The following is a 57671-nucleotide window of genomic DNA, read 5'->3' as shown; positions in this document are numbered from 1 at the left end:
TCGTGATACGGTGAGGGGAGACATTGATATCCCGGGCGAGCCGGTTTTGACTGATCCGAAGCGGGACCAGGAACTCCTCCAGCGGGATTTCGCCGGAAATCGCCGCGAGGGCGCGCCTCCTACCTAAATATCGCGATGGTGGCCGCTCACACGTCAGGCGCGGATTTCGAACTCCGTAACTGTTGCGATCGGCCGGACGCAGCGGCGGTCGCGCTTTAGCTCCACCAGCCCGTAATTGGAGAGTGTTCGAAGCGTTCGGGAGAGATTGCTGGCTTTTCGGCCGGTGCTTTGGGCGAGTTCCTCCAGCGATGCAGGATGCGTTTCGGCAATATGCCGTAAGAGCGCTCGGTTCTTATCGCTGAGCACCTCGGCAAGCGAGCGCATGGAAGGGAACCAGACCTTGGGATCGGTCGGCTTCGGGCAGTACTCGCCGCGAGCAATGGCGAGGGCGCGGGCTCGGATTTGTTCCTGCGGCATGACGCCGATGCGGATTTTGCGTTTGTTCATCGCTTTAGAACACCTTGATCTTTCAAGTAGCGGTCCACCGCCTGGAAGAAGTCCGCCAACAGTTGCTCGGGCGTTTCAAATTCATAAGGAGTTCCTTCGTCCTCTTCCGTGCGGTGCCGGTGATCATATTCAAGACACCGTCCTGAAAAACGATTGCCACGCACCCGAACGGCATGAGCGTTATCGAATCCCAGAACCCGACGGCCATCGATGGCATGCAAGGTCAGGCTATAGCTGACTCCGTGTGGTCGGTTGGGCGTAGCGGCTACCCGTTTAGCTTCGACCTTGATCCAGTATCCACCTTCCTGGCCGAAGATTTGACCATCCAGATCCAGCAAAGTCTCAAGTCCTTTAGCATCCATTCCAGTTATCAGCAGATCATAGTCGTTTGTTTAGGATACGCCCAATGTTCGGCTGCAAGCAATCGGACTTTGTCGCCGCGAATTGAAGAATAAATGCGCTCAGAGTCGGGGGGGATAAAGATAAACAGCGGATAAACAGGGTCAGAGTCGATTAAACCGTTCGCCATTGGAGCCGCCTTCACCCCTTCCCTGGGATCGGGATTGCGGGGTCAGCCCTTGCAATCATGCATTAGGGTGAGAGCATAGCGATTGTCGGGGCCTCGAACCCCGGGACCTGCTGACCCCGAGACACCCAAGACCTGCCCCGCTATCTCTGCGTATCGTGGAAGCTTCAGCGGACCTTCGGCCATTCGATTCGGAAAACGGCACCGCGAGGCGTATTGCCGTCCACCTCAATGCGGCCTCCGTTGGCCAGAATGATCTTCCGGACCACCGCCAGTCCGATCCCGGTGTGGCCCGGTGCCCCACCGGTGCGGAACATGCTGAAGATCTCGCCGCGCATGTGTTCGGGGATGCCCGGCCCGTCGTCGGCCACCTCAAGCAACCAGTGGTCCCCGCAGTCGGTAACTCCGACCCATGCGTGCCCCTGCTCAGGCCGATCGTGATGGTGAGCCGCATTGGCGATGAGATTTTGCAGCACCTGCCGCAGTTCGAGCGGGTCGGTCACCATCGGAGGCATCGTGGGTTCCCACTCTACCCGGAACCCTTCCGGCAGTTCGAGGTTCGCCACTAGTTCGCCCAACAACCGGGACCACTCGGTCGGGCAAGGATGGCGTGCCTCGCGGCCGATCCGGGCATAGCGCAGCAGCCCGTCAATCAGCGCATCCATGGCGGTGACCCGGTCACGCATCAGCCACAACAGACGGCGGTTCTCGTCGTCCAACCGATCACCGGCGTCCTCGGCCACCACCAGGGAAAGGTTCGCCACCGCGCGCAGGGGGGCCTTGAGGTCGTGTGAGGCGATGTAGGCGAACTCCTCCAGTTCCGTGTTCATTCGCTCCAGTTCCGCGGTTCGGCGCATCAACGCTTTTTCGGCCTCGATCCGTTCGGAGATGTCGCGGCTGGAAATAATAGGGTCAGAGCCATAGGGTCAGAGTCAAATAAACCGGAGGCGCTAGCCTGAACAGGCCTGCTCAAGACCCGGTTTCCTAACTGGCGGCTTGGGAACGGCAGTTGTCACTTCCGTGCATTCCTTCGGGTCCCTGCCGCACCCGACGGAAGCTAAGTGGGTACGAGGCCGTCGCAGTCCCCTTCGGAACAACTACTCAGGCTCGCAACCGCTTCACCTCTGTACCCAAGCGGTTGCCGAGTGCGGCGTGTGCCTCTTCGAGTTCGTAGTCGTCCTGAAGTCCCATCCAGAATTGCTCGGGGATAAATAGGGTCAGAGTCGATTAAACCCGCACTAGTTAGTTGCTGTGGGCGCTTGGCGCCTTAGCGACTGATTTGCTGGCCATCATGATATGCGCGGGTTTTTACAGCCATCTGCACGGCCGTATCCGCAGTGACGGCCCGCTTGCCGAGTACGATTTTGCTGCGGTGCTCATTTCGTGCTCGCTTGGGGAGTCTCGTCACCGGGGGTCATTTCGGTGCCTTCCGCGAGGATGTCGATATATTGCTTGTAGGAGAATTTTCGGTTGCGCCGGCCTTGGCTGATTTGGTGAAGAATACCGCAGCGCTCAAAGGTGGAGATAAGGGCATTCGCCTTTCCGTAGGTAATTCCCAGCGCCTGCTGCACGTCCTTCACCATTACTACCGGCTGCTGCATCAGGTGACGCAGCAGGCGAACGGCATCGGGGCCGGCATTGATGTCAATAAGACGATCGGTATCGTTGCGCTCCTGCTGCTGTAGCCGCTTGGTCGTGCTAACGACCTGATCGGAGACACTCACCACTCCTTCGAGGAAGAAGCGGATCCAGGCCTCGAAGTTGCCGCTGTTGCGAACCTGCATCAGGCGGTCGTAATACTCCTGCTGGTAGGTCTTAAGGTAGGCACTTAGATAGAGCATCGGCTCTTCGATGACACCGCGCCAAACCAGAAAGAAGGTAATCAGTAAGCGCCCAAGTCGGCCATTGCCGTCGTTGAAGGGATGGATGGTCTCGAACTGATAGTGAATCAGGGCGCACTGAACCAGTACCGGGAGATCGTCGCTGACGTAGAGGTACTTCTCCAGGTGATCCAAAGCGGATTGCATCGCCTCCGGTGGCGGAGGGATGAAACGTGCTGTTTTCAGGTTGGCCCCGCCGATCCAGTTCTGGCCGGTGCGAAACTCGCCGGGAGTGAGCGCGGGCTTTCCGCCGCGCACCTGTTGCATCAGCACGCCATGGATCTCACGCAGGAGCCGGAGCGACATCGGGAAGTCGTCATCGAGAAGGCGGCGCAGCCCGTAGCGCATGGCCTTGACGTAGTTGACCACTTCGCCGACGTCGGCAGTGGGGATGTGCTCCTCATCCGCCCCGAGAACGTCGGTCAGTGAAGACTGGGTCCCCTCGATCTGAGAGGAGAGCAAGGCCTCCTTCTGAATGAACATGGCGACGAACAGGTCCGTGCTCGGGAGGACGCTGGCGATGGTATTGATGGCGCCCAGCGCCCGGTCGGCCTCTGATAGCAGCAGCACCAGGTCGCCATCCAGGCTGACCGGGGGCTCCGGCGGCAAGTCGGCCGGGAAAAAGGCCTTATATCCAGAAAGGGTTTGGCGGTAGGTTCCGCTACGTTCCATTTTTCGGCCCCAAAATATGTGGCTTGCGAAGGCCTTTATATCTCGCTTTAGCGAAATATAAAAGCATCTCGCTTCCCTTATATCGATTCACAGAACTATGGGATGCCGTTACCGCACCATATTTCCGGGATAAACAGGGTGGGATAAACAGGGTCAGAGTCGATTAAATCGTGCGCCGTACTAACTACCTTCTCACCAGAACGGGGTTTTCAACTCCGACTGGTCGCTTTGATTCGGTCGCCCAAATCAGCGGGGGCATGGAAGACGAAGGCGCGGCCCCGCTTTCTCTGCTCCAGGAGTCCCGATTCGGCAAGCTTGAGCAAGTCGGTGCGGGCGGTCTGGGTGGTGACCTGGTGGGAGCGTTTATGGCTCGCCACGGTGTAGCCATGGCCGGGGTGGCGTAGGGCGTGACTAAGCAGGGCGGTTTGACGGTGGTTGAGGCTGTCGGCCAGGACCGGGGCGTGGCGCAGGAGGCTTTCGGCGCTGCGTTGTTCGTCGGGAACTGCTAAATCTTGGGAAATCATAATGATGGGGTCAGAGTCGATTAAACCGAATCCGCGAACCTGGAGGCCCATTCAGGGGATAAATGAAGTGAGGGTCTGAGTCGAATGCGGACGGAAGAGGGACGGAGGAACTGCTCCTCGACAACATGCTCCATGCGTTGTGTCCCACCGCCTTCCATGGCGACGTGCGTTGCTCTACCTCCTGCGTCCTGCAGTCGTCTCCCGGAGGGAGGAGGACCTTTCGCTTGGTCTTGGCAGATTAAGACCGCGTAGGAAATCGCCGCGAGGCGCGCCTCCTACCGACGATCTCCCTGTAGTCAGAGCCTAATCAGGCTTCGTAGCCGAGATTCGGGGCCAACCACCTTTCGGCCTCGGCGAGCGACAGCCGTTTGCGTTCGGCGTACTGGGCGACTTGCTCGCGGTCGAGCTTGCCGACGGCGAAGTAGCTGCTGTCCGGTGCGCTGAAGTAGAGCCCGGAGACGGCCGCGGTGGGCACCATGGCCTTGGACTCGGTGAGGGTGAGGCCGATGGCCTGGTCCGGTTGTAGCAGGGACCAGAGGGTGTCCTTTTCGGTGTGGTCCGGGCAGGCCGGGTAACCGAGGGCGGGGCGGATGCCCTGGTACTGCTCTTTGATGAGACTCTCGTTGTCGAGGTTTTCGTCTTCGGCATAGCCCCAGATGGTTTTACGCACTTGCTGGTGCAGCCATTCGGCGCAGGCTTCGGCGAGGCGATCGGCAAGGGCCTTGAGCATAATCGCGTTGTAATCGTCGTGGGCCGCCTCGAATTCGGCGACCTTTTCGTCGATGCCGAGGCCGGTGGTGCAGGCAAAGCCGCCAAGGTAGTCCTTCTTGCCGCTCTCTTTGGGTGCGACGAAGTCGGCCATGGACTTGTTGGGCTGGCCGGGACGCTTTTCGCTCTGCTGGCGCAGGAAGTGAAAGGTGGTGAGCACTTCCGTACGCTCCTCGTCCTGGTAGAGCTCGACGTCATCGTGGTCGACGCTGTTGGCGGGATAGATGCCGACCTGCGCAGCGGCGTGGAGCCACTTCTCGGCGATAAGCTGCTCGAGCATCCCGCGGGCGTCGGTGTAAAGCTTTTTGGCCTCTTCGCCCTTTTCCTTGTCCTCCAGGATGCGTGGGAAGACGCCTTTGAGTTCCCAGGCGTGAAAGAAGAAGGTCCAGTCGATATAAGGGACCAAGGTCTGCAGGGGGATGTCGGCGAATTGGACGAGGACGCCGGCGCCTTTGGGTTCGATGGTGACGGGGCCGGTTTCGGCTTCGTTTAGGCCAATCGCGGCAGGGGCGCCCCTCCTACCGGCATCGGTTAGGGCGTCGAGGACTTTGGGCCTTGGGGGCTCGTAATCCTCCCAATCGATCTTCAGGCGATTTTCGCGGGCCTGGGCGAGCGGGGTGAGCTTGGTCTCGCTGCGCTTTTTGTTGTGGCGTTCGCGCACGGCTTCGTGTTCGGCGTTGATCGCGGCGACATAGTTGTCTTTGGTGCCTTCACTTTCCGAGATGAGGTTTTGAGCGACGCCGACGGCACGGCTGGCGTCTTTGACCCAGACCACGGGATGGTCGTAGTTGGGATCGATCTTGACGGCAGTGTGCGCCTTGCTGGTGGTGGCGCCGCCGATGAGTAGCGGGAGAGTGAAGCCCTGGCGCTGCATCTCGGAGGCGAGGTGTGCCATTTCTTCGAGCGAGGGAGTGATGAGGCCGGATAGTCCGATGATATCGACGTCGTGCTCTCTGGCGGCATCGAGGATCTTCTGGGCGGGGACCATAACGCCAAGGTCGATTACCTGGAAATTATTGCACTGCAGCACGACGCCGACGATGTTCTTGCCGATGTCGTGGACGTCACCCTTCACGGTGGCCATGAGGATCTTGCCGTTGGGGCGTGCACCCTCGCTCTTGGCCGCCTCGATGTAGGGGATGAGATGGGCCACCGCCTTTTTCATCACACGGGCGGATTTGACCACCTGGGGCAGAAACATCTTGCCGTCGCCGAACAGGTCGCCGACAGTGTTCATTCCGTCCATCAGCGGGCCCTCGATGACATCGATGGGGGCCTTGGCGTTCTGGCGGGCCGCTTCGGTGTCTTCGACCACGAAGGCGTCGATGCCCTTGATGAGGGCGTGTTCGAGGCGTTTTTCCACCGGCCAGGAGCGCCAGGCCTCGTCTTCTTTCTTGGCGACTTCGCCGGTGCCGGCGTATTTCGGTGCGATCTCCAGCAGGCGGTCAGTGGCATCCTCGCGGCGGTTGAGGATGACGTCCTCCACCCGCTCACGCAACTCCTCGGGGAGTTCATCGTAGACGGCAAGCTGGGCGGCGTTGACGATGCCCATGTCCATGCCGGCGTGGATGGCGTGGTAGAGGAATACGGCGTGGATCGCCTCGCGCACGGGGTTGTTGCCGCGGAAGGAGAAGGAGACATTGGAGAGCCCGCCGGAGATCAGGGCGTGGGGCAGGTTCTGCTTGATCCAGCGGGTCGCCTCGATGAAGTCGACGGCGTAGTTGTTGTGCTCCTCGATGCCGGTGGCAACGGCGAAGATGTTAGGGTCGAAGATGATGTCCTCGGCCGGGAAGCCGACCTTGTTCACCAGCACATCGTAGGATTGCCTGCAGATCTCGGTCTTGCGCTCGTAGCTGTCGGCCTGGCCCTTTTCGTCGAAGGCCATGACCACCGCGGCGGCGCCATATTTGCGCAGCAGGCGGGCGTGGCGAATGAAGGCCTCCTCGCCCTCCTTCATGGAGATGGAGTTGACCACGCCCTTCCCCTGGATGCATTTCAGGCCGGTTTCGATGATCGCCCACTTGGAGGAGTCGATCATCACCGGCACCTTGGAGATGTCGGGCTCGGAGGCGACCAGGTTGAGGAAGGTGCGCATGGCAGCGACACCATCGAGCATCGCCTCGTCCATGTTGACGTCGATCATCTGGGCGCCGTTCTCCACCTGTTCACGGCAGACGTCCAGGGCCTCGTCGAACTTCTCCTCCAGAATGAGCCGTTTGAACTTGGCCGAACCGGTAACGTTGGCACGCTCGCCGACATTCACGAACAGCGACTCCGGGCCCACATTGAGCGGCTCCAAGCCGGCGAGGCGGCACTCCACCGGGCGCTCGGGGAGTTTGCGTGGCGAACACTCACTGACCGCCTCGGCGATGGCCTGGATGTGGTCCGGCCCGGTGCCGCAGCAGCCGCCGACGATATTGAGGAAGCCCGCCTCGGCCCACTCGCGAATGTGGCCTGCCATCTCGTTCGGCCCCAGGTCATAGCCGCCGAAGGCGTTGGGCAGACCGGCGTTGGGGTGGGCGGAGACGCCGCATTCGGCCAGGCCCGAGAGCTCGTCGATATGCTGGCGCAATTCCGCCGGGCCCAGGGCACAATTGAGGCCGAAGCTGATGGGCCGGGCGTGGCGCAGGGAGTTATAGAAGGCCTCGGCGGTCTGGCCCGAAAGAGTGCGGCCGGAGGCGTCGGTGATGGTGCCGGAGATCATCACCGGCAGGCGGGTGCCGGTCTCCTCGAAATAGGTTTCCAGGGCGAACACCGCAGCCTTGGCGTTTAGGGTGTCGAAGATGGTCTCGATCAGGAATAGGTCGGAGCCGCCGTCGACCAGGCCACGGATGGCCTCTTTATAGGCCTCCACCAGGGTGTCAAAATCGATGTTGCGCTTGCCCGGGTCGTTGACGTCCGGGGAGATGGAGGCGGTGCGGTTGGTCGGGCCGAGTACGCCGGTGACGAAACGGGGTTTGGCCGCTCCCGGCATCCTGCCTCCCGCGGCACTAGTACGTCCCTGTACGTCGTCCGGTGTTTTTGCCGTCCACTCGTCCGCCTTCTCGCGGGCGAGGCGCGCCCCCTCGAGGTTCATTTCATAGACCAGTTCCTCCATGCCATAGTCGGCCTGGGCGACGCGGGTGGCGCCGAAGGTGTTGGTCTCGATGATGTCGGCCCCGGCCTCCAGGTAGGCGTCGTGGATTTCGTAAACGATATCGGGCCGGGAGAGCACCAGCAGGTCAGAGTTGCCGCGTACGTCGCTGGGCCAGTCCGCAAAGCGTTCACCGCGGAAGCCCGCCTCGTCCAGCTTGTGGCGCTGGATCATGGTGCCGGTGGCGCCATCCAGAATAAGGATGCGTTCGGCCAGGAGTTGTTCGAGAAGACGGGCGCGTTCGGTGGTGTATTTGGACATGCTGGTGCTTGGACATCATTTGAGGAAATTGGGCGGGAATTCTAGCACGGAGGTGGCGTTTCCTCCCGCAAAGTGGGCGGAAGTGGCCACAAACGTGAGGAAAATTCCAGCTCATTGGGTTAAGTATCTGCACCTGTGAAGCTTTTACCGGTTGTCCACAGAACTTGTGGATAACTTTGTGGACAGTTTGCAAATAGCCGCTTCCAACCCGTACTGCTGTGCGCCTAACCTCAAATTGAATATTTTCTGACCAGCAATTTAATTTTCATGATTTCATTGACTTATGACGATTTTATGCTTGTTTCCGCGCTGCGCTGCCACTTCCGTAAGACGCCTTCGCGTTTTCCACAGGAATGTGCATAAGGGAGAGCAGCACGTACGGGGTTTTACCCGTTTTCGTGATCAAGCAGGTGTTTATCCCGCGGGCAGAGCGTATGGGTGATCGGTGGCGGTTTTTCCCGAAGAAACAGATCGAGCAGAGAGATGGCGTCTTCCACTTCCACCCACGTGTTGCGGCCTATGTCGACTCGCCGACACCAACTGCACATGCGGAGCCGCTTCCCCTCTCTTCTTTCTTTGGGGTCGAGCAAACGGATGGGCTCCCGCTCTTGGCGGTACTGAACACGGCAGCGGTATTCAACCCCTCTGTCGGGCAGGGGCCATAAATCCATGAGCATGAAGCGGCGAACGGAAGGCGCATCGCACCGAAACGGCAGGTCGAACAGGTGGTGCCCGCTCCGAACCCGCTCCAGCAGCGCCTGATTTAACCGAATCACCTCCTCACCAACGATAAAATCCCAGACCACCCGCCCCAGGATGCGGGGCGCACGCAACTCGGAACCACCGTTCGCGCCAGCAAAGCGATTCCAGCTTTCATTGACCCGAAAAATACGGTCATGTTTGTCGAGGCGGTAAACGATCTCGCCATAGTTCGGTTCTTGCATCCGACCTCCAGGCTGCTCATCAAGAGTCGTAGCAACGGACCTCGCGACGCACAACAGGCACTCTGTGGGCGGCTTGCGAAAATGCCCGACGGTTCTGCGTATTCGCCACGATATGAACCCGGCAGTCACTGGCTAATCTATGCGCACGACAGGAAGACTTTCTAAACAGGGAGGTGACCATGAAAAAGGCAAACTGGATTTGCGGCGGACTTTTCGCCGCACTGGGGGCCGCTGCTTCACCGGCAGTGGCTCAGGGTACTCCGGGACTGTTGGAGGCGGATAGAGATGCACCGCAGTGGTATGTCGGCCTGAACGGTACCTGGGCAGACTACGACGTAGGCAATTTCGACGAAGAGTGGGGCGGCAAACTCTTTGGCGGCTATCAGCACAACCGCTGGCTGGGTTTTCAGCTGGGTTATGCCTATCTCGGTGAGTACGAAGCCAACGGCGGCGATGTCGAGGTGGACGGGTTCGAGCTTGCGGCTTTGGGACATTATCCGATCACGCCCACCACTTCGGTATTCGGCAAGGTAGGTGCCTTTGCCTGGGATACCTCGGTCGATGGAACCGGCGTGCCGGTGAGTGATGATTCCGGTACGGATGCCACTCTCGGACTCGGGGCGGAGTACTCGGTGACTGAACAGGTCGGTGTGCGCCTGGAGATCGAGCGTTTCATGGATGTGGGCGATGAAGACATCGACGCCATATCCCTGGGCGTAGTTACCCGGTTCTGAGGCTTTTCCGACCCGGCCCCGCCCAGCCGGGTCAATCCCTACCGCGTGCCATCACCTGTTCGGAGCGGTGTAATCCCAGCCAGAAGCAGCGCCTTGCGACATTAGCTGGTAGCCTTGTGCGTGGGATTTAACCGGGAAGCCACCCCTCGATGACCGATTACGATGTTTTCAATGGCGATGCCGACGGCATCTGTGCACTCCACCAGCTTCGCCTGCACGAACCCGCCGATGATGCTGTCCTGGTGACCGGAGTCAAGCGGGATATTGCCCTGCTGGGCCGGGTCGATGCCGGTGAGGGCGATCGGGTGACGGTGCTCGACGTTTCGTTCGACAAGAATCGCGACGGGGTGAACCGTCTCCTGAAAGCGGGGGCCGCCGTTCGCTATATAGACCACCACTACGCAGGGGAAATCCCCGAGCACCCCAACCTTGAAGTGCTCATCGATACCGCCTCGGACGTATGTACCGCGCTGTTGGTCAATGCCCGGCTGGAAGGACGCTACCGCCCCTGGGCCGTAGCCGCTGCATTCGGCGACAATCTCACCGATGCGGCGCTACGTGCGGCCGGACCGCTCAAGCTGGACGATGTGAAGCTCGAATCGCTCAAGGAGCTGGGGATCTGTCTCAACTACAACGGCTACGGTACCAGCATCGATGACCTGTTCTTTGCACCCGACGACCTCTACCGCCGTATACGTCCCTATGCAGATCCCTTCGTCTTCATGAGCGAAGATCCGGCCTACGAAAAACTCCGCGAAGGATTCCATACCGATATGGAGCGTGCCGAATCGCTTCGCCCGGAGCTGGAGAGCGAGGCCTATGCCGTTTACGTGCTGCCGGACGCCAAGTGGAGCCGACGCGTGGGAGGGGTATATGGCAATGCACTGGCCCGACGCCATCCCGAACGCGCCCACGCCCTGCTGTCGATGCTGCCCGACGGCAACTACCAGGTGAGTGTACGCGCACCCACGGCCAATCCGGAGGGAGCGGACGAGCTCTGCCGCCAGTTCCCGACCGGCGGCGGCCGTAAAGCGGCGGCAGGTATCAACGCCCTGCCTGCCAACCGGTTCGATGCCTTCATCGACCGCCTGAAGGCACAGTTCGAATAGGAAAGCCTCCGTAGGGCGCATTCTTCAAATGCGCCACTCTCAGCCACATGGCAGCGGTGCACTACGCCCCGTAGGAGCGGCTTCCAGTTGCGGCGGGCGCGGCCCGCCCTATGCGTGTCGATTTGGGTAAACACTCATTTGGAACGCTGATTTAGCACTGCTCCCACGGCAGTCCATCGTAGCGCCAGCCGGCGAGCGTGCCGCGGTGATGGTTGTCGTCGAGATCGCCCTCGAACCCGTCAAGGACGTTGTAGACATCCTGGAACCCAGCGTCGATCAGGGCCTTGCCGGCCTCGACCGAACGCTTGCCGCTGCGGCAGATCAATACAATCGGGGCACAGCCGCCGACCTCGTCGTCGCAGATCACACCACCCAGCATCAGTTCGCGGATCTGGCGGACAAACTTCGGATTGACGTCCCAGTCCGGCTCATCGATCCAGGGGATGTGCACCGCACCCCGGGGATGGCCGACGAAAAGAAATTCCATATTGGAACGGACGTCAATCAGAACCGCGCGCGGATTCTTTTGCAGGAGTTCAAAGCTTTCGCGAGGAGTGAGGTGTCTGAGTACCGGTTGGGCCATCGAGGGACTCCTGAGAATTTCACTGGGAATAGGTACTCGACACCTCCACTCGGGTCGAGGTTCAACCAATCGGAAAGCGCATTCTCTGCTTTGTCCCGTCTGTTGTAGAATCGCGCACCATGGATAAACCACTCAAGCCACCTAAAGGGCTGTTACGCCCCGTCGGCCGGGCCATTGCCGACTACGGAATGATTCGCGACGGGGACCGGGTCCTGCTGGGCCTCTCCGGCGGCAAGGACTCCTTGTCACTGCTGCAAATCCTGCTGCATCTGCAGCGACATGCGCCTATCCGCTTCGAAGTAGGGGCGATAACGGTCGATCCGCAGATACCCGGATTCGACCCCTCTCCGCTCAAGCCCTATCTCGAGGGGCTTGGCGTCCCCTACTTCTACAACAGCCAGCCCATCGCCAGGGAAGCGGAGAAGTATCAGGACGAGAAGAGCTTCTCCTTCTGCGCCTTCTGCGCCCGGATGAAACGGGGCACGATCTACAGCACCGCGCGCAGCGAGGGCTACAATGTCATCGCCCTGGCCCAGCATCTGGACGATCTAGCCGAGAGCTTTTTGATGTCCGCCTTCCACCGGGGTCAACTGCGCACCATGAAGGCCCACTACGTCAATGACGTTGGTGACCTGCGCATCATCCGGCCGCTGGTCTATGCACGGGAGCGGCAAACCGCCGCCTTTGCACAAAGCGCCGAGTTGCCGGTGATCCCGGACAACTGTCCCGCCTGTTTCGCCATGCCGACCGAGCGCGAACACATGAAGCAGCTACTGCTTTCGGAAGAGCAGCGCTACAAGCACCTGTTCAAGAACCTGCTCACCGCCATGCGGCCGCTTATGACCGAAAACTCTCCGGGCGGGGCGCCGGACGAGGTCGCAAAAACCGGGGACGGGACGTAATGACCGGTTGCGCCGCAAAGAGCGGCTGGCTCGGCATTCTAATGCGAGCCTTTGCCGCTCTCCCCCTGCCGATGGCCCACGCCGCCGGCGCACTACTGGGCCGGCTGGCCGGGCTGTTCCCGAACCGCAATCGTGATGTCACCCGCCGCAACCTGGAACTCTGCCTGCCCGATCTGTCACCGCGCGAGCGGCGTCGCCTGGAGCACCGCAGCCTGATCGAAACCGGCAAGACCCTGGCCGAAGCGCCGCAGACCTGGTGCGGCGACCCGGAAAAGATCCTCTCCCGTGTCAGGGGCACCAGCGGCGAATCGGCGGTGCGGCAGGCACTCTCGGAGGGTCGCGGCGTGATCATTGCCGGACCCCACCTGGGCGCCTGGGAAATCATCGGGCTCTATCTGGGCGCCCATTACCCAATCACCAGTCTTTACCGTCCGCCGGACAGCCCCGCACTCGAAGAGCTGATGACAACCGGCCGCGAACGCACGGGCGCGCGTCTGGTGCCGACCGACGCCAAGGGAGTGCGTGCACTGCTCAAGCGGGTCTCCAAGGGGGAGATGGTGGGGATTCTTCCTGACCAGGACCCCGGTTACGAAGCGGGCGTATTCGCCCCCTTCTTCGGCATCCCGGCGCTCACCATGACCCTGGTCCCCAAACTGGCCGCCAGAAGCCATGCACTGGTAGTGATCGGCTTCGCCGAACGCCTGCCGGAGGGTAGCTACCACATCCACTTCGTTCCGGTGGGAGACGCCATCTACGATCCGGACCCCGCTCTCTCCGCCACCGCACTCAACCACGCGGTCGAACAGGCGGTACAGCGCTGTCCCGAACAGTACCAGTGGAGCTACAAGCGCTTCCGCCGCCGCCCCGAAGGCGAGCCACGTTTGTATGACCGCAGGACGCCCTCTCACCACTGAGCACACGAAGGGGACTCCGTGTGCTTAGTGGTGTCTGTTATCGCAGTTCGCTCAGCAATCTTCCGACCATGCGATCGGCCTGGGCGGCGTAACCGCCACCAAACAGATTGAAATGGTTGAGGATGTGGTAGAGGTTGTAGAGGGTCCTGCGTACCCCATACCCCTCATCCACCGGCCAAGCGGCATTATACGCATCATAGAAGCGGGCGCCGGGACCACCGAACAGTTCGGTCATGGCCAGATCCGCCTCGCGATCGCCGTAGTAGGTGGCAGGGTCGAAAATCACCGGGTCACCCGCGCTGGTCGACGCCCAGTTGCCGCCCCACAAATCACCATGGAGCAGTGACGGGACCGGCGTATAGCGGTCGAACAGTGCCGGAAAGCACTCCATTAACTCCTCGCCCCGACTCACCAGAGATTTCGCTGCGCCGTTGCGCGCGGCCAGTTCCAGCTGGAACCCGAGACGCCGGTCGCGCCAGAAGCGGATCCAGTCATCCATCCACCCATTGGGTTGCGCGGTGGAGCCGATGGTATTGTCCCGATGCCAGCCGAAACGATCCGCGCAGGACCGATGCATCGCCGCCAGCTCCCGTCCGAAGCGCTCCGGCGGGACGCTGCCGCCCATCTCCAGGTGCTCGAGCACCAGGTAGGCCTGTCCGCCGGCGCTACCCCAACAAACCGGCCGCGGCACACGGATGGTGCCGGTGGCAGCCATGGCCTCAAGACCCTCGGCCTCGGCCTCGAACATCCAGGCAAGTGACGCGTCATTGCTCTTCACGAAAAAGCTGCGGCCGCCGCCACTCACCCAATAGACACTGTTGATGCAGCCCCCGCCCAGGTTGCGGGTAGAATCCACCGCAAAGGGCTCGCTGGTGGCCTCTCCGATCTGCTGTGCAATGGCATCCCACATCGCCATCATTATCCTCCTTTCCACAGGTTGTCGATTCTACGGGATCCCGGGGCCGGATCATGCGCGGGAGATTATACGACTCCAAACCAATGAAGAACTGGTAACCACGGGGACCACGGGGTAAAACAGGTTGGTCGGTTGTTTTTTCTCCCCGTGCACCCCGTGTTCCCCGTGGTTCGAAAATTCAAGGGATGAATCATTTCAGGAGCATTCCCCCTCCTGCACAACACAAGTCAATGATGACGTAACCACGCACATGCTGCGATTTTACGAACGGTATGGTTGTTTTCCTGCGATTTGCGTTTACTCTTGGTTCTTTTCGTCCGGCTTGAATGAGGACTCGATGGCCAAACTCTACCCCGAAATCGATACTGAAATGGCGGCCTGGATCGAGGCCCAGCCCCTGTTTTTCAATGCCACAGCGCCGCTGTCCGAAGAGGGGCACATCAATCTCTCTCCCCGCGGCCTGGATACGTTGCGCGTCCTTGGTCCACGCGAGGTCGTCTACCTGGATCTGACCGGCAGTGGGAATGAAACCGCCGCTCACTTGGGCGAGAACGGCCGCATTACGCTGATGTTTTGCGCATTTTCCGGCAAACCGAAAATCCTGCGGCTCTACGGCCGAGGCATGGTAGTGACACCGGAAGAGCCGGAATGGGACTCGCTACGCTGCCTGTTTCCCGCCAGCATCAAGGGAGAGCGACAGATCGTCCGGGTCGATGTGCGCCGTATCCAGAGCTCCTGCGGCTTCGGCGTCCCGCTCATGGAGTACAAGGGTCAGCGCGACGAACTGATGGCCTGGACCGAGAAAAAGGGACCGGAAGGGATCAAGGAATACCACGCTCGCAAGAATGCCGTCAGCATCGACGGTCTACCCGCCCCCGGGATGGTTCAGGAGGATTGAGGTCTGGACGGACAGGCTCCTGGTGGTTCATGCGGAAGATAGTGTGGCACTCAGAGCCCCTGGGCATACACGATTTCCCGCATGTACCACCAGCCCATCGGATTTCGGGGCGCTCTAACATAAACCCGAATCCGATAACAACCACTTTTTGAAACTTTATACACAATCGAAAGCCTGGCTCTGGTGCGGGAGTGGCGGATCCTGAGCACACTCCATAAGTTCGCACTGAATTACTATAAATAATTGTTTAAAAAGAACTTTTTCTATTGGTTGTTTTGTGCGCAATCTAACCCATGCGTAACAATGATGCGGGTCACGGGACGTTTTTCCCAATCTGTCCACAAAGTTATCCACAGGATTTGTGGATAATTCCACTACTTTTGGAAAGACAGATAGTTAGGTCATTTTCCGGAGATTCGATCTCAATTGTCACCGTAAAACGGCCTGTTTCACTACCGGATGTTAGAGACCCTTGATGCCTGAACCCGTACTTCGAATCGCCGTCCCCTCCCCTTTGCGACGCGTGTTCGACTACCTGCCGCCCGGGGGGGCCGCCCTTGAGACGATAATCCCGGGGCAGCGGGTTCGGGTCCCGTTCGGCAAGCGCCAGGTGGTCGGCGTTCTGGTCGAGGTCGTCGACCACACCGATGTTCCCGCCGGGCGCTTGAAACGGGTCACCGAGTGCCTGGACCGGGAGCCGCTCTGGAGTGACACCGAAAGACGCCTGCTGGACTGGGCGGTGGACTACTACCACCACCCTCCGGGAGAGGTGTACCAGACTGCGCTCCCGGTACTGCTCCGCCAGGGGCGTGTCGCGCATGCGACCGGCATCCAGCGCTACCGGGCCAGTGAGGCGGGTCTTGCTCAAGCGGAGGGAGAGCCACGGCGGGCCCCCAAACAGGCGGCGCTACTCGATAGGCTGCGCAAGACACCCGAAGGCCTGACTGCCGAGGCGCTGACGGCTGAATTCGACACCTGGCGCCCGGCGCTGGCCCGCCTGCAGGAGCGGGGCTGGGTGGAGAGTCTGGAGGGACCCTGCCTCCCTGCACCGCAGGCGGACCCCGAAGGTGAGCGGCCCCTGTTGAACCCGCCTCAGGAGGCGGCGATCGCTGCGGTAGCCGACCACGGCGAGGGTTTCGGCGCCTTTCTGGTCGACGGCGTCACCGGCAGCGGCAAGACCGAGGTCTATCTGGGGATGATCGAGCGGACCCTCGCCGCCGGCCGGCAGGCTTTGGTGCTGGTACCGGAGATCGGCCTGACCCCGCAGCTTATCGATCGTTTCCGGAGGCGTTTCCCGGTTCCCATCGCCGTCCTCCACTCGGGACTCTCCGATGGTGAACGGCTGTGCGCATGGCTGGCGGCCCGAGACGGCAACGCCCCCGTGGTCATCGGCACCCGTTCAGCAGTGTTCACCCCCATGGCCGACCTGGGCATCATCGTGGTAGATGAGGAGCATGACCCCTCGTTCAAACAGCAGGACGGCTTCCGCTATTCCGGACGGGACGTGGCGGTGATGCGCGCCCGTCTCAGCAACGTTCCCGTGGTGCTCGGCTCGGCCACTCCATCGGTGGAGAGCCTGCACAATGCCCAACAGGGGCGTTACCGGCCGCTGGTGCTGCCGGAGAGGGCCGGGACAGCCCTGCATCCGGACCTGCACCTCATCGATATACGGCACAATCCGCTCACCGATGGCCTCTCCGAACCACTGCTCAAGGCCGCCGAGCGCCATATCGCGGCCGACGGGCAGGTGCTGATCTTCCTCAATCGGCGCGGTTACTCTCCAACACTGTTCTGTCGCGGTTGCCGCTGGCAGAGCAGTTGCGAGCGCTGCGATGCTCGCATGGTCTACTATGCGGGTGCACGGCGACTGCGCTGCCATCACTGCGGTGCCGATCGGCCGCTTCCGACCGAGTGCCCGGAGTGCGCCAGCGTGGACCTGGCGCCCGTGGGGCAAGGTACCGAACGGGTGGAAGAATCCCTGCGCGGCCGCTTTCCGGAGGTGGGACTGGTGCGCATCGATCGGGACAGCACCCGCCGCAAAGGGGCCATGGGCGATCTGCTGGACGAGGTGCGGGGCGGCCGTGCACGAATCCTGGTCGGCACCCAGATGCTGGCCAAGGGCCATCACTTTCCAGAAGTGACCCTGGTGGGCATCGTCGGTGCCGATCAGGGCCTCTTCAGCGCCGATTTTCGCGCGGCCGAACGCATGGCACAGCTCATCATTCAGGTCGCCGGCCGCGCCGGTCGGGCCGAGCGCCCCGGCGAGGTACTGATCCAGACCGAGTTTCCCGAGCATCCGCTGCTCTCCGGGCTGGTCGAACACGACTACGGCCATCTGGCCCGAGGTCTACTCGATGAACGCCGTGACACCGGCTGGCCACCCTTTTCGCATCTGGCACTGCTGCGGGCCGAGGCGGTCGACCGCGACGCGCCGCTCGCCTTTCTGGAAGAGGCGCGCAGATTGGCCGTGGACTTCGGCCTGCCGGGGGTGGAGATTTGGGATCCGGTTCCGGCCCCGATGGAGAAGCGCGCCGGACGGGTCAGGGCCCAGCTGCTGCTGCAGTCCGACCAGCGCTCCACTCTGCATCGCCTGCTCGCCGGCTGGACGCCGCAGCTGGAGGGTCTGAAAACCGGACGGCGCGTCCGCTGGTCGCTTGACGTGGATCCCGGCGAGATGTTTTGAGCCCCACGGGAATACGCCTCCGTTTTTTCGGTGGAGGGCCGCCCCCGGGGCAAAGTCCCGTGGAAAACCGCCGCGGGGGCGCCTTCCTAACGGTCAGTAAGTTGCCCTCGCTCACGGAATGGCAATTTGCAGCAGCCCGCGGTGGATACCCACTGCAAGATGCAAGATAATAAGGGGCTTCACGCGACGGGCGCCGTCGCGGCTGCTAATTTCCATCCTGCACCTTATCACCGGTATTGATTTAGCCTGATGAAACATCACCTCGAGGACCTGGTCCGTACAGCACTGGAGCGCCTGCGCCAAGATGGCGAACTCGAATGCGCAGTGCCCAACTTCACCATCGAGCGCACCCGCGACAAGAAGTTTGGCGATTTCGCCGCCAACGCGGCCATGCTTCTGGCAAAACCGGCGCGGCGCAAACCGCGCGACATTGCGGAACTGATCATCAATCGCCTCCCCTCTTCGGATCAGGTCGCCAATGTAGAGATCGCCGGGCCGGGTTTCATCAATTTCCACATGACCCCGACCGCCTTTCAGGCCGTGGTCGGCCAGGTATTCGAGGCCGGCGAAGCCTTCGGCCGTTCGACCATCGGCAATGGCAAGCGGGTACAGGTGGAGTTCGTCTCGGCCAATCCCACAGGCCCGTTGCACGTGGGCCACGGCCGCGGCGCCGCCTACGGCGCCACCGTAGCCGACCTGCTCGCCGCTGCCGGCTTCGAGGTGCATCGCGAATATTACGTGAACGACGCGGGTCGCCAGATGGACATTCTCGGCACCAGTGTCTGGCTGCGCTATCTGGAGCTCTGCGGCGAAGAGCTGGTCTTCCCGTCCAATGGCTACAAGGGCGATTACATCTGGGATATCGCCGCATCCATCCACCGGGACCACGGGGATGCCTTCCGCCATCCCGCTACAGCCGTGTTCGAGGGAGTAGCGGCGGATGAGCCGGCCGGTGGCGACAAGGAGGCGCATATCGACGGCCTGGTAAGCAAGGCCAGGACCCTGCTGGGGGAAAAGAACTACCAGACAATCTTCGATACGGCACTCGATGCCATCCTTGGCGATATTCGCCGTGACCTCGAGGAGTTCGGCGTTGCCTACGAGAAGTGGTTCTCCGAGCGCTCCCTGGTGGAGTCGGGCAAGGTGGATGCCGCCATCGAACGGCTGACGAACTCGGGACACCTCTACGAGAAAGAGGGCGCCCTGTGGTTCCGCTCCACCGATTATGGCGACGAGAAGGACCGCGTGGTGGTGCGCGACAACGGTGTGAAGACCTACTTCGCCTCCGATATCGCCTACCACATGGACAAGCTCGAGCGCGGCTTCGAGCGGGTCATCGACGTCTGGGGTGCCGACCACCATGGCTACGTGCCGCGCGTGAAGGCGGCCATGGAGGCCATCGGCGACGATGCCTCGCTACTCGATGTGCTGCTGGTGCAGTTTGCCATCCTCTACCGGGGCGGCGAGAAGGCGCAGATGTCCACCCGCTCCGGCGAGTTCGTCACCCTTCGCGAGCTCCGTGAAGAGGTCGGCAACGATGCCGCTCGCTTCTTCTACGTAAGCCGCAAGTGCGAGCAGCATCTGGATTTCGACCTGGACCTGGCCAAATCCCAGTCCAATGACAATCCGGTGTACTACATTCAGTACGCCCATGCGCGGATCTGCTCGGTGATGCACCAGCTCAAGGAGAAGGGACTGTTCTACGACCAGCAGGCCGGGCTGCGCCATCTGCCGATGCTGAAGGAGGACCACGAGCAGGCCATTCTACAGACCGTCTCCCGCTATCCGGAGGTGGTCGAGGCGGCGGCCCTGGTCCATGAGCCGCATCAGCTCGCACACTATCTGCGGGAGCTGGCCAATGACTTCCACACCTATTACAACGCCCATCAGTTCCTGGTGGAAGAGAGCACGCTGCGGGATGCACGGCTGGCACTTATCCTGGCCGCGAAACAGGTCCTTGCCAATGGTCTTTCCCTGCTCGGCGTCTCTGCACCGGAAAGCATGTAGGCGACCATGACGCGCGACTACGCCAGAAAATCCCGCTCGAGGGCAAAAAAAAAGCCGATGGTGTCTCCCTGGCTGTGGATGACCACGACGGTGCTGATCGGCCTGTTCGTGGCCTTTCTGGTCTACATCAACACCGACCGTGCGGTGCCCGGGGGCGAAGCCGGTGCATCGGCACCGGTTGCGAAGCCGCGTCCGGCGCCTGTGACGAAACAGCCGCCCCCCCCCGCCGTGAAGGAGAAGGAAGAGGGGGTCCGCTTCGATTTCTACAGGCTCCTGCCCGAGTATGAGGTGATGATCCCGGAAGAGGACCTGCAGAAGCCGGAACTCAAGGAGACACCGCCGGGAAAATATCTGCTCCAGGCAGGCTCTTTCAGTACCGCGGATGATGCCGATACACGCCGGGCACAACTGGCACTGCTGGGCCTGGTCGCAAGAGTGCATACCGTGACCATCGACAACAAGGACACCTGGCACCGTGTGCAGCTGGGTCCCTTCGAAGATTTGAAAAAGCTCGATCAGGCGCGGAAGTTGTTGCAGAACAACGATATCGAGTTCTTGCTGCTCAAACACAGGAAGTGACGAACGGAAACCGTACGCTGTGTCCAAAGTAGTAAACACCGGGACTTTCAAGGGCGCCCGTGCCCGCAGACGGGCTTGCGGATGGCGGGCCTGGCAGAACGACACCGAAGGGTTCACCATGAATGGTGCGGGCTGACTGCTCGACGGATTCATCTCAATGCATATTGCGCTGTTTGTCTTGCTGCTGCTGGGGCTTCTGTTCGGCCCACAGCTTTGGGTGCGTTACATCTTCAAACGATACAGCGGGGAACGGCCAGACCTGTCCGGGACGGGCGGAGAGCTGGCGCAGCACCTCATCGACCGGTTTGAACTGACCGGCATTCGCCTGGACACTACCGATCAGGGCGATCATTACGACCCCGAGACCCGGACCGTCCGATTGACTCCCGGGATCTACAACGGGCGCAGCCTGACCGCGGTCGCCGTGGCCGCCCACGAGGTGGGACACGCCATCCAGCACTATCGGGGAGAGTCCCTGTTTGCCACCCGAAACCGCCTCGTCAAGCTGGCCCACACCGCACAGCGCGGCGGTGCCGCAGCCCTCATGGTGGTCCCGGTAGTTACGGCGTTGACCCGGGTCCCGGCCAGCGGCCTGCTGCTGTTTGGACTCGCCATGGCGAGCCTTGGTAGTGCCGCAGTGGTCCACCTGGCAACCCTGCCGCTGGAGTGGGACGCAAGCTTCGGCAAGGCCATGCCAATCCTCGAGCGGGGCAAGTACCTCCAGGGGAAGGACCAGCGCTCTGTGCGTCGGGTGCTGCGCGCAGCGGCCTTCACCTACCTCGCCGCCTCGCTGGCCGGCCTGCTGAATGTCTGGCGCTGGTGGCGGCTGTTGAGGCGATAGCCGACCTTTGCAGGTCGGGGGTTTGGACCGTCGAAATGCCAGCAGGTGCAACGGTATCCCGCTCATGATGGGGTTCGCAGGCTCACCCCATCCTACGGTCCCCGGGCCGAGGCCAACAGGTGCAACGGTTCCTGCCCGGCTTTCCAGTTCCGGCGGGGTGGTTAGACACGCCTCCTCCGGGGCCGAGGTTTCGATCTTCGCAGGATGGGGTGAGCCCCGCGAACCCCATCGAACCGATGACGGCCTAAAGGCCGACCTACAGGCGGGGCGGCATCACTTCTCTTCCAGATAGGTGTAACCCTGCAGGCCCGCGGCCAGGGTGCCGAGAAACTCCTGGCGATACTGATCGCTGAGGTCGGCAGCGGCAATCTTCCGGCGGTAGGTCTGCATCAGGACCTCCGGATCAAACTCTACGTAGCGCAGCAGGTCATCGATACTGTCGCCCTGCGTGGCACCAACCAGTCGATACCCCCCGTCCGGGTCCTGTTCCACATTCACCGAATCGGTATCCCCGAACAGGTTGTGCATGTCCCCCAGGATCTCCTGATAGGCGCCTACGAGGAAAAAACCGAGCAGGTACTCCTCTCCGGTTTTCACCTCGTGCAGCGGCAGGCTGGCTTCGATCCCTTCACGATCGACGTAGGCGTCGATGCGGCCGTCCGAATCGCAGGTCAGGTCCTGGAGAATGCCGCGACGGGTAGGCTCCCGGTCATGCCAGTGCAGCGGCATGACCGGGAACACCTGACCGATTCCCCACACATCCGGCAGTGACTGGAACAGGGAGAAGTTGCAGAAATACTTGTCCGCCAGCTTTTCGTGGAGTTCGTCGATCACCTCGCGATGGGCACGGCGCTCGGGACTGAGCAGATCCAGCACCCGGCGGCAGATCGCAAAATAGAGCTGCTCGACCTCGGCCCGCTGTTTCAGGGTCAGCAGGCCGTGGGTAAACATCGACTGCGCCTCGCTCACCCAATGCACCGCGTCATGATAGACCTCCAGCGCCGAACGGGAATCGAGTCCCGAAAGGCCATTCCAGAGGTCATGCACAATCATCGGCGCATCGGCGGCCGGTGCCGCTCCCGGCGGACCATCCGGGGCCTGCTCCACATCGATGACATTGGTGACGAGGACCGCATGGTGCGCGGTCATGGCGCGGCCCGACTCGGTGATGATTGCCGGATGCGGCAGCTGCTGTTCGGCACAGACCTCCCACAGATTGCGGACAATGGCTCGCGCATATTCTTCGATGCTGTAATTCATCGAATAGAAACTGCGGGAACGGGTGCCCTCGTAATCGACACCCAGGCCACCGCCGACATCGACGCTTTCGATTGGCGCGCCGTAACGGCGCAGCTCCGCATAGAAGCGGGCCACCTCGCGCATACCGCGGTGGATATCCCGGATATTGGCGATCTGTGAACCGAGGTGAACGTGCACCAGCCGGAGGGAATCCAGCAGCTCGGCCTCTCGCAGCCGCGAGATCACCTCCAGTACCTGCAGCGACGAGAGTCCGAACTTGGCCTTTTCGCCGCCGGTGTTCTGCCAATTGCCCTTGCCGATGGAAGCCAGCCGCACCCGTACACCGAGCAGCGGCTGGATACCCAGCGCCCGGGACTCCTCGATGATCAGTCGCAGCTCGGAGAGCTTTTCGATGACGATATGCAGACGGTGACCAAGGGCCTTGCCGATCAATGCCAGCCGGATGTATTCGCGATCCTTGTAGCCGTTGCAGATGATCGTGCCGTCCCGGGGCGCCATGGCCAGCACCGCCATCAACTCCGGCTTGCTGCCCGCCTCCAGCCCGACCTGCCCGTCTCCCGCATGCAGGATCTCCTCGATGACCGCCCGCTGCTGGTTCACCTTGATGGGATAGACTGCGGTATAGCCACCCTGAAAGCCGTCCTCCTCCATCGCGCTAGCAAAGGCGCCAACCAGCGTGCGCACCCGGTCGTGCAGGATCCCGGCGAACCGCACCAGCACCGGAAAGGTGAGTCCGGCCGCGGACAATCCCTTGGCCAGCTCATGAAAATCGATGCCCCGGCCCGGATCACGCTCCGGATGGACACTGATATGACCGCGGTCACTGATATCGAAATAGCCATCACCCCAGTGAGCGATGTTGTAGCCGGTACGTGCCTGTTGGATGGTCCAGTTCATTAGAGCTGCCCGTTGCGCGTTGCGGTAATCGTAAAGAGATGAAAGCACAGTGGCTAGTGATGAGTGGCGAGTGGCGAGTGGTGAGGTTACTTCTCCACCAAGAGCCTATCCGAATAGACCGGCCCATCCAGCTCGGGCATCCTCGAGAATAGGTTCCATACTCTCTATTGCCGCCACATGTCGGCCTGCGTCACCCTAACGCTCCTAGCCACTAGCCACTCGCCACTCGCTACTCGCCACTGGTCGTCAGACTGGCCCCTTCGGGAGCGATCCGGTATCTTCCATCCGCCCCCGAAACGTACCGGAGAATGCGTCATGAACCGACTGGAAGGCAACTGGTGGAGCGAGCCCTGCGAGGAGCACGGTAGCGCTTTTTCGTTGAAGGTCAAAAGCAGACTCCACGAAGAGCAGACAGCTTTTCAGAAGATTGAAGTCTACGAGACGGAAAAGTTCGGCAACCTCATGGTTATCGACGGTTTCGTAATGCTCACCAGCCGCGACAATTTCCTTTATCACGAGATGATGAGCCATCCCGCACTTTACACCCATCCGGCCCCAAAACGGGTCCTGATTATCGGGGGAGGTGATTGCGGAACGCTCCGGGAAGTTCTGCGTCATTCGGAAGTCGAACGAGCACTGCAGGTGGATATCGACGAGGGCGTCACCCGTGCCGCCGAGAAATACTTTCCGGAATTGTGTGAGTCCAACGACGACCCGCGGGCCGAGCTGCACTTCGCCGATGGCATTCGCTGGGTCAAGGAGGCCGCACCGGGGAGCTATGACGTGATCATCGTCGATTCGACTGACCCCATTGGCCCGGCCGAGGGGCTGTTCGGCGAACCCTTCTACGGCGACTGCCATGCCGCCCTGGGCGAACACGGCCTGCTGGTCCAGCAGAGCGAATCCCCCCTGTACCACATGCGCCTGCTAGGCGAGATACACCGCTACATGCGCAAGGCGGGCTTTGCCGACAGCCACACCCTGCACTTTCCCCAGCCGGTCTACCCCTCGGGCTGGTGGAGCGCGACCCTGGCGCGCAAGGACGGCCCCATCGAAGGCTTCCGCGAGGCCGACGCCGCCAACCGCCCCTTCGCCACCCGCTACTACAGCCCCGAGGTGCACCAGGGGGCGCTGGCCCTGCCGCCGTTCATGAAGGAGGCCTTCGCCAACCTCCAGACGTAGGCGCTCAGCCGCCGTGCCCTTCATGACCGGCGATGGTACGATCGATAACCGCCTGCTGCTCGGGTGTCAGCTTGGCATAGAGCTGCTCCAGCGCATCAGCCATGGTGCGCATCATGGTCATACGCTTCTCCATCCGCTGGGCATTGTTGCGCAGGTTATCGTAGGCCGGCCCGCTGCTCGCGCCCGCGTTGCGCTGTGCCATCATGAAGCCCATCATCTCCGAACGACGAGCGTTGACCGTCGTGACAAACTCATCCCATGCGCCCCGCTGCGCCTCACTGAGTTGCAACTCCGCATCCAGGTTCATGAGCGTCATCATCGGCGGTTGCGTTCCGCCACCCGGGCCGGTCGGGCAGGTCTCGTTCGGCCCCATCGCCCAGGCACTTGCGCCGAACCACACACCGCCGGCAACAACCGCCGCCACTGTCCAAAGTCTTTTGTTCATAAATATCTCCTTTCGTGTTGTTAGATACTGTCTGATTGTCAGAAGCGACTGCGATAGCCGGTATAGAAGTAGCGAGCACCAGGATCAGACGGAGCGCCACCCGCCTGCATGTTATCCGGCACCGTCTCGTCAAACAGGTTGTCGATGCCGAAGAAGAGTCCGTGCTGGCGCGATAGCTGGTAGTCGAGACGGAAATCGACGCTGGTGAAATTGCTATAGTAGGAATCCAGACTTGAGATGCCGTCGTTGCCCAGATAGTCGTGGGTGTGATTGACACGCAGGCGGTAAGTCGTCGGTCCAAAACGCACACTGCCATCCAGCTTCGCCGTCAGATCGGCCCGATGGTCCAGCGGCTCACCGATATCGGCATCCTCAGCATCGAGATACTCTACCGAACCGTTGATCTGCCAGGTCCCAGCCGGGCGGAATCGCCAGCTCAGCTCTATGCCATCAATCTCGGCACTATCGATGTTCTGAAACGACTCGATCCGCCGCGGCGTCGGCTTGACGAAGTATTTCTGGATCAGATCGTCGACCTCAGTCCGGTAGACCACCAGCTCGATATTACCCCGGCCAAAGCGGCGGGCCAGCGCCGCCTCCACCGTGCGCGAGGTCTCGGCGTCAAGATCGGGATTACCGATGCGGTCTTTTTGTGCAAGTGAGTAGTCGGCATAGAGTTCCATCATGGTCGGCGCACGGAACGCCTCACCGTAACCGGCCCGCAGAGTCCAGGGACCGGGACGCCACGCCAAGGAGAGGTTCGGGCTGGTGGCATTGCCGAAATCGCTGTAGTCGTCGTAGCGGGCACCGACGGTCAGATCGACCTGCTCCAGCATCGCCCACTGGTCCTGAAAAAAGGCGCTGTTGACCTCGCGATCTTCGCTACCCGCAATCGCTGTCGAATCGAACTCTTCACCGACAAAGCCGTAACCCACATTGGTTGTATGGGCGCTGGTCGGCCAGAAAGTGTACTGTAACTGCACCTCATCCTTGGTGGAGGTGGTGTCATCGGGGTTCGAGGTTCCCTTATCTGAGGTAGAGTCGGAAACACCATGCCCGAAGTCCAGTGCGGCGACCCCCTCAGCGACCAGCGCCTCATAGCCGAGCGAAAGGTGGTGGCGCTCCTCAGTCTCAATCATATCGACCGGATTACCCCGGGTGTCGAGCCCGACTCCTTCGTCATCCTGCTCGGCATACTCGATACCCCAGTGCACCTCGTCCGAGTCATTCAGGGCATAGCGACCGCGGTAGGCGACACTCTGGCGCTCCTCCTCACGCTGGTCGGTATCAGGGTTGTCCTCGTCCGTGCGGTAGTCCCCCCGGTTCTTGCCTTCGAAGCTCAGGCGGTGGCCGGCCCTGCCGGTGTTCCAGTTTAGATAGCCACCGAGGATCGCAGTTTCGCGCTGGTTGTCGTCGGTCGCTCCCAGGGTGAGGTCGAAGCCGTAGCGGGTACCTGCCTCCGGTTTGGCTGTGATGATATTGATCACCCCACCCATTGCATCGGAGCCGTAGAGGGCCGACATTGGCCCGCGCACGATCTCGATGCGCTCGATATCCTCGACCTGGATATTGGTGATCACACTCCCCGACGCCTTGTCGGTACGGCGCAGTCCATCGACCAGGATCAGGGTCTGGTCGGAATTCATACCGCGCAGCGAAACCCGAGTCTCGTTGCCCCGTTCGGCGATATCGACACCGGTCGCCGACTCCAAAATCTCGGTAACGCTGTCGCCGGAAAACGATTCTATCTGCGCGCGATCGATCACCTCGACCGAGGCGTTGACATCCTCCACCGCCTGCTCGGTGCGGGTGGCGGTCACCATAATGTTCGGCGCCTCGGCCACCTCTTCCTGCGCCTGTACCACGTCCCAGAGGGCAAGTAAAACGGCATGCGTGATAATTTTTCTCGCGTTTGTTTTTTTCATTCCACTATCCCCGGCCAATTCCCCCGAATATTTATTTCCTGCCATTTATCAGAATGACTATATTTTCCGGCCAAATGCCGCAACAACCCGGCAAATAACACAGCCAAAAAAGTTATGTGGTCACTAGGGACGCGATATAATCCTGATGCAACAAAACAAACTCAAACGGTTTTTGGTAACAATTTTTCACCAAGTGGGTGATTGTTAGTTTTTGTTACAAATTGATTGATAACGTGCTTGCGGCAGCTGTGTGGAGGAGGGAAATTTGGCGGAACAAGTCGATCATATCCTGGTCGTCGATGACGATGCGGAGGTCCGCCAACTGCTGAGCGACTATCTTTCGCGCAATGGCTACCGCACGAGCGTGGCCGCGGACGCCCACGCCATGCGCCAAGTTTTGCGCAAGACTCGCATCGATCTGCTGACCCTCGATCTGATGCTGCCCGACGAGGACGGCTTGAGTATCTGCCGCAATCTGCGTGGCAACAATACCTATATCGGAGCTGGCGACTTCCCGGTGATCATTCTCACTGCACGCGGTGATGCGGCCGACCGAATCCTCGGTCTGGAGATGGGCGCCGACGACTACCTGGCCAAACCCTTCGAGCCACGCGAACTGCTCGCACGCATCAAGGGCGTGCTACGCCGGGTGCGTGCCTTGCCGCCCGAAGAGTGCCCGGCTGCGCGGGCGGGCCGCATTCGTTTCGATCTATGGACACTGGACAACACCGGCCGCCACCTGGAATCGGCCAACGGCCTGGTAACGCCGCTGACCGGGGCAGAATACCGGTTGTTGGGCGTATTTCTCGAACACCCGCTGCGAGTACTCTCTCGGGACCAGATCATCGAGTTGCTGCGCGCCCGCGAAGGTCTGCCTTACGATCGCGGTATTGACATGACCATCAGCCGCCTGCGCCGCAGATTGGGTGACGATGCACGCAGCCCGCGCCTGCTGAAGACGGTTTGGGGTATCGGTTACATCCTGGCCGCCGAGGTCACCCACGAGTGAAGTTACGGCTGTGGCCGCGGGCCCTGTTCGCCCGTTTGGTATTGGTCTTAATCGGCACCCTTCTGGGCACCATCCTGTTCAGCCTCTACCTGCTCTCCCATGAACGCTTCGAATTGATGAAACAGGTCAACGGTTTTACTTTCATGCGGGAGATCGCCGATAGCGTACAACTGCTCGACCAGTTGTCGCCAAACCAACGCCAGCACCTGCTGTTAGTACTCGAACGGCCCTATCGCAGCATTGCACTGCGCACGGGCTCATACATTCCCACCAGTTCCCATACCGAGGCCACGGGCATGCACCCGAGCACCCTCAACGCCACGCTGGCCAATCAACTGGATGCCGGCCGGCGCTTCTGGATCCATACCGAATCCGATCTGTACGAAGTGCTGCTCGATGTGACCGTGGCGCTCAACGACGGCGGCTATGTCAGTTTCTCCCACCGCATCCCGCTTGAATTGGTCGGTTGGCCACGTCGCGTATTGAGCATGCTGGGCATCCTGGTTCTCAGCGTGGTCGTCTTCTCCCTGCTCGCCGTACACAGCCTGACCCGCCCCCTGACCACCCTCTCGCGCGCCGCCACCCGTCTTGGCCGCGACCTCAACCAGCCGCCCCTGCCCGAGCGGGGTGCACTGGAAGTGGTCCACGCCACGCACGCCTTCAACCGCATGCAGCATGAGCTCCAAAAATCGATCAGAGAGCGCACCCGCATCCTTGCCGCCATCTCGCACGATCTCAAGACTCCCATCACCCGCCTGCGCCTGCGCAGCGAATCGATCGCCGACCCGGAACTTCGTCAGCGCACCCAGCACGACCTCGAGGAGATAGAATCGATGATCCTGGCCACCATCGATTTCATGCACAGCGCCCAGGACAACGAAACACCCCGGCTCATCCACCTGCCGGCCCTGCTCGATACCTTGTGCGCCGAGGCCGAGGAACTTGGCCACTCAGTCAGTCTGGAGCAGTGCGAGGTCGCACAGATCCTGGCCCGTCCGCTGGCCATCAAGCGCTGTCTGGGTAATTTGATCGATAACGCGGCCCGCTACGGAGGACAGGCACGGCTGTTTGCCACCCACAACGCGGAGGAAATCCACATTACGGTCAGTGACGACGGGCCGGGACTTCCGGAAAGTGAATTGCAGAATGTATTCGAGCCGTTCTACCGGCTTGAACCTTCACGCAACCGCCGCACCGGCGGCAGCGGACTCGGCCTGGGGATCGCCCGAAATATCGCATGCGACCACGGCGGAGAGGTCCGCCTGCACAACCGGCCGGGCGGCGGCCTCGACGCCTGCCTCTGCCTGCCCGCCGTGGCCGCATTGTTGCAGTAGCGATTGACCGCCGCCTCGATCTCGGCGATGGCACACTTGGTACTCGGCGTCACTGAGGACCCGGCGCCGACCCTGCACATCGAGGTCGTAGAGCGGCGAGCGCACGATAGAGCGACTCGTTGAACGGGGCCTGGGAGAAGACGGGATTCTCGTGCAGCAGAGTGAGTCACCGCTGCTTCACATGCGGCTGCTAACGGAGATGCACAGAGCGATGCGAAATGCCGGCTTCCCGGATGTACGCACGCTGCAGTTTCCCCAGCCTGTCTACCCCAGCGGATGGTGGAGTGCGACACTCGCTGGCAAGGGCGCGGTGATGGACGAATTCCGGGAAGTGGATGCCCGCAAAAAGGCATTTCCAACTGCTTATTACAGCGCCGATATTCACAGGGCCGCCTTTGCACTGCCGCCCTTCATGCGGGAGGCATTCGAGGGAGTCCGGGTCAGGTCCTGACCCGATATCGGGCCTCCTGCCGCAACGGGTCAGCCGCTCTTCAAGCGGTCGAGGCGCAACCGCTCTCTTTCGTCGAACAGTCGACGCGCCCCGAGCCAGACTGCCACCAGGGTGCCGAATCCGGTGCCCCCGGCAATCAGGAACATAATCAAAATCTGGTACTTCACCGCCTCGATAGGGGGAGTACCCGAAAGGATTTGACCCGTCATCATTCCCGGCAGGCTGACGATGCCGGCCGCCGCCATGGCGTTCATGATGTTGATGAGGCCGGTGCGAATGCTCTCACGGCGAATGTCCTCGATGGCCTGTGCACCTGAATGGCCCAGCATCAGACGGGCTTCGATGACCCGGAACTGTGTCCAGGCACTGGAGGTAAGTCGATCCAGCCCGAGGGCAATGCCGTTCATGGTATTGCCGAGCAGCATCCCGAGAAGGGGAATGGCGTATTGGGGCTGATACCAGGGTTCGGTGCCGATCACCACCACCAGCGCCAGCACGGTCACGGTAAACGAGGAGACAAACATCGATAGTGTGCCGACACCATACCCCCACCAACCGGCAAAACGCTTTTTCTGTCGCGCCATGATTTCACGACCCGCTACCGAGAGCATGACCAGGCTGAGCAGCGCAATCCAACCAAGGTCGACATTGCGGAACAGGGCCTCCAGCACCAGTCCGATCAGCAGCAGCTGGATTACTGTGCGCGCCCCCGCGATCAGCAGACCCGAGCCCAGCCCCAAGTGCATGCGCCAGCTCAGAAAGGCCAGCGCCAGGATCAGCAGCGCCGCCAGGGAGAGATCCAGAGGCGAGAGGGAGATAATGGTCACAGGGGCACCTCACTCAGGCGTCCACCCTCGATGCGGAAATGGCGGTCGGCGACACGCCGGATCTGCTCCGGATCATGACTGACCCATAGCACCGGAGCGTGCTGCTCGCGACGGTACGCAGCAATCACCGTCTCGGCACGGGCCACGTTTTCGGGATCCAGGGCGGCGGTCGGCTCATCCAGCAACAGTGCAACCGGACCATTAGCCAGCAGGCGCAGCAGGGCCAGCCGCTGCCGTTCACCCGTGGAGAGGCGCTCCACCGCCCATCCGGCAGCTTGCGTATCGAAACCGAGCCGCTGCCAATGCTCCGGTTCGATTCGGCAGAAGTGATCACCCACCCGGTCATGCCACCACTGGCTCTCCGCCGGCAGGAGGCCGACCTGCGCGCGCCATTCGGACGGCGCAAAGGCATCAGCCGGCCTGCCGTCGAGCAAGACCTTCCCCTGATAGGGGTCCAGGTCCGCCACCGCCCGCAGCAACACCGTTTTCCCGGCACCGGAGGGACCCGAGAGGCAGACACACTCGCCGGGGGCCACCGTCAGATCAATGGCCTCGGTGCCGCGGGCCTTCAGCTGCTGGAGTTCAAGACGACTCAGGGGATTTCTCCGGTTGGATTCGGAGCCGATCCTAACGGATCAGACCTCGCTATAGGAGCCCGGCAACCTGCCCGTCCCTGGTAGGAGGGCCGCCCCCGGCGCGATGGCCGTGACGAAATCGCCGCGAGGGCGCGCCTCCTACCCGAGCCGAGGCTTCGATCTCCGCAGGATGGGGTGAGCCCCGCAAACCCCATCGAAAAACCACCGTATCGGATTCAATGATGGGGTTCGCAGGCTCACCCCATCCTACGGTTTCCGGTGAATGCCGGCAGGTGCAACCGTTTCCTGCGCGCGCCGTAACCCACCGCTAAATCCAGGCCTGCGACCTGCCCCTCCCTGGTAGGAGGGCCGCCCCCGGCGCGATGGCCGCGACGAAAATCGCCGCGGGGGCGCGCCTCCTACCGGGCTGAGGCTTCGATCTCCGCAGGATGGGGTGAGCCCCGCGAACCCCATCGAAAAACCACCGTATCGGATTCAATGATGGGGTTCGCAGGCTCACCCCATCCTACGGTTTCCGGTGAATGCCGGCAGGTGCAACCGTTTCCTGCGCGCGCCGTAACCCACCGCTAAATCCAGGCCTGCGACCTGCCCCTCCCTGGTAGGAGGGCCGCCCCCGGCGCGATGGCCGCGACGAAAATCGCCGCGGGGGCGCGCCTCCTACCGGGCTGAGGCTTCGATCTCCGCAGGATGGGGTGAGCCCCGCGAACCCCATCGAAAAACCACCGTATCCGACTCAATGATGGGGTTCGCAGGCTCACCCTATCCTACGGTGTTCGGGCGAATGTCACCCTGGAACATTCCTGAGCATTACGCTATGGTATTGGGCGTATTCAATAAACCAGGAGAACATCCGATGTCCGATCCCGTGGCCGCAAAAAAGGGTCCTTACGTCGTCGCCCTCAAAGCCGGCGATTACTTCTATTGCACCTGCGGCCGAAGCGCCAGCCAGCCGTTCTGCGACGGCTCCCACAAGGGCACCGGTTTCACTCCCAGGAAATTCACCATCGAAGAAGACCGCAAGGCAGGCCTGTGCGGCTGCCGGGCCAGCGGCAACCAGCCTTTTTGCGATGGTTCGCACAAGGATCTTTAACCACGGGGAGCACGGGGGACACAGGGTAACGAAAAAGCGGTGACCACAGAGATCACAGAGGCAGACAAGTGGTTCCTCGATTCACCGCCGCCGACCGTTGCTCTGAGTGGCGCACCATGGAAAATCCTTTATCAAAAGCGTTCCTCCGTGCCATCTGTGGTAATAAACTTTTCCACCCCGTGATCCCCGTGCACCCGTGGTTAAACCCAAAAAAAAAAGCGGGCACCTGTCGGTGCCCGCAATGCCGCTACTCGTGAAAGCAGGCTGCCAGGGTTTCCTTTCCCTCTATTTTCCGGGGCTAAATTCCGGGTAGGCCTCGAGGCCGCATTCGGAGAAGTCGACGCCCGTGTACTCATCCTCTTCGCTGACGCGGATCCCCATCACGGCCTTGAGAATCAGCCAGACCACGAAGCTGGCGCCGAAGACCCAGACGAAGATGGTGCCGGCGCCGATGAGCTGGCTGCCGATGGAGGCATCCGCGTTGGTCAGGGGTACGGCGAGGAGGCCCCACAGGCCGACCACGCCGTGGACAGAGATGGCGCCGACCGGGTCGTCGATCTTCAGCTTGTCGAGGGTGACGATGGAGAGCACCACCAACACGCCGCCGATACTGCCGATGAAGGTCGCGGCCAGGGCGCCCGGCGTCAACGGTTCGGCCGTGATCGCCACCAGCCCGGCCAAGGCCCCGTTAAGGGCCATGGTCAGGTCGGCCTTGCCGAACAGCAGGCGGGCGGCGACCAGGGCGACCACCACACCACCGGCAGCGGCCATGTTGGTGTTGACGAAGATCATTGATACGGCATTGGCTTCGGCCACGTTGGAGAGCATCAGTTCGGAACCACCGTTGAAGCCGAACCAGCCCATCCAGAGGATGAAGGTACCCAGGGTGGCCAGTGGCAGATTGGCACCGGGAATGGCGTTCACCTCGCCGTGTTCGCCGTACTTGCCCCGGCGCGCACCGAGCAGCAGGACACCCGCCAGAGCCGCCGCGGCGCCGGTCAGATGCACCACGCCGGAGCCGGCGAAGTCCAGAAAGCCAAGGCCGTCGAGGAAGCCGCCGCCCCATTTCCAGAAGCCCTGCACCGGATAGATGAAACCGGTCATCACCACCGCGAAGGCGAGAAAGGTCCACAGCTTCATGCGCTCCGCCACCGCGCCGGAGACAATGGACATGGCAGTGGCGACGAACACCACCTGGAAGAAGAAGTCGGACATGTTCGAGTAGTACGGCGCATCCTCACCACCGGCCAGCACCGCCTCGGTGGCGTTATCACCACCAAGCAGGAAGCTCAGGCCCGGAATCACCGAATTGATACCGTCGCCGTACATGATGTTGTAACCGACCAGCATGTACATGATGCTCGCGATGGCATACAGGGCGATATTCTTGGTGAGGATTTCGGCGGTATTCTTCGCACGCACAAGGCCGGCCTCGAGCATGGAAAAGCCGGCCGCCATCCACATGACCAGAACCCCCGACATCAGGAAATAGAAGGTGTCGAGCGCATAGGCCAACTCTTTTACAGCATCCATCATTCAATCCTCTTCACAGGGCTTCCGGACCGGCTTCACCGGTGCGGATGCGGACGGCCTGTTCGAGATCGGAGACGAATATCTTGCCGTCACCGATCTTGCCCGTATTGGCGGCACTGCTGACGGCCTCGATGACCTGGTCGACCAGGTCATCGCCCACCGCCGCCTCGACTTTCACCTTGGGCAGAAAGTCCACCACGTACTCCGCACCGCGATAGAGCTCGGTGTGGCCCTTCTGTCGTCCGAAACCCTTCACTTCGGTGACGGTGATCCCCTGCACGCCGATGTCCGACAGGGCCTCACGCACGTCATCCAGCTTGAAGGGCTTGATGATTGCGGTTACCAGTTTCATGAGTTTTCTCCTCGGTCGGTCCGCCGCAGCGGAGGGCGTCAGTGCTCAGAGGTCCAGGGACTTGTTCCAGGAGACGGAGACGCGCGGATCATCGAGGCTGCCCTCGTCCAGATCGGTCTTGTCCACGGCAAAGGTGAAGTCACCGAACTCCGCTGCGCTTTTGGTCAGGGCGAGCTGGAAGTGCGTGTAATCCTCGGCGTCGGCAGCATCAAAGTCGTATCGACCCGCCAGCACACCAACAAACAGGTCTTCCTTGAGCGGGATATCCCCGGAAAGGCTGTAGTAGAGGTCGCTATCGTCACCGCCGGCTTCGGAATCGACGGTATAGGCGACGGAACCGGTGACCGGCCCGAAGCCGAGACTCCCGTAGAGTTCGGTAAAATCGAGTTCGTCGTCTCCGATCGGATAGGCGTAGTGGATCGCCCCGAGGTCGTAGCCGATACTTCCGGCCTCGCCGCTGAAACCGGCATAGAGATCCAGCTCGTAGTTACCGCCGTCCAGATTGGAGGCCCATGTCCCGAGGTAGAAACCGGACGCGGCCTCGTAATCCAGGCCGCCGGAGATTGCCGCCTGATCGTCGGTCTGGGTCAGGCCGCGCCAGATGTAGTTGCTGGTGGCGCCGATATTGGCGGAGACCTCGGCCATGGCGACACCGCTGCCGAGGGCGACGGTGGCGACCGAAGCGGCGATCACTGTCTTTACCAACTTGCTCATTTTTCTCCTCCAGGAGTGATTTGTCTTCACCCTCCCTGTCTGCATCTGCCGTGCCATTTCGATGAAAATGCGAAAATACAAAGGGTTACACGGAGCGGGAGCTTATCGGCCGAGCCCCGCGCACCAAAGATGAGGGGGCGGCGAGCTCGACGCACTAAAACGGTGCGGAGAAGACGGGCAGGAAACGAATGACTTACACTCATGGTTCATGCGGAAAATAGTGTGACACCCAGTCCTGCGCTCCTGCGTCTTGCCGAGAGCGCTTGTGAGACCGGCTGAGCGTTACACTATTTTCCGCATGAACCACTATGTAAAAACCACAGGGGAAATGAGCGATGGATACCCGATTTATCGATGATCTGGCGCAGCGGCTGACACAAGCCCTGCCGCAGGGGGCCCGTGACCTGCAGAACGATCTGGAGAAGAATTTCCGCGCCGTGCTCCAATCCAGTTTCGCCAAACTGGACCTTGTGACCCGCGAGGAATTCGAGGTGCAGACACAGGTGCTGGCCAGGACCCGCAGCAAGCTGGAGGCCCTGGAAAAGCGCGTCGCAGAGATGGAAAACCCGGCTTCGAGCGAGTCCGGAGAGGCCGGCCAGTAAAAGGCCCCCAGCCTCTTCGCCCGCACCTTCAACTACGCTTGAAGAACAAGACATCAGAGGGATACCGATGCGGGACAATCTGAGCGACGACGTCGGCAAACTCCTACTCCGCCTGACCCTTGGAATCCTTATACTGCTGCACGGTATCGCGAAAATAACCGGCGGCATCACCCCGATCGAGCAGATGGCCGAGGGTGCAGGGCTACCCGGCTTCGTGGCCTACGGCACCTACCTCGGGGAGGTACTGGGGCCGATACTGCTATTGATCGGGTGGTATGCCCGGGTCGGCGCCGGGCTTATCGCCGTCAACATGCTGTTCGCCTTTGCTCTCGCCCACCGGCACGAGCTGCTGGACATGACCGATGTCGGCGGCTGGGCCCTCGAGCTGCAGGGCATGTTTCTGTTTACCGCCCTCGCACTTGTTCTGACCGGTCCGGGGCGGCTGAGCGTGAATCAACGCTAACGGGCGCAAACGACATGAAACCCCGACCCCTTGCTCGACCGGCCGGCGGGGCAAACCGCCGCACCTGCTTTTCACAAACCCCCACTTTCCGTTAGAATCCGGCGTTTGCCCGCCCCCGATCGGGGCGCCCCGGGCCTCGCCCGCCAGACTACCCCTGTAAACGGCTCCTGATTGATGTCGTGGTTGAGTCTACTTCTGCTGCTGCCCCTGGCCGGCTCGATCGCGATCGCGCTGCTGCCGGGCAATTCCCCGCGCATGATCCGCTGGGTAGGTATAGCCACGGCAGCCATCACCGCGATCTTCGCCTGGGGGCTGCTGTGGGTGTTCGACCCGGGGTTGACCGGTGTGCAGTTGCTGGAGTCCCATCGCTGGAACCCCCGACTGGGCACCAGCTTCAGCCTGGGCGTAGACGGATTCTCCTTCCCGATGGTGCTGTTGGCCACCCTGCTGACGCTGGTCGCAGTGCTGGCTTCCAATACCATCCGCGAACGGGTCAGGGGCTATTACGCCCTGCTGCTACTACTGGAAGCGGCGATGCTCGGGGTGTTTACCGCCCGCGACTGGTCACTCTTCTATGTGTTCTGGGAGATGACCCTCATCCCCCTGTTCTTCCTCATCGACCGCTGGGGCGGCGCCAACCGCCAGGGGGCGGCACTCAATTTCGTGCTCTACACGATGGGCGGCTCTGTCTTCATGCTGGTCTCGCTGCTGGTGCTTTACGATGCCGCGCCGGGCCACACCTTCGATATGGCGGCCATGGCGGAAGGGGCCCGCTCGCTGCCGGCCGAAACGCAGATTCTGCTATTCCTCGGACTGCTGATCGGGTTCGGCGTGAAGATGCCAATCTTTCCGTTACACGGCTGGCTGCCGATCGCTCACGTGGAGGCACCGAGTCCCGTCTCCATCCTGCTCTCGGGCATCCTGCTCAAGATGGGTTCCTATGGCCTGATACGGGCGGTAGAGATGCTCCCGCAGGCCGCCCTTTCACTGCAGGCAGTCCTCGCCGGCCTCGGTTTCATCAGCCTGATCTACGGTGGCGTGCTCGCCTGGCGGCAACGCGACCTCAAGGCGATGATCGCCTACTCCTCGGTCAGCCACATGGGAGTGGTCCTGCTCGGTATCGCTGCACTCAACGTGGCGGGACTGACCGGTGCGGTGATGCAGATGGTGGCCCACGGCCTGGTGGCCGGCGCCCTGTTCCTGCTCATCGGCCTCCTCTATGAGCGCACCCACACCCGCGACATTGCCGACTACAGCTCGCTGGTGCGGATTATGCCGCGCTTCGCCTTTTTCACCGTACTCGCCTTCATCGCCGCCGTAGGGATGCCGGGAACCGCCGGATTCATAGCCGAACTGCACGCCATCATCGGTGGCTTCGAGCGCTGGGGCGCCTGGATGGTCCTGCTCAGTATCGGGGTGCTGATCAGCGCCGCCTATGCCCTGCGCACCGTCGGGCGCCTGTTCACCGGACCGGTGAATGAGCGCATGCAGGGCCTGCCCGATCTCAGCCGGACCGAGCTGACCAGCGCTGGCGCGCTCAGTGCCGGCATGCTGCTCATCGGCATCTTTCCTGCGCCTGCCCTCACTCTGGTGGCCGCCTCGGTGGATCGGCTCAGCGGGGTATTCATACCATGAGCGGGAGCACGGCAAGCCACCGCCAGCCGGGCGATAACCCCACGGCCGACATGCACACCCGGCTGGAGGCGCTGATCGCACACCTGGAGCATGTGCTGCCGGCACAGGCGCCGATTCGCGAGTTCGTTCATCACAACACCCTGCACGGCTTCGCCCATCTACGCTTTCGCGAGGCCCTGTCCGAGGCACGGCAGCTGACCGGCGCCCGGGGCTATCTGCCCAACGAGACCTTCCGTGAACTCTACCGGAGCGGCCGCATCACCCGTGCCGACCTCGAGGCGGTCATCGCCGAGGCGTCGGCCGGGGAAGCGGAGCTGGGTGCCGAGGCCGTGTTGATCGAATGTGCCGCCGGACCGGTACGCCGCCGCGACGTGCTCATTGCCGGTTTGCTCTACCCCTTCCGGCCGGTAACCGCCTGCCAGCTCAACTGGCAGATCGAGGAGCTGAATGCATTCACCACCTGCCAGCCCGACCTGGCGCCTGAAAGTCGCGACCGGCTGCTGGCCGCAGCGCGCGCGCATGGCATCGATGGCGAATCCGCTACGGTAAAGGACCTGTGGGCAGCCTGCCTGGAGACCTTCGGTTTGACCCACGCCAGTATCCATCCGGAGGAACTGGTCGATATCTCCCCGGAACAGGCGGAGGCGATGGCCACCGGACTGGATGAGGAGGAGACCGCGGGAGAGGGGGCCCGGATCGATCGGCTGGTCCGCAAGGAGGCCGCGCGCCGGCTGGAGACCCATTTCGATTCAGTGGGCCGCGAGACCACCCTGCGCGGACTGCTGCTCGCCCTGACCGGCGAGGACCTGATGGAGGAGTTGCTGCCGCCGCTGGTGCGCCAGCTCTCTGCACACCTCGATCAGGGTTTGGCAGGCTGGCACAACCCGAAACAGGGCGAGGGCTTCTATGCCGCCTGGCGCGCCAGTGCCCGTCGCGATTACAGCTGGATCTTCCGGGATCGTCCCGAGTGGCGGCTGCAACTGGAGCGCCTGCCGGAAGACCCCACGAACCTCATCGTCCAGGAGCTACGCCTGCTCGGACTCCCCGAGGCGCGCTGGGAGAGCTATCTGGAGCAGCTTGCACTGGAGCTGCCGGGCTGGTCGGGCATGTTCCTCTGGCGCCACCGGCACCCCGGCTACGAGGGGCATGATGCACCCGTCGAGATGGTGGACTATCTGGCGGTACGACTAGTGATGGAGCGGATGTTCGCACAGCGGCTGTGCCGCCATCACTGGCGCATCGAAGCCAGTCTGCCGATGCTGCGGTGGTACTTCCGCCGCCATCCGGCGGAGCTGTCGGTGCGTCACTTCCTGTTCAATGCCCGGCTGCCGGAGTATCTCACCACCCTCGCCCAGCGCCTGGTGACGGAATCACAGCACGAGACCGTCGAGAACAGTGATGACGCCTGGCGGCGCGCGGCCCACCTGATCTGGATCTGGCGCCAAAGCCCGGCGGCCGACCGCCCGGTAGGCCGGTCCGTATTCCGTTCCGCCTGGCCGCTGTTCCGCCTGGCCCAACATCTTGGGGTGTGCGGAGCCGAGTTGCGCAGTGCCGGAGCAGATGCCGCCGCGATGCTGCTGGACAGCCTCGATTATCTGACCGAAGAGCGTTCCGGATGGCTCTGGCTGACGGCCTATGAGCGCCACTACCGTGAGCAGATCTTCGCCGCCCTGGTTGCCAACCATGACCGCGGGCCGCTGGCCGAGCGCCAACAACTCCCCGAGGCACAGCTGGTGTTCTGTATCGACGACCGCGAGGAGGGAACGCGGCGTCACCTGGAAGAGATCAACCCGGCACTGGAGACACTCGGTGCCGCCGGCTTCTTCGGCGTGCCGATAAACTGGCGCGGCCTCGATGACGTTACCGTATCGCCACTCTGCCCGGTCGTCATTACCCCGACTCACGAAGTGCAGGAACGTCCCGCCGGGAACGCAGACCGGGAGTGGCGGCGGCACAAGGGGCGGCGCGAACAGCGGCTGCGCTGGAAAAATCGGCTGTTTCAGGGCACCCGTCTCGGGGTGCTGCAGCCCGCAATGCTGAGCGCAGCAGCCGGTTTTGCGGCACCACTGGTGCTGATCGGCAAGGTGCTTCTGCCGGCCCGCTTCACGGCCTGGGTGGAGGGCCTGCGGCGGGACTTCGATGGCGTGGTGCCGACCGACCTGACCCTTACCGCCGATGCCGATTCTCCGCCCCCCACTACCGAACGGCCGCGCCTCGGCTTCACCGATGACGAACAGGCGGAACGGGTGGCCGGATTCCTGCGCGCCATCGGTCTGACCGACCGATTTTCACCGCTGGTGGTACTGATGGGCCACGGCTCCCACAGCCAGAACAATCCCCATCGGGCGGCCTACGATTGCGGCGCCTGTTCGGGGCGGCACGGCGGCCCCAACGCACGGGTATTCGCCGCCATGGCCAACCGCCCGACAGTGCGCGAGCGGCTGGCCGCCGGCGGCATCGAAGTCCCGGCGGACACCCACTTCATCGGTGCCGAACACGACACCTGCGATGATCGTATCGAGTGGTATGACGAGGCGCAGCTGCCCCCGGCATTGCAGCCGGCACTGGAAAAACTGCAGGGAGAGCTGACCGAGGCAGGACAGCGACACGCCCGCGAACGCTCACGCCGCTTTGCCTCCGCGCCCGCGAAGCTGTCCGAGCAACGCGCCTGGCGCCATGTGGCCGGACGCGCCGCCGATTTCTCCCAGGCCCGCCCCGAACTGGGCCACGCCACCAATGCCTCCGCGTTTGTGGGCCGCCGCTCGATGAGCCGTGGCGCCTTCTTCGATCGGCGCGCCTTCCTGATTTCCTACGACCCCACCCGGGATCCGGAGGAGAAGATACTGGAGGCGACCCTGCTGTCCGCCGGACCGGTCGGTGCCGGTATCAGCCTGGAGTATTACTTCTCCACGGTGGATAACGAGAACTACGGCTGCGGTACCAAGGTGGTTCACAACGTGACCGGATTGCTCGGCGTCATGGAAGGGGCCGGCTCCGATCTGCGCACCGGCCTGCCGCGCCAGATGATCGAGATCCACGAGGCGATGCGCCTGCTGATTGTGGTCGAGGCCAAGACGGACACCCTGACCCGGATCTACCAGCGCCAGCCGCCGCTCCAGGAGCTGGTCGGCAAGGGCTGGGTGCGGCTCGCCGCCAAAGACCCGGATGCGCCGCTGGTTCACCTGTTCGAACCGGAGCGCGGCTGGGTTGAGTGGCAAGGCCAAGCCGATGGGCTACCGCAGGTGGAGGGCTCCGCCGACTGGTTTGAGGGGCATCATGATGCACTGCCGCCGGCCCTGATCACCCGCGCCTCCCGCGACGAGGTCTCCCGATGAGCTGGGTCGGCCTGATCCCGCTGCTGCCGCTGTTGGCCGCGCTGACCATCGGCATCCGCATGGTCACCGGTTCGGCGAAGGGCGAAACCGGTGAACTGACGACCGCGCGCATCGGGGTGTGGATGAATCTCGGTGCCCTGCTGCTGTTACTGGTGGTGGACGGCATCGCACTGTTCTCCGGTACCCCGCCAGTGGCGACGCTGGGCACCTGGTTCGAGAGCGGTCCACTGCAGGTCTCGATCAGCTTCACGCTGGACGCGCTGAGTCTGCCGGTGGCCACGCTGGTGGCGCTGATCGCCTTCCTCACCCAGCGGTTTTCAGTCAATTACCTGCATCGCGAGGCCGGCTTCCACCGTTTCTTCTTCGGCATGAGCCTGTTTACCGGCGGCATGCTGCTGATCGTGCTCTCCGGCAACGCAGTGCTCGCCTTCACGGGCTGGGAACTGGCGGGTGTCAGCTCCTATCTGCTCATCGGCTATGCCTACGAGCGGCCAATCGCCACCGGCAACGCGCTGCGCGCCTTTGTCACCAACCGGGTCGGCGACGCCGGCTTCCTGCTCGGCATCGTGTTGGCAGTACTCTGGCTCGGCACGGTGGAGTGGGCGGAAATGGGGATACGGGCAGCAGAGTTCGGCACCCTGACCGCGGGCATGCTGGCACTGGGCTTCGTGGTCGCGGCCATGGCCAAGTCGGCCCTGGTACCGTTCTCCCCCTGGGTAGCACGGGCGCTGGAGGGTCCGACCCCCTCCTCAGCGATTTTCTACGGCTCCCTCATGATTCACGCAGGGGTCTATCTGCTGATCCGTCTGCAGCCGATCCTGGAGCAATCCCCGTTGATGATGGGGCTGATTGCGGCCATCGGTCTGCTAACGGCGCTCTATGGCTGGTTCGGCGGGCTGGTGCAGACCGACACCAAGAGCAGCCTGATGTTCGCCACCACCACCCAGGTGGGCCTGATGGTGGTGGCGTGCGGTCTCGGCTGGTTCACGGTCGCCGCCTGGTATCTGGCGCTGCATGCGAGCTGGCGGGCCTATCAATTCCTCGTCTCGCCCTCCTACCTGGAAAAGGTCGGCCACGAAAGCCACGACAAGGCGCCGAGTCGCAGCCGGGGGCTCTACACCGCGGCCATCCAGCGCTTCTGGCTCGAGGCGATTGCCGACTGGCTGCTGATGCGGCCCACGCAATCCCTGGCCAGTGACGTCAACACCTTCGACCAGCGGGTGGTGAACCGTCTGGTCGGTCTGCCGGATACCTCGATCGGACCCATCCGGCTCGACTCCGCTGCTGCCTCGGGGAGAGACGTGGTCCGCGCGCACGGTGCAGCGGGCCAGCTCTTGCAGTGGGCGGCGCGGTGGCTGAACGCCTTCGAGCAGCACCTCGTGTTCCGTGGCGACGGACGCCTGAATCGGGTGCTGAAGCGCCTGGGCGGCTATCTGTTCACGGTGGAGTCACTGCTGGAGCGGCCGGTTTACCTTCTGCTGCTGATTATGGCTACCTTCGCGGTGATCCTCTGATGATGGAAATAGCCTGGAGCCAACACGCGCCCTACCCGCTGCTTGCACTCTTGCAGCTGCTGCCGCTTGCGGGTGCGCTGCTGCTCTGGGTGGCCCGCGAACGGTTGTCGGTCACATGGGTCGCGCGCGGTGTCGCCTTCGCAGAGCTTTTGCTGGCCTGGGACCTGTACCGGCGCATCGAACTGGGCACTGCCGATTTCCAGTTCGCCGAGCGTGTCGATCTGTTCGGCCCCTTCGCCTATCACGCAGCAGCAGACGGCATTACGGTGCTGTTCGTCCTGCTCGCCGCGCTACTGGGATTCCTGCTGACCATCTACGCCACGGTCCGCAGGCTGGCCGATATCCCGCTTCTGCTGACGGTGATCCTGGCTGTGGAGTCGGTGCTGATATCCCTGCTGTGCACCGTCGATCTGCTCTGGTTCACGCTCGCCACGGCGGTGGAGCTGGGGCTGGTAGGCCTTGTGCTGTGGCGCTGGGCTATCTCGCCGGAGAAGGGATTCGCTCTGGTGCGCTTCTTCCAGTTCCAGGGGAGCGGACTGCTGCTGCTGCTCGCCGGTACCCTGACCGCCGGCTGGAGCCATGCCGATGCAACCGGCGTGTGGAGCTTCGCCCTGATCGATCTCTCTGCAGTCCCGGTGACCGGCACCCTCGGCACGGTGGTCTTCTTCCTGCTGTTCTACGGGCTCGCCGTTCGCACCCCACTATTTCCGATGCACGGCTGGCTGCCGACCGTGGCCCACCACGGCAATGTGGCAGTGGCCCCCACCTTCCTGCTCGGGGTCAAGGTGGGCATCTACGGACTGGTACGGTTTGTCTTCCCGATCACCCCGGAGGCGGTCGCCGAATGGCACGGCTATGCAGTGGGGTTCGCAGTCGTAGGGGTGTTCTTCGGCGCCTTCCTGGCTTTCCTGCAGTCCAACCTGCGGAGACTGATCGCCTTTGCCGTGGTCAGCCACACCAGCCTGGTGGCGCTGGGCCTGTTCACCCTGCATCACGCCGCATTCCAGGGCGCCGTACTGCTGGCGATCAACTTCGGTCTGGCGGCCACCGCGATGCTGTTCATGGTCGGCTTCGTCTACCGCCGCACACGCACTACGGCACTGGCGCGCCTCGGCGGACTGTTCGATCGCATTCCGTTCATCGGGCTGGCCTTCTTCATCGCCGGCCTTGCCATCGTCGGCATGCCGGGCACGCCGGGGTTCGATGCCGCCCATCTGGTGTTTGAGGCGGCCATTGAGCGCTTCGGGGCCCTGCTGACGGTGGCCGCCGCCCTCGGCAACGTCCTCGCCGCGGGCTTCCTGTTGTGGGCATTCCAACGCGCCTTCCTGGCGCCAACGACCGAAGACCAGGCCGGCCGGACCATCGAGCCCACCACGCCGATGGAGTTCCTGGTAGCCGCAACGGTGATCATTGTGCTGCTGTTCGCCGGCTTCTATATGGAGCCCTGGCTCGATCTGGTCGATGCCCCGCTGCGGGCGTTGAGCGAGAACTTCACGGGGGCGCACTGAAGTGATGGATTCCTTGCCGCTGCTTAGTCTTCTGGTCCTGTCGCTGCCGGTCGGCGCAGTGCTGATCTGGCTCGTGCCGCGCCCGGAGCAGGCACGCTGGGTGGCGCTGATCACTGCACTGGTGGACCTGGTAATTTCGGCGCTGGTGCTGGGCCGGTTCGATGCCTCCGAGCCCGGCTTTCAACTGGTCGAGCAGGCGAGCTGGATCCCGAGCCTGAACGCCCAATACCTGGTCGGGGTGGATGGGATTTCGGTGCTGTTCCTGCCGCTCACCGTGCTGCTGTTCATCGGTGTGATCGCCGCCTCCTGGACCTCGGTGCGGAACATGCCCCGGCTGTGGTTCAGCCTGCTACTGCTGCAGGAGAGCGCAACCCTGGGGGTGTTCCTCGCGCTCGATACCGTCCTCTTCTTCCTGTTCTGGGAGTTGGCACTGATCCCGCTCTACTTTCTTATCAGTCTCTGGGGAATCGGGCCCAACCGACGCCATGCCGCCACCCAGTACTCACTGGTGATGCTGGCCGGCGGTATTCCGCTACTGTTCGGCTTTATCCTGCTGGCATTCAATCATGCGACGGTCACCGGCATCGAAGTACCGGCGGGACTGGCATTCGATCTTCCGACCCTGCTCGCTACCCCGCTGCCGCCGGGACTGGAGCTGACGGTGTTTCTGCTGCTACTGGTCGGCTTTGCGGTAAAGACGCCGCTGTTTCCGCTACACAGCTGGCTGCCGGTGGTGGCGGCCGAGGGGCCGGCGGGGGTCACTGCGCTGCTGGTAGGACTGAAGCTGGGTGCCTACGGCCTGATCCGTTTCGCCATTCCGCTGGCACCGGAGGCCGCCCGCGAGCTGCACTGGCTGCTGGCGGGCCTGGGCACACTGGGACTGCTGTACGGCGCCCTGGCGGCACTGTCGCAAACCAATCTGCGCCGCATGCTGGCCTACTCGAGTCTGGCCCACGTCGGACTGGTGGTGCTGGGGATCGCCTCGTTCAGCGTGCAGGGCCTGCAGGGAGCGGTGCTGCAACTGCTGAACTTCACGGTGGTGGCGGGCGGCCTGTTCCTGCTCACCGGCATGCTGCACCACCGCACCGGTTCCAGCGACGTGACCAACCTCGGCGGCGTGGCCCGTACGCTGCCGCTGCTGGCCGGCTTTTTCCTGCTGTTCGGCCTCGCCGGTATCGGTATTCCGGGCACCAGCGGCTTCCCTGCGGAGCTGCTGATCCTGTTCTCGGCCTTCGAGACCCACACCGGCGCCGGCCTGGCGGCCCTGTTCGCCATGGTACTGGGCGCCGCCTATCTGCTCTCCAGCTATCGTCGCGCCTTCCTCGGGCCGGTGACCGGCGTGGTGGTGCGGGAGGCGCTCGACCTGCGCCCCCGCGAAGTGTGGCTGGTCGCGGCCTTCGCCCTGGTCATCCTCGGCATCGGCTTTTTCCCCTCTCTGATCCTCAATCTGATCGCCCCCAGCGTCGAGATGTGGGTAGGACAGTCGCCAACCTTGAAATAATCGGTGATTTTCCCGAAGGGCCAGGCTCCGGGGACCTGATATCCGCCCGAAGACCCGTAGGATGGGGTGAGCCTGCGAACCCCATCATTGAGCCGGATACGGTCGTTGTTCGATGGGGTTCGCGGGGCTCACCCCATCCTACGGGAACGGAGACTCATCGCGGGCAGGAGGCGTGCCCTCGCGGCAATTTTCGTTACAAAGGCCGCGCCGGGGGGCTAATCCGCGTCGGCGTCCTCCAGCCGTTCCAGTGTGCGGGAGGGCCAGTTGAGGACCGCGGTGCGCACGCGCATCTTGCCTGCCAGTTCGGGGAACTCCTCGCGGATCACCTCGGCGGCGAATTGGGACAGGAAACGGGATTTCAGCTGCGCACGGGCCCGGTCCACGCCGATATCCCGGTAGGGGGCCGAAGCGAGCAGCAGGAAGCCGTCGTCCGGGATGCGGCCGGCGCGCATATTACTCTCGATGATGCCTGCTGCCTTGCGGATCGGATCGGCGAGGTCCGGGCTGTAAGGTCCGATGATAAGCGCCAGATTGGGCATGTGCAGGAAGTCGAAGCCGCGCCCGACGCAGATCATCCACTCCCGATGCTCGATATCGAGGGTGCGACCTGCCGTCCGGACCTCGGCAATGCGGTCCATGTTCCCCTCAATCAACGGCAGCAGGTCGCAGCGCATCTGCCCCGGCATCTCCGGAAACAGGGCCTCCAGCCGCTGCAGCAGCGTCCCCCGCTCACTCTCACCCAACTCCGCCACGTTCAGCGTCGCGCCATTGCTGCCGTGCAGGACCAGCGCGTCATCGTCGGTCTCAAAGCCGCAGACGATCGGGTAGACCGTGCCGTGATCGCTGCCGAAGGTCGCTTCCACCTGGCGCTTGATCTCCAGGGTGTGGGCCATCGCCGCGTCGGTATCAAAGCCGAATCCGGCGCAGCCGCGGCTCTCGCTGCCCCGTGAGAAGTGGTAGGTGATAAGCACCAGCACCCTCCGGCCGACCGCGACCTTCTCCTGCACATGATCGGCAAGTACTTCGCCGAGATAGGGCCAGCCCAGATTGAACATGCCGCCGAGGTTGCGGAACGGCTGGATGATACCCGGCGGTGTATTGGTGGCAACCGGAATGTTGATCCTCCCATCCATACACTTGAGCACCATAATGGCGGTCGGGTGATTAGCCAGGTAGCGCTCGCGGGCCAGGTACGCCTCGGGAGAGACGAATTGGGCCGAATGACGCTGGGCCAGTGCAAACAGCCACTCTATGCGCTCGTCAATCGATTGATCGTGCATACCCACTGCGGCTACCTCTGGCAAGGTCATCACCCGACACTCTCAGACGGGAGCATCTGCGGTCTGGGGTTTCAACGGACAGAAAGTGCCATCCGCATCATCCACCTTCAGCCATTCGTAAATGGCATTGAGCGCCATGGTCTCGGTGGCGTAGATGCAGTCGCGGCCGATGGCCTCGAACAGGCTGGTGTGGCGCATCACCTCCAGAACCTGCCGCTTCAATCCGCTGAACACCAGCGTCACGCCGGCATCCTTCAGCCGCTCCACGAGATGGTGAAGGACCTCCTCACCGGAGGCATCGAGCTGGTTGATACCGTCGCCGACAACCAGCACGAACTTGGCCGACGGCTGGCGGGAGACCGCTTCCAGAATCGCATCCTCGAAATAGGAAACGTTGGCGAAGTAGAGCGAGCCGTCGAAACGTACAGCGATAATTCGCGAATCGGTCGGCAGGTCCGGGTGGACCTTAAGGTCGCGCAAGGTGCCATCACCATAGCGGCCCAGGATTGCCACACGCGGGCGCATGGTGCGGTAGAGGTAGAGCAGGATTGCGAGAACCGCTCCGACCATGATGCCCTTGTCCAGATGTGGGGCAAACCCGAGAGTGGCAACAAAGGTGACGACCGAGGCGGTGCCGTCATGCTTGTTGGCCCGCCAAGCGTGCGCAACCGCCTTGAAATTGATGAGCCCGAACACCGCCATCATGATAACCGCGGCCAGCACGGCGCTCGGCAGATGATAGAGCAGCGGCGTAAGGAACAGCAGGGTGATCATCACCACCAGACCGGTAAAGACGGCGGACATACCGGTACGGGCACCCGCATTGAGGTTGACCGCGGAGCGGGAGAAGGAGCCGCTGGTCGGATAGGACTGGGTGAAACTGCCGAAGATGTTGCCCAGCCCCTGGCCAATCAACTCCTGATTGGGGTCGATACGGTCCTTGGTTTTCGCCGCCATCGCCTTGGCGATAGAGATCGCCTCCATGAAGCCGACCAGCGAAATAACCACCGCGCTGCTGATCAGTGCTCCCAGCACGCTCATGTCCAGCACCGGCATGGCGACCGAGGGGAGCCCGGAGGGGATTTCGCCGACAACCGAGCCGCCCATTTCGGCGAACCCCATGAGGAAGCTGGCCACGGTAGTGGCCACTACCGCCACCAGCACGCCGGGAAACTTCGGCACCTTCTTTTTCATGTAGAACATGATGCCGATGGCCGTCAGACCCATGGCCAGGGTCGGCAGATGGCTCTCGGGGATCTGCGCCAGCACCGCCAGGATGTCGTTGGCAAAGCTCTCGCTGCGAGGCTTGTCAACGCCGAAGATCTTGTTCAACTGCGAAAGACCGATGATGAGCGCAGCGGCATTGGTGAACCCGACAATGACCGGATGGGAGAGGAAGTTCACCACCACCCCCAGCCGCAGCAGGCCGAGCGATAGCTGGAACAGCCCCACCAGTAGCGCCAGCAGAATAGCGAGAGCAACGAACTGCTCGCTGCCAAGGGCGGCAAACGGCATCAGCGCAGACGCAGTCAGCAGTGAAACCACCGCCACCGGTCCGGTGGCCAGCTGATTGGAAGAACCCCACAGAGCCGCAATGATGCCGGGCAAGAATGCCGCGTAGAGGCCGTAATAGGCGGGCAGACCGGCGAGCTGAGCGTAGGCCATCGACTGGGGAATCAACACCAGGGCGACGGTAATACCGGCAATCAGATCGGCACGGAGATTTTCGCCCGAGAGGGGCCACCAGCGAAGAAAGGGAAACAGTTTCTGAATCATGGACATGTACTTTTCTGGTTGATGTCGGAGAAAGAAGAGCCCCACCAAAGGTCGTGAGTAGCCCCCCATTATTGCAGATAATGAACGTTTCGGCATGTTTCGTGTCGGGCTGACGGGCCGGAATCGCGCACCCAAGCCCCTGAAATTGGCCTCCACGTTGAACCGGAGGCGCCGACTTCATTAAACTAGACGGATTTTTCGCCTGGCTCGGTCCACCCGCCGTCGAGCGGGCATCCGCGGTCAATCAGGAGATCTTTCCGAAACCATGAAGCCTTCAGTTACTTCGAGCGAGAGCTCCACAGTCAGCGAATCACCGCTACCGGTCGGCAAGCTGGTAGCGGCCGGAATCTTTGCGCTAACGGGGCTGTGGCTGGCCTCCCTGGTGCCTACCGTCGAAATCGCCTGGGTGGTGGCGTTTTTGCTCCTCACCATCTATCTGTTCGCGTTCGAAATCGTCGGCGTGGATGTGACCGCGGCCACCGTGATGGTTTTGCTGGGACTGACCTCTCTGGCCGCGCCGCTGATGGGGCTGGAAAAAGGATTGATTGACACCTCGCAGCTCTTCCAGGGTTTCTCCAGTAACGCCGTGATCTCGATCATCGCCGTGATGATCATCGGGGCGGGACTGGACAAGACCGGGCTGATGAGTCGCGTTGCCGGATTTATCCTGCGGGTCGGCGGCAGCAGCGAGAAACGGGTCATCCCTATCGTCTCCAGTACCGCAGGCGTCATCTCCAGCTTCATGCAGAACGTGGGGGCCGCCGCACTCTTCCTGCCGGTGGTCAGCCGCATCTCCGTCCGCACGGGCCTGCCGATGTCCCGACTGCTGATGCCGATGGGCTTTTGCGCCATCCTTGGCGGCACCCTGACCATGGTTGGCTCCAGCCCGCTGATTCTCCTCAACGATCTCATGCTCACGTCGAACCGGGCGCTCCCACCCGAACATCAGATGGAGACCTGGTCGCTCTTCTCGGTGACCCCGGTGGGTCTGGCGCTGATTGCCACGGGTATCCTCTATTTCATTATTGCCGGCCGCTTCGTACTGCCGGTGACCCGGACCGAGGGGACGAAGGCCACCAACACCATGGACTACTTCCGCGAGACCTACGGTATCGACTACGAGCTGTGGGAGGTGGTGGTACCGACAGAGAGCCCGCTGGTGGGCAAGCTGCTGGATGATGTGGAGAGTCGCTTCGGCATACGCGTCATCGGTGCGCTACACGGCAGTGATGACCTGCGCATCGGCCCCGGCGGGCTCGCCCGGGATGTCGGCATCCAGGCCGGCAGCGTGCTGGGCGTCCTCGCCTCTCCGGAGCACACACGGGGGTTCGTGGAGCACTTCCGGCTCGAGGTTCGCAATGATCTGGAAACCTTCGCCGAGCTGCTCTCTCCAAGCCAGGCCGGCATCGGCGAAGTGGTGATCCCTCCCGGCTCATCACTGCTGGGCAAATCGGCCCGCGATGTCTGGCTGCGAAAAACCTACGGCCTCTCCATGGTCGCCCTGAATCGCGGCGGCGAGGTGTTCCGTGAAGGGGATGGTATCCGGGATATGTCCCTGCAACCGGGGGACATCCTGGTAGTCCACACTGCCTGGGATGCCCTGGCGCGCCTGGAAAAGGATCGCGATTTCGTGGTGGTGACCACGGAGTACCCGCACGAGGAGTCGCGACCGCACAAGGTCGGCTGGGCATTGGGCTTCTTCGGCGTCGCCCTGGGGCTGATCCTGTTCAGCGACCTGATGCTCTCGGTGGCCCTGCTGACCGGCGCCATCGGCATGATTCTATCGAGGGTGCTGAGTATCGAGGAGGCCTATGAGGCCGTCAGCTGGAAGACCGTCTTCCTGCTGGCGAGTCTCATCCCGCTCGGGATGGCGGTGGAGACCAGCGGCACGGCGGCCTGGATAGCCGAACAGTCGCTGACGGTGATGGGCGACATGCCGATCTGGGTGCTCCAGCTGGCCATCGCGGTGCTGGCCACCGGCTTCACCCTGGTGATGTCCAACGTGGGGGCCACCGTACTGCTGGTGCCGCTGGCGGTGAATATCGCGATCGGCGTCGGCGCCAATCCGGCGGTGTTCGCGCTCACCGTGGCAATCGCCACCTCCAACTCGTTCCTCATCCCCACCCATCAGGTGAACGCCTTGATCATGGGGCCGGGCGGCTACCGTGTCCCCGATTTCATGCGCGCCGGCGGCATCATGACGGTGCTGTTCCTCATCGTCATGATGGTGGTGATGAATCTGGTGTACTGACGGTTCAACTCAAAGGGATACCGGGCAGCAGCGGCGGCATCGGGGCATCGAGTCGTTCGACAACCGCGCGCAGCAATTCACCCTCAGTAACGGTGACCCTGCCGTTATAGGTAACGGCAGCGGCGCAGGCCTCGATCAGCTTCCGTTTGAAGCGGGGGGGGCTTTGAACCAGGCGACCGAGTACATCGTGCAGCAGGCCGAGCTTGAGTCCGCCCTCGGGCGGCGAAAAGGGCCCGTCCAGGGGCGCTTGCTCCACGGCCGCCGCGAAGGCGGCGCGGGCCTCGGCCTCATCGTCCGCGCCCGCTTTCGCCAGCGCCCCAAGCAGCAACTCGCAATCGGCTCGGATAATGCGCGGGTCGCGCGAGCGTTTGACCGCGTTCTCCCTGGGTAAGAGACGCCGGCGTAACGCTGCATCCACCACATATTCGAATAGCGACACCCGTTCATCGGCACGGATCAGCGCACTAACCGTGCTGAGAAAGGGCTGGCGCTCCGATTTCGGCAGTTCCGCCAGGGAAGGCAAGGCGAGATCGAGCAGCGGCAGGCGCACACGCGGCCCCGCCTGTGTCAGCCAGGGGCGATGCGCCTCGGCCCGCGCCAGTGCCTCCCCCTCCCTGGCCAGCACCTTCTCCTGCTTTTCCCTGATGGAGGGCTCATCGCTGAGCAGCAGCATGTATACCACTGCTTTGGCATTTTCGGCTCGATGCAGATCGTCGGTGACCGACTCGGGGAGTTCAGCCAACAGCTCGCGCGCATACTCCAGATGAGCGGCATCCAGTGTGCCGATGGAGTTTGCAATCTGTCCGGGATCGACGGCAAGCGTGTTGGCTCCGGCAAACCCCATCCCCGTCCCGCCGGCACCGACGGTTCCTGCACTGCCGGTTGCAGCCGGTGCGAGCCGCGGGTCGATGCGGCGGATACGCTCGTCAATCGGGGGATGGGTAGCCAACAGGCCGAGGAAGAAGTTCAGGCCCTGGCCGAAGAACAGGTGGCTCGCCTCCTCGGCATTGGGGTGCTGGACCAGAGAGTCCTCTACGCCGGCGATCTTGCGCAGCGCGCCGCCGATCCCGTCCGGATTGCGGGTGAACTGCACGGCGGCGGCATCGGCGAGATACTCGCGCTGACGCGAAACCGCCGCCTTGATCAAACGGCCGAAGAAAACCCCCAGGAACCCGACAATCAGCAGCGCAATGCCGAGAACCAGCACGCCACCGGCATTCCTGCCGCGGCTGCGCCCCGCCCCGTAAAGGATGGCCCGCCCGATCAGGCTCAGCAGCAGAATACCGTGCAGCACACCGATCAGACGGATATTGAGCCGCATGTCGCCGTTGAAGATATGGCTGAACTCGTGCGCAATCACGCCCTGGAGCTCGTCGCGATCCAGCCGCTCCAGAGTGCCCCGCGTCACGGCCACCGCTGCCTCGTTGGGCGAACTGCCGGCGGCAAAGGCGTTGATGCCGTGCTCCTGGTCGAGCACGAACACCTGCGGCACCGGCACGCCGGAGGCGATCGCCATCTCGTCCACCACGTTGAGCAGGCGCCGTTCGAGAGCGTCCTGCGTGTCGCGGCTGACGGTACGCCCGCCCAGGGTCTCCGCCACCGTCGCCCCGTCCCCCGCCAATTGCGCCATTTTGTAGAGGCTGCCGCCGCCGATCAGCAGCAGCACTGCCGGCGCCACCATCAGGAGCAGTTCCGGATTCCAGAGCGTCGGGTTGGTTTTGGCGTCGTAGGAGGCGAAGGCGACCACCGCATAGATCGAGCCGATAATCGTCGCCATCGCGAGCAGAAAATAGAAGACCAGCAACGCCGTGTTGCGGCGCGCGCGGTCCTGTGCACTGAAAAAATCCAAACGCCTCTCCTCAGAACTTGACCTTTACCGCCTTTTTGGCCTCAGGCTCCTCGACCTCCCACAGCTCAGCCTCGTCGAAGGCGAAGTTGTTGGCAATGATCATGTCGGGGAAGGACTCACGCTTGTTGTTGTAGGTCATCACCGAGTCATTGTAGGCCTGCCGGGAAAAGGCGATACGATTCTCGGTACTGGCCAGCTCCTCCTGGAGCTGCGCCATGTTCTGGTTGGCTTTCAAATCCGGATAAGCCTCGGCCAGAGCAAAAAACTGCCCCAGCGCGCCGCCGAGGGCCGCCTCTGCGCCTGCCAGCTCGCGGATGGCGCCAGCATCGGTGGGGGCGGCCTCGGCCTTGCCGGCCGCAGTCTGCGCCTGGTTGCGCGCGGCAATCACCGCCTCCAGCGTCTCCCGCTCGTGGGCCATGTAGCCCTTGGCCGTCTCCACCAGGTTGGGGATCAGGTCGTAGCGGCGCTGCAGCTGCACGTCAATCTGGGAGAAGGCATTCTTCACCCGGTTACGCAGGGCGACCAGTCCGTTGTAGATGGCGACGGCCCAGACAATGACCAGGGCGGCAATACCGAGCAGAATCAGGAGTTCGGTCAAAGTGGCGCTTCCTTATAATTTGCATTTAAGAATACCCCCATTATCACGGCTTTCCCGCACCGATCAACCGACGGTCATCAGGGGAATCCATGCCTCGAAGCGAGCCCCACCTGCTGCACAGGCCCTAATGGTAACCACGGGGTAAACAAATTTTTCGGGTTATTTTCTCCCCCGTGCGCCCCGTGTTCCCCGTGGTTCAAACCCCACGCTGTCATTGCGAGGAGCCTAAGCGACGCGGCAATCTGGTACTCGGCACTTCGAGATTGCTTCGTCGCTGGGGCTCCTCCTGAAGAACTTGCCCTCTTCTCCTGTCATTACGAGGAGCCCCAGCGACGAAGTAATCTGGTACTTGGCACTTCGAGATAGCTTCGTCGCTGAGGCTCCTCGCTATGACAGTTAAACATTCTTTATGGATTCGGGGCCGCGCAGCGGCGTGTATGGCTCGCAATGACAAGTTGCGTCGTTGATTCGAGGCCGTAACGGCGGACGGTGCTCGTAATGACAGCAGGGGCTAGTTCATCAAGAGCACTTTCCTATCATCAACCTTTATGCGCTGTCCGGGCATCTCCCCCTGCATTCGGTATCCGGGTTAGAACCGGTAGCCCAGATCCAGCGACACCATGCTGGAGCGATGGTCCAGTCCCGCCGCATCCCCCGAGTAGAAGGTCTTGCTCCCGTCAGTCAGGTCGGTAATCAGCGTAGTCGCCTTGATTTCGTCGTATTCCGTGGCGCTGTAACTGATCCCGACATCAAACCGCTCACTCAGGGAGAAATCCAGTGAAAAATCGAATGCCATCCAGCGCCCGCGATCGCCCTCCCCCTCGAAACGCAAGTCCCGCAAATGGTGGACATCAACATCTTCACCTTTCACCCAGTCACTGAAGCGCAGGCTGGCATCCAGGGTGATGTTGGTCATCCCCGACATCCCTCTCGAGCGTATGCCAAGTCCCACGTAGGGTGTTTGATAGGTCTGCTCATAGGAGATGACCGGAACATTCGGAAAGGCGACGTTGGTGTCACGGAAGTTGGTGTCCGAATAGATCGCCTCACCGCCCTTTGCCTGCCAGTCCAGATGGTCCCACCGATACCCTAAAACGGCGTAGAGGTCGGTGTTCTCCCACTGGAAGCGATCGATGACAAAGTCACCACTGATATCGAACCTGCTGACATCCCGTACCTCGGTATTGTCGTGGTGAGACCAATCACTCCAGTCCAGGCCCACATAGAGCCAATCGTAATCATCCATCGAACTGTCACCATCACCGGCATTAGTCCAGTAAGCCAGATCAAAGGTGAAACGATCGCTGACCGCATGCGTGAACTCCAGACCCACCATCGGGACGTCGTCGAGGTCCCACTGCAGTTCGCTAATCTTGTAACCCGCGATGCCGGACGCACTGCCGTCTGCATCATAGACGTACTCCCCCGATTCACCATTGAGCAGCCCGGCACCGAGGGTTAGATGCGTCTTTCCATCGGAACTGGACACAGCCGCTTGTTCAAGAGCGCTGCACGGAGCAGCCAGTACCATCACAAGAGCCCCGCCGATTACCGCCTTGCCAATCCTTTGCATTTCGTCCCCCGCTTACATGAAAACGTGGCCCTATGTTATCAACATTGATTTCCCACGTAGTTACTGTCTTCGTCGCCCCGACGCTCAACAGAAGCCGCAAACTCTGTTAGGCTCCGAGGCACAAAGCCAAGCCAGGGAATCCAAGGCCATGTCGCTCGCTGTCGTCTACAGCCGGGCCGGCGTCGGGATCGACGCCCCGGAAGTCGTTGTGGAAGTCCATCTGGGTGGTGGCTTGCCATCGCTCTCCACCGTGGGACTGCCGGAGGCTGCGGTGAAGGAGAGCAAGGACCGCGTCCGCGGTGCGCTCGCCACCGCCGGTTTCGAATTCCCCGCCCGCCGCATCACCGTCAATCTTGCACCGGCTGATCTGCCCAAGGAGGGCGGCCGCTTCGATCTGCCGATCGCCATCGGCATACTCGCGGCCTCGGGCCAACTCCCGGCCGAGGTACTAAGAACCTATGAATTTGTCGGCGAGCTGGCCCTCTCCGGCGCGCTGCGGCCTATTCGCGGCGCGTTGCCCACGGCCCTTCAGGCACGCCGGGCCGAACGTTCGCTGATTCTTCCCGAGGAAAATGCCAGCGAAGCCGCTCTGGTCAAGGATGCCCGAATTATCGGCGCACCCCATCTGCTGGAGGTCTGTGCCCACCTGCGTGGCCAGAATCCACTGCCGCTAGCGGAGGCCATGATCAGTGAAGTCCCACCGGACCTTCCGGATCTCGCCGACGTGCGGGGACAGCACCAGGCCAAACGTGTGCTGGAGATCGCCGCAGCCGGGGGACACTCGCTGCTCATGACGGGCCCCCCGGGCACCGGCAAAACCATGCTCGCGGAGCGCCTGCCCGGTATTCTTCCACCCATGACGGAAGACGAGGCGGTGGAGAGTGCCGCCCTGGCCTCGATCAGCGACCAGGGCTTCATCCCCGAGCGCTGGGGAATCCGCCCTTTTCGATCGCCGCACCATACCGCATCGGGCGTTGCACTCGTCGGTGGCGGGTGTGAATTACAGAAGATATTGCAAATAAACAAAAGAAGTTGCAGGGATAGCAACGTGCCAGGCACTGCCCGTACCGCAACGTTGCAAGTGGGAGCCGCCTAACTTGGGCGCAAGGGAAGATGGGAAGAAAAAACCCCACTCAAACGGGGTTGTGCTGTTTGGGGGGAGCGGTTACGCGGTTTCAAGTTTAGCTCGGGACTTGCGCTTGAAACCCGGCATAGTCACGACCACTTTCGCACGGCTTCTGACGATTATCTGACTTTTCACCGGCTTGCCGATGGCGGCACGGGTTTTTTCCAGGTTTTCCCTCATCAGCTGCTGTAATTCTTCACGTCGCGTCATTGTCATTCTCTGGCACCTTGTGTTCTGAGCAAGAGCTGAAACGATAAACTCAACCTCTAGGTTATTTTTTTGGGATTACCACTTAGGTAATCTGTCTCTGCTCTACCTCATCATCTTTTTCGACAGCAGAATGGTGGACCCGGTAGACCGGTACAAAAATTCCCTCGTGGACCTCTCTCGCGGCTTTGAAGGCCTTTCGGAGCTGTTCCTCTTGGGAAAGCTCCTCATTCCCCGGCACCACCGACCCACGCGGGAGATACTTTTTGCGGAAGATAAATGTTTTATAGCTCACGGGGGTTCTCCTCGTTCCAATTATCTACTCTTCAGCGGCCTCGTTCCACATCGAGGGCTTAGTGACGACTGCCAGCCAACGGTTCAGCAGAACGGTAACCGGCTTCATCAAAAGCAAAGTCCTCGACTCTCCGCGTCTATATCCCGCAGTCGTCCCACAATCAGACCGACCCGACTTAACTAGCGTTTTCTTTTGAATTACAGCGCAATTCGACCCATAATAAAAAATATGTTTGCACTTACAGACCAAGAACAAGAGACGTTAGACCGATTGTCCGAAAGGATTCAGCGCTGGCGAGTCAACAAAGAGCCTGTCGTTGATTTCGCAGCCCGTGTTGGTGTGTCTGCACCGACATACCTGCGACTCGAGAAAGGAGATCCCCGAGCCACGCTTGGTGTTCTTGTACGTACGCTATGGTTGGCGGGAAAGCTTAAGGATTTGGATGATCTCCTTGCACCTACTGATGCTGAGGCTCTCTTTGAAGAGCCGCTACCGGAGCGCAAACGAGCAGCACGTAGAAATCGTAAAAAGAAACTTTAGGGTCTCCGCTCAATAGGCGGGCACCCCGCGCACAATAAGGGACAGGTACGAATGGGGTTCAAGTCAAAAGAATTGATTGAAGTAGGCTCCGTTGGCGAATGGAGGGCGTTCGGGTGGCGGCTTCCTTCCGAACTAAATAGCGCGTCAGAAAATGCCGCCGTGGTCATCCCGCGTGCGAATGCTATCAAAATGGCGAAACACATACTCGATAATTGGCATGTCTCCCGAGATACCCAAGACCGACTGCTTGAGGAGCCAGGGGAAATAATGATGTGCTACTCCTATCTACACAGCATTTTTCCGATTCAACGCGTGCGGATGCATGGCCACTTCGAAGCAATAGCAGTCCAGTATTTGACGGAAAAACCCCATAGATTTTGCGATTGCCAAGGGAGGCAGTGCGTTGCGTAGCTAGTTGGCTGGCAGAGTATGGAACGGTTTAGTTTAATCCAATTTTCTACAGAACATTCGCGCCCCAGAACAATCCGCCGTCTTTTGTTCTTTGCTACCTCCAACTGACAGCTAGCTGTGTAAACCCATAAGGTTGTTCACGGAAAGTCCCAACCGGCTGACCGGAGGCTTGTAATCCAGACTGGCATGGGGGCGGTGCCAGTTGTATTCA

General features: G+C 61.9%; 45 protein-coding genes and 4 pseudogenes. 23 read left to right on the top strand and 26 right to left on the bottom strand.

The features are described from left to right. Positions 1-153 precede the first annotated feature (153 nt). The 8 genes and pseudogenes from BLP65_RS15295 to BLP65_RS15265 all read right to left on the bottom strand — a co-directional run bounded on the left by BLP65_RS15295 (position 154) and on the right by BLP65_RS15265 (position 9215). Entirely contained in the window at positions 154-507 is a 354-nt protein-coding gene (locus BLP65_RS15295) for an HVO_A0114 family putative DNA-binding protein (protein WP_092998969.1), read from the bottom strand. Next, complete coding sequence (locus BLP65_RS15290; protein ID WP_092998967.1) at positions 504-869, bottom strand: toxin-antitoxin system TumE family protein; 366 nt, start codon at positions 867-869, stop codon at positions 504-506. The genes BLP65_RS15295 and BLP65_RS15290 overlap by 4 nt, the downstream gene beginning before the upstream one ends. A gap of 331 nt (positions 870-1200) precedes the next feature. Continuing rightward, on the bottom strand, positions 1201-1863 hold the full coding sequence (locus BLP65_RS15285; RefSeq protein ID WP_175452616.1) for a sensor histidine kinase: 663 nt from the start codon (positions 1861-1863) through the stop codon (positions 1201-1203). A gap of 271 nt (positions 1864-2134) precedes the next feature. After that, positions 2135-2236: pseudogene (locus BLP65_RS17450) on the bottom strand (HigA family addiction module antitoxin); the annotation flags it as partial. Positions 2237-2409: 173 nt separating this feature from the next. Further along, on the bottom strand, positions 2410-3585 hold the full coding sequence (locus BLP65_RS15280; protein WP_092998963.1) for a Fic family protein: 1176 nt from the start codon (positions 3583-3585) through the stop codon (positions 2410-2412). Between the two features lie 209 nt (positions 3586-3794). Beyond that, positions 3795-4109: a Fic family protein gene (locus BLP65_RS15275; protein ID WP_092998961.1), complete on the bottom strand. Its 315-nt coding sequence runs from the start codon at positions 4107-4109 to the stop codon at positions 3795-3797. 307 nt (positions 4110-4416) lie between these two features. Then, the gene (gene metH, locus BLP65_RS15270) at positions 4417-8271 is read right to left on the bottom strand and encodes a methionine synthase (RefSeq protein ID WP_092998959.1); all 3855 of its coding nucleotides are present in this window, start codon (positions 8269-8271) and stop codon (positions 4417-4419) included. 386 nt (positions 8272-8657) lie between these two features. Then, a complete protein-coding gene (locus BLP65_RS15265; protein WP_092998957.1) occupies positions 8658-9215 on the bottom strand; it encodes a hypothetical protein in 558 nt (185 codons plus the stop codon). Between the two features lie 179 nt (positions 9216-9394). Here BLP65_RS15265 and BLP65_RS15260 point away from each other — a divergent pair, with 179 nt between their 5' ends. Beyond that, complete coding sequence (locus BLP65_RS15260) at positions 9395-9949, top strand: outer membrane beta-barrel protein (RefSeq protein WP_092998955.1); 555 nt, start codon at positions 9395-9397, stop codon at positions 9947-9949. 149 nt (positions 9950-10098) lie between these two features. Further along, positions 10099-11058 carry an acetyltransferase gene (locus tag BLP65_RS15255; RefSeq protein WP_092998953.1) on the top strand — a complete coding sequence of 320 codons (960 nt, stop codon included), beginning with the start codon at positions 10099-10101 and terminating at the stop codon, positions 11056-11058. A 151-nt stretch (positions 11059-11209) separates the two neighbouring features. Here BLP65_RS15255 and BLP65_RS15250 read toward each other — a convergent pair whose 3' ends face one another. Continuing rightward, a complete protein-coding gene (locus tag BLP65_RS15250; RefSeq protein WP_092998951.1) occupies positions 11210-11641 on the bottom strand; it encodes a rhodanese-like domain-containing protein in 432 nt (143 codons plus the stop codon). A 119-nt stretch (positions 11642-11760) separates the two neighbouring features. On the opposite strand from BLP65_RS15250, the gene BLP65_RS15245 reads away from it, so the two are divergent. Beyond that, entirely contained in the window at positions 11761-12543 is a 783-nt protein-coding gene (locus BLP65_RS15245; protein ID WP_092998949.1) for a tRNA 2-thiocytidine biosynthesis TtcA family protein, read from the top strand. Then, on the top strand, positions 12543-13457 hold the full coding sequence (locus tag BLP65_RS15240; protein WP_092998947.1) for a lysophospholipid acyltransferase family protein: 915 nt from the start codon (positions 12543-12545) through the stop codon (positions 13455-13457). The genes BLP65_RS15245 and BLP65_RS15240 overlap by 1 nt, the downstream gene beginning before the upstream one ends. Before the next feature lie 37 nt (positions 13458-13494). Here BLP65_RS15240 and BLP65_RS15235 read toward each other — a convergent pair whose 3' ends face one another. Beyond that, positions 13495-14373: a fructosamine kinase family protein gene (locus tag BLP65_RS15235; protein ID WP_092998945.1), complete on the bottom strand. Its 879-nt coding sequence runs from the start codon at positions 14371-14373 to the stop codon at positions 13495-13497. Positions 14374-14710: 337 nt separating this feature from the next. On the opposite strand from BLP65_RS15235, the gene BLP65_RS15230 reads away from it, so the two are divergent. The 5 genes from BLP65_RS15230 to BLP65_RS15210 all read left to right on the top strand — a co-directional run bounded on the left by BLP65_RS15230 (position 14711) and on the right by BLP65_RS15210 (position 21381). Next, positions 14711-15271: a pyridoxamine 5'-phosphate oxidase family protein gene (locus BLP65_RS15230; protein ID WP_092998943.1), complete on the top strand. Its 561-nt coding sequence runs from the start codon at positions 14711-14713 to the stop codon at positions 15269-15271. 475 nt (positions 15272-15746) lie between these two features. Then, positions 15747-17954 (top strand): primosomal protein N', encoded by a 2208-nt coding sequence (locus BLP65_RS15225; protein WP_175452615.1) that lies wholly within the window; start codon positions 15747-15749, stop codon positions 17952-17954. A 249-nt stretch (positions 17955-18203) separates the two neighbouring features. Then, complete coding sequence (argS, locus tag BLP65_RS15220; RefSeq protein WP_092998939.1) at positions 18204-19961, top strand: arginine--tRNA ligase; 1758 nt, start codon at positions 18204-18206, stop codon at positions 19959-19961. A 6-nt stretch (positions 19962-19967) separates the two neighbouring features. Then, positions 19968-20540: an SPOR domain-containing protein gene (locus tag BLP65_RS15215; RefSeq protein WP_092998937.1), complete on the top strand. Its 573-nt coding sequence runs from the start codon at positions 19968-19970 to the stop codon at positions 20538-20540. Between the two features lie 157 nt (positions 20541-20697). Continuing rightward, positions 20698-21381 carry a zinc metallopeptidase gene (locus BLP65_RS15210; RefSeq protein ID WP_092998935.1) on the top strand — a complete coding sequence of 228 codons (684 nt, stop codon included), beginning with the start codon at positions 20698-20700 and terminating at the stop codon, positions 21379-21381. 273 nt (positions 21382-21654) lie between these two features. Here the strand turns inward: BLP65_RS15210 and speA are convergent, their stop codons facing one another. Continuing rightward, positions 21655-23538 (bottom strand): biosynthetic arginine decarboxylase, encoded by a 1884-nt coding sequence (gene speA, locus BLP65_RS15205; protein WP_092998933.1) that lies wholly within the window; start codon positions 23536-23538, stop codon positions 21655-21657. 315 nt (positions 23539-23853) lie between these two features. Here speA and speE point away from each other — a divergent pair, with 315 nt between their 5' ends. Then, the gene (gene speE / locus BLP65_RS15200; RefSeq protein WP_092998931.1) at positions 23854-24720 is read left to right on the top strand and encodes a polyamine aminopropyltransferase; all 867 of its coding nucleotides are present in this window, start codon (positions 23854-23856) and stop codon (positions 24718-24720) included. A 4-nt stretch (positions 24721-24724) separates the two neighbouring features. Here the strand turns inward: speE and BLP65_RS15195 are convergent, their stop codons facing one another. Then, entirely contained in the window at positions 24725-25165 is a 441-nt protein-coding gene (locus tag BLP65_RS15195; RefSeq protein WP_092998929.1) for a Spy/CpxP family protein refolding chaperone, read from the bottom strand. A gap of 38 nt (positions 25166-25203) precedes the next feature. Then, positions 25204-27090 carry a TonB-dependent receptor plug domain-containing protein gene (locus BLP65_RS15190; protein ID WP_175452614.1) on the bottom strand — a complete coding sequence of 629 codons (1887 nt, stop codon included), beginning with the start codon at positions 27088-27090 and terminating at the stop codon, positions 25204-25206. 265 nt (positions 27091-27355) lie between these two features. Between BLP65_RS15190 and BLP65_RS15185 the strand changes: the two genes are divergently transcribed. The 3 genes and pseudogenes from BLP65_RS15185 to BLP65_RS15175 form a co-directional block, all read left to right on the top strand. Next, a complete protein-coding gene (locus BLP65_RS15185; RefSeq protein ID WP_092998925.1) occupies positions 27356-28099 on the top strand; it encodes a response regulator in 744 nt (247 codons plus the stop codon). Continuing rightward, positions 28096-29433: an ATP-binding protein gene (locus BLP65_RS15180; RefSeq protein ID WP_092998923.1), complete on the top strand. Its 1338-nt coding sequence runs from the start codon at positions 28096-28098 to the stop codon at positions 29431-29433. The genes BLP65_RS15185 and BLP65_RS15180 overlap by 4 nt, the downstream gene beginning before the upstream one ends. A 112-nt stretch (positions 29434-29545) precedes the next feature. Then, a pseudogene (locus BLP65_RS15175) lies at positions 29546-29884 on the top strand (spermine/spermidine synthase domain-containing protein); the annotation flags it as partial. Positions 29885-29913: 29 nt separating this feature from the next. Here BLP65_RS15175 and BLP65_RS15170 read toward each other — a convergent pair. Both BLP65_RS15170 and BLP65_RS15165 read right to left on the bottom strand, forming a co-directional pair. Next, the gene (locus tag BLP65_RS15170) at positions 29914-30711 is read right to left on the bottom strand and encodes an ABC transporter permease (protein WP_092998919.1); all 798 of its coding nucleotides are present in this window, start codon (positions 30709-30711) and stop codon (positions 29914-29916) included. Continuing rightward, positions 30708-31259, bottom strand: coding sequence for an ABC transporter ATP-binding protein (locus BLP65_RS15165; protein WP_317623062.1), 552 nt, complete (start codon positions 31257-31259; stop codon positions 30708-30710). The genes BLP65_RS15170 and BLP65_RS15165 overlap by 4 nt, the downstream gene beginning before the upstream one ends. Positions 31260-32088: 829 nt before the next feature. On the opposite strand from BLP65_RS15165, the gene BLP65_RS15160 reads away from it, so the two are divergent. Continuing rightward, entirely contained in the window at positions 32089-32397 is a 309-nt protein-coding gene (locus tag BLP65_RS15160) for a CDGSH iron-sulfur domain-containing protein (RefSeq protein WP_245688374.1), read from the top strand. A 285-nt stretch (positions 32398-32682) separates the two neighbouring features. Here BLP65_RS15160 and BLP65_RS15155 read toward each other — a convergent pair whose 3' ends face one another. The 3 genes from BLP65_RS15155 to BLP65_RS15145 are packed head-to-tail and all read right to left on the bottom strand — an operon-like array spanning position 32683 to position 34996. Next, positions 32683-33930, bottom strand: coding sequence for an ammonium transporter (locus tag BLP65_RS15155; protein WP_092998913.1), 1248 nt, complete (start codon positions 33928-33930; stop codon positions 32683-32685). 13 nt (positions 33931-33943) lie between these two features. Next, complete coding sequence (glnK, locus tag BLP65_RS15150) at positions 33944-34282, bottom strand: P-II family nitrogen regulator (protein ID WP_092998911.1); 339 nt, start codon at positions 34280-34282, stop codon at positions 33944-33946. A 45-nt stretch (positions 34283-34327) separates the two neighbouring features. Then, entirely contained in the window at positions 34328-34996 is a 669-nt protein-coding gene (locus BLP65_RS15145; RefSeq protein WP_092998909.1) for a TorF family putative porin, read from the bottom strand. A 335-nt stretch (positions 34997-35331) separates the two neighbouring features. On the opposite strand from BLP65_RS15145, the gene ubiK reads away from it, so the two are divergent. The 7 genes from ubiK (at position 35332) to BLP65_RS15110 (ending at position 45554) form a co-directional block, all read left to right on the top strand. Beyond that, positions 35332-35598: a ubiquinone biosynthesis accessory factor UbiK gene (gene ubiK / locus BLP65_RS15140; RefSeq protein WP_092998907.1), complete on the top strand. Its 267-nt coding sequence runs from the start codon at positions 35332-35334 to the stop codon at positions 35596-35598. Positions 35599-35665: 67 nt separating this feature from the next. Beyond that, positions 35666-36061: a DoxX family protein gene (locus BLP65_RS15135; RefSeq protein ID WP_092998905.1), complete on the top strand. Its 396-nt coding sequence runs from the start codon at positions 35666-35668 to the stop codon at positions 36059-36061. Positions 36062-36235: 174 nt separating this feature from the next. After that, the gene (locus tag BLP65_RS15130) at positions 36236-37696 is read left to right on the top strand and encodes a complex I subunit 4 family protein (RefSeq protein WP_092998903.1); all 1461 of its coding nucleotides are present in this window, start codon (positions 36236-36238) and stop codon (positions 37694-37696) included. Further along, complete coding sequence (locus BLP65_RS15125) at positions 37693-41031, top strand: DUF2309 domain-containing protein (protein ID WP_092998901.1); 3339 nt, start codon at positions 37693-37695, stop codon at positions 41029-41031. Before BLP65_RS15130 ends, BLP65_RS15125 begins: the two co-directional genes overlap by 4 nt. Next, on the top strand, positions 41028-42545 hold the full coding sequence (locus BLP65_RS15120) for a proton-conducting transporter transmembrane domain-containing protein (protein ID WP_092998899.1): 1518 nt from the start codon (positions 41028-41030) through the stop codon (positions 42543-42545). Before BLP65_RS15125 ends, BLP65_RS15120 begins: the two co-directional genes overlap by 4 nt. Further along, positions 42545-44053 carry a complex I subunit 4 family protein gene (locus BLP65_RS15115; protein WP_175452613.1) on the top strand — a complete coding sequence of 503 codons (1509 nt, stop codon included), beginning with the start codon at positions 42545-42547 and terminating at the stop codon, positions 44051-44053. The genes BLP65_RS15120 and BLP65_RS15115 overlap by 1 nt, the downstream gene beginning before the upstream one ends. Before the next feature lie 4 nt (positions 44054-44057). Then, the gene (locus BLP65_RS15110) at positions 44058-45554 is read left to right on the top strand and encodes a complex I subunit 4 family protein (RefSeq protein ID WP_092998977.1); all 1497 of its coding nucleotides are present in this window, start codon (positions 44058-44060) and stop codon (positions 45552-45554) included. Positions 45555-45769: 215 nt separating this feature from the next. On the opposite strand, the gene BLP65_RS15105 is transcribed toward BLP65_RS15110, so the two are convergent. Together BLP65_RS15105 and BLP65_RS15100 are read right to left on the bottom strand one after the other, a co-directional pair. Then, the gene (locus BLP65_RS15105; protein WP_092998897.1) at positions 45770-46834 is read right to left on the bottom strand and encodes a carboxysome shell carbonic anhydrase domain-containg protein; all 1065 of its coding nucleotides are present in this window, start codon (positions 46832-46834) and stop codon (positions 45770-45772) included. 42 nt (positions 46835-46876) lie between these two features. Further along, on the bottom strand, positions 46877-48616 hold the full coding sequence (locus BLP65_RS15100) for a SulP family inorganic anion transporter (protein WP_245688373.1): 1740 nt from the start codon (positions 48614-48616) through the stop codon (positions 46877-46879). A 259-nt stretch (positions 48617-48875) separates the two neighbouring features. Here BLP65_RS15100 and BLP65_RS15095 point away from each other — a divergent pair, with 259 nt between their 5' ends. Continuing rightward, positions 48876-50861: an SLC13 family permease gene (locus BLP65_RS15095; RefSeq protein WP_092998895.1), complete on the top strand. Its 1986-nt coding sequence runs from the start codon at positions 48876-48878 to the stop codon at positions 50859-50861. Positions 50862-50865: 4 nt separating this feature from the next. Here BLP65_RS15095 and BLP65_RS15090 read toward each other — a convergent pair whose 3' ends face one another. The 3 genes from BLP65_RS15090 to BLP65_RS15080 all read right to left on the bottom strand — a co-directional run bounded on the left by BLP65_RS15090 (position 50866) and on the right by BLP65_RS15080 (position 54881). Continuing rightward, the gene (locus BLP65_RS15090) at positions 50866-52710 is read right to left on the bottom strand and encodes a M48 family metallopeptidase (protein WP_092998893.1); all 1845 of its coding nucleotides are present in this window, start codon (positions 52708-52710) and stop codon (positions 50866-50868) included. 10 nt (positions 52711-52720) lie between these two features. Further along, positions 52721-53308 (bottom strand): LemA family protein, encoded by a 588-nt coding sequence (locus BLP65_RS15085; RefSeq protein WP_092998891.1) that lies wholly within the window; start codon positions 53306-53308, stop codon positions 52721-52723. A gap of 589 nt (positions 53309-53897) precedes the next feature. Then, positions 53898-54881: an omptin family outer membrane protease gene (locus BLP65_RS15080; RefSeq protein WP_092998889.1), complete on the bottom strand. Its 984-nt coding sequence runs from the start codon at positions 54879-54881 to the stop codon at positions 53898-53900. A 148-nt stretch (positions 54882-55029) separates the two neighbouring features. Between BLP65_RS15080 and BLP65_RS15075 the strand changes: the two are divergent. After that, a pseudogene (locus tag BLP65_RS15075) lies at positions 55030-55875 on the top strand (YifB family Mg chelatase-like AAA ATPase); the annotation flags it as partial. A 171-nt stretch (positions 55876-56046) separates the two neighbouring features. Here the strand turns inward: BLP65_RS15075 and BLP65_RS17025 are convergent. The 3 genes and pseudogenes from BLP65_RS17025 to BLP65_RS17360 all read right to left on the bottom strand — a co-directional run. Further along, positions 56047-56217 (bottom strand): hypothetical protein, encoded by a 171-nt coding sequence (locus BLP65_RS17025; protein WP_175452612.1) that lies wholly within the window; start codon positions 56215-56217, stop codon positions 56047-56049. An 82-nt stretch (positions 56218-56299) separates the two neighbouring features. Then, positions 56300-56509 (bottom strand): hypothetical protein, encoded by a 210-nt coding sequence (locus tag BLP65_RS15070; RefSeq protein ID WP_092998885.1) that lies wholly within the window; start codon positions 56507-56509, stop codon positions 56300-56302. A 1062-nt stretch (positions 56510-57571) separates the two neighbouring features. Beyond that, a pseudogene (locus BLP65_RS17360) lies at positions 57572-57671 on the bottom strand (IS481 family transposase); the annotation flags it as partial.

The organism is Thiohalomonas denitrificans, assembly GCF_900102855.1.
GTDB classification, from domain to species: domain Bacteria; phylum Pseudomonadota; class Gammaproteobacteria; order Thiohalomonadales; family Thiohalomonadaceae; genus Thiohalomonas; species Thiohalomonas denitrificans.
The sequence above is the reverse complement of the archived record's forward strand: the minus strand, read 5'-3'. Positions and strand labels throughout refer to the sequence as shown.

What these genes read in the sequence shown, in the direction of transcription:
- BLP65_RS15295 (WP_092998969.1), bottom strand. Translation starts at nt 507, where the DNA reads ATGAACAAACGCAAAATCCGCATCGGCGTCATGCCGCAGGAACAAATC.
- BLP65_RS15290 (WP_092998967.1), bottom strand. Translation starts at nt 869, where the DNA reads ATGGATGCTAAAGGACTTGAGACTTTGCTGGATCTGGATGGTCAAATC.
- BLP65_RS15285 (WP_175452616.1), bottom strand. Translation starts at nt 1,863, where the DNA reads ATGAACACGGAACTGGAGGAGTTCGCCTACATCGCCTCACACGACCTC.
- BLP65_RS15280 (WP_092998963.1), bottom strand. Translation starts at nt 3,585, where the DNA reads ATGGAACGTAGCGGAACCTACCGCCAAACCCTTTCTGGATATAAGGCC.
- BLP65_RS15275 (WP_092998961.1), bottom strand. Translation starts at nt 4,109, where the DNA reads ATGATTTCCCAAGATTTAGCAGTTCCCGACGAACAACGCAGCGCCGAA.
- metH (WP_092998959.1), bottom strand. Translation starts at nt 8,271, where the DNA reads ATGTCCAAATACACCACCGAACGCGCCCGTCTTCTCGAACAACTCCTG.
- BLP65_RS15265 (WP_092998957.1), bottom strand. Translation starts at nt 9,215, where the DNA reads ATGCAAGAACCGAACTATGGCGAGATCGTTTACCGCCTCGACAAACAT.
- BLP65_RS15260 (WP_092998955.1), top strand. Translation starts at nt 9,395, where the DNA reads ATGAAAAAGGCAAACTGGATTTGCGGCGGACTTTTCGCCGCACTGGGG.
- BLP65_RS15255 (WP_092998953.1), top strand. Translation starts at nt 10,099, where the DNA reads ATGACCGATTACGATGTTTTCAATGGCGATGCCGACGGCATCTGTGCA.
- BLP65_RS15250 (WP_092998951.1), bottom strand. Translation starts at nt 11,641, where the DNA reads ATGGCCCAACCGGTACTCAGACACCTCACTCCTCGCGAAAGCTTTGAA.
- BLP65_RS15245 (WP_092998949.1), top strand. Translation starts at nt 11,761, where the DNA reads ATGGATAAACCACTCAAGCCACCTAAAGGGCTGTTACGCCCCGTCGGC.
- BLP65_RS15240 (WP_092998947.1), top strand. Translation starts at nt 12,543, where the DNA reads ATGACCGGTTGCGCCGCAAAGAGCGGCTGGCTCGGCATTCTAATGCGA.
- BLP65_RS15235 (WP_092998945.1), bottom strand. Translation starts at nt 14,373, where the DNA reads ATGGCGATGTGGGATGCCATTGCACAGCAGATCGGAGAGGCCACCAGC.
- BLP65_RS15230 (WP_092998943.1), top strand. Translation starts at nt 14,711, where the DNA reads ATGGCCAAACTCTACCCCGAAATCGATACTGAAATGGCGGCCTGGATC.
- BLP65_RS15225 (WP_175452615.1), top strand. Translation starts at nt 15,747, where the DNA reads ATGCCTGAACCCGTACTTCGAATCGCCGTCCCCTCCCCTTTGCGACGC.
- argS (WP_092998939.1), top strand. Translation starts at nt 18,204, where the DNA reads ATGAAACATCACCTCGAGGACCTGGTCCGTACAGCACTGGAGCGCCTG.
- BLP65_RS15215 (WP_092998937.1), top strand. Translation starts at nt 19,968, where the DNA reads ATGACGCGCGACTACGCCAGAAAATCCCGCTCGAGGGCAAAAAAAAAG.
- BLP65_RS15210 (WP_092998935.1), top strand. Translation starts at nt 20,698, where the DNA reads ATGCATATTGCGCTGTTTGTCTTGCTGCTGCTGGGGCTTCTGTTCGGC.
- speA (WP_092998933.1), bottom strand. Translation starts at nt 23,538, where the DNA reads ATGAACTGGACCATCCAACAGGCACGTACCGGCTACAACATCGCTCAC.
- speE (WP_092998931.1), top strand. Translation starts at nt 23,854, where the DNA reads ATGAACCGACTGGAAGGCAACTGGTGGAGCGAGCCCTGCGAGGAGCAC.
- BLP65_RS15195 (WP_092998929.1), bottom strand. Translation starts at nt 25,165, where the DNA reads ATGAACAAAAGACTTTGGACAGTGGCGGCGGTTGTTGCCGGCGGTGTG.
- BLP65_RS15190 (WP_175452614.1), bottom strand. Translation starts at nt 27,090, where the DNA reads ATGAAAAAAACAAACGCGAGAAAAATTATCACGCATGCCGTTTTACTT.
- BLP65_RS15160 (WP_245688374.1), top strand. Translation starts at nt 32,089, where the DNA reads ATGTCACCCTGGAACATTCCTGAGCATTACGCTATGGTATTGGGCGTA.
- BLP65_RS15155 (WP_092998913.1), bottom strand. Translation starts at nt 33,930, where the DNA reads ATGGATGCTGTAAAAGAGTTGGCCTATGCGCTCGACACCTTCTATTTC.
- glnK (WP_092998911.1), bottom strand. Translation starts at nt 34,282, where the DNA reads ATGAAACTGGTAACCGCAATCATCAAGCCCTTCAAGCTGGATGACGTG.
- BLP65_RS15145 (WP_092998909.1), bottom strand. Translation starts at nt 34,996, where the DNA reads ATGAGCAAGTTGGTAAAGACAGTGATCGCCGCTTCGGTCGCCACCGTC.
- ubiK (WP_092998907.1), top strand. Translation starts at nt 35,332, where the DNA reads ATGGATACCCGATTTATCGATGATCTGGCGCAGCGGCTGACACAAGCC.
- BLP65_RS15135 (WP_092998905.1), top strand. Translation starts at nt 35,666, where the DNA reads ATGCGGGACAATCTGAGCGACGACGTCGGCAAACTCCTACTCCGCCTG.
- BLP65_RS15130 (WP_092998903.1), top strand. Translation starts at nt 36,236, where the DNA reads ATGTCGTGGTTGAGTCTACTTCTGCTGCTGCCCCTGGCCGGCTCGATC.
- BLP65_RS15125 (WP_092998901.1), top strand. Translation starts at nt 37,693, where the DNA reads ATGAGCGGGAGCACGGCAAGCCACCGCCAGCCGGGCGATAACCCCACG.
- BLP65_RS15120 (WP_092998899.1), top strand. Translation starts at nt 41,028, where the DNA reads ATGAGCTGGGTCGGCCTGATCCCGCTGCTGCCGCTGTTGGCCGCGCTG.
- BLP65_RS15115 (WP_175452613.1), top strand. Translation starts at nt 42,545, where the DNA reads ATGATGGAAATAGCCTGGAGCCAACACGCGCCCTACCCGCTGCTTGCA.
- BLP65_RS15110 (WP_092998977.1), top strand. Translation starts at nt 44,058, where the DNA reads ATGGATTCCTTGCCGCTGCTTAGTCTTCTGGTCCTGTCGCTGCCGGTC.
- BLP65_RS15105 (WP_092998897.1), bottom strand. Translation starts at nt 46,834, where the DNA reads ATGCACGATCAATCGATTGACGAGCGCATAGAGTGGCTGTTTGCACTG.
- BLP65_RS15100 (WP_245688373.1), bottom strand. Translation starts at nt 48,616, where the DNA reads ATGTCCATGATTCAGAAACTGTTTCCCTTTCTTCGCTGGTGGCCCCTC.
- BLP65_RS15095 (WP_092998895.1), top strand. Translation starts at nt 48,876, where the DNA reads ATGAAGCCTTCAGTTACTTCGAGCGAGAGCTCCACAGTCAGCGAATCA.
- BLP65_RS15080 (WP_092998889.1), bottom strand. Translation starts at nt 54,881, where the DNA reads ATGCAAAGGATTGGCAAGGCGGTAATCGGCGGGGCTCTTGTGATGGTA.
- BLP65_RS17025 (WP_175452612.1), bottom strand. Translation starts at nt 56,217, where the DNA reads ATGACGCGACGTGAAGAATTACAGCAGCTGATGAGGGAAAACCTGGAA.